Source organism: Streptomyces sp. NPDC093111, from assembly GCF_040683955.1.
In the GTDB taxonomy this organism is placed as follows: Bacteria; Actinomycetota; Actinomycetes; order Streptomycetales; family Streptomycetaceae; genus Streptomyces.
In genome coordinates this window covers 156,559-211,083 of record NZ_JBFBNW010000016.1, presented here as the reverse complement: position 1 = coordinate 211,083, position 54,525 = coordinate 156,559, and the positions used below count along the sequence as shown (strand labels likewise).

The 54,525-nt window shown below is 72.8% G+C and carries 52 protein-coding genes, 2 tRNA genes and 1 riboswitch (2 of these 55 cut by a window edge); of the genes, 23 read left to right on the top strand and 31 right to left on the bottom strand.

Annotation, left to right across the window (positions count from 1 at the left end):
• The 4 genes from AB0Q96_RS27995 to AB0Q96_RS27980 all read right to left on the bottom strand — a co-directional run.
• Positions 1 to 28, bottom strand: partial view of a hypothetical protein gene (locus AB0Q96_RS27995; RefSeq protein ID WP_365330155.1) — the 5' end (the start) only. It extends 248 nt beyond the left edge of the window; only the first 28 of its 276 coding nucleotides appear in the window; it begins with the start codon at positions 26 to 28; its stop codon lies off the left edge, out of view.
• A 26-nt stretch (positions 29 to 54) separates the two neighbouring features.
• The gene (locus tag AB0Q96_RS27990; protein WP_365330153.1) at positions 55 to 639 is read right to left on the bottom strand and encodes a dihydrofolate reductase family protein; all 585 of its coding nucleotides are present in this window, start codon (positions 637 to 639) and stop codon (positions 55 to 57) included.
• A gap of 106 nt (positions 640 to 745) precedes the next feature.
• Positions 746 to 1,795, bottom strand: a complete 1,050-nt coding sequence (locus tag AB0Q96_RS27985; protein WP_365330151.1) for a family 2 encapsulin nanocompartment cargo protein polyprenyl transferase — start codon at positions 1,793 to 1,795, stop codon at positions 746 to 748.
• Between the two features lie 188 nt (positions 1,796 to 1,983).
• Positions 1,984 to 3,399, bottom strand: coding sequence for a family 2B encapsulin nanocompartment shell protein (locus AB0Q96_RS27980; protein ID WP_365330149.1), 1,416 nt, complete (start codon positions 3,397 to 3,399; stop codon positions 1,984 to 1,986).
• 294 nt (positions 3,400 to 3,693) lie between these two features.
• On the opposite strand from AB0Q96_RS27980, the gene AB0Q96_RS27975 reads away from it, so the two are divergent.
• Complete coding sequence (locus AB0Q96_RS27975) at positions 3,694 to 4,284, top strand: N-acetylmuramoyl-L-alanine amidase (RefSeq protein WP_365330147.1); 591 nt, start codon at positions 3,694 to 3,696, stop codon at positions 4,282 to 4,284.
• A gap of 41 nt (positions 4,285 to 4,325) precedes the next feature.
• A complete protein-coding gene (locus tag AB0Q96_RS27970; protein ID WP_365330145.1) occupies positions 4,326 to 5,234 on the top strand; it encodes a pyridoxal-phosphate dependent enzyme in 909 nt (302 codons plus the stop codon).
• Here AB0Q96_RS27970 and AB0Q96_RS27965 read toward each other — a convergent pair.
• The gene (locus tag AB0Q96_RS27965; protein ID WP_365330143.1) at positions 5,213 to 6,808 is read right to left on the bottom strand and encodes a Na+/H+ antiporter; all 1,596 of its coding nucleotides are present in this window, start codon (positions 6,806 to 6,808) and stop codon (positions 5,213 to 5,215) included. The two genes, AB0Q96_RS27970 and AB0Q96_RS27965, sit on opposite strands and share 22 nt — an antisense overlap.
• A gap of 79 nt (positions 6,809 to 6,887) precedes the next feature.
• Here AB0Q96_RS27965 and AB0Q96_RS27960 point away from each other — a divergent pair, with 79 nt between their 5' ends.
• The 3 genes from AB0Q96_RS27960 to AB0Q96_RS27950 all read left to right on the top strand — a co-directional run bounded on the left by AB0Q96_RS27960 (position 6,888) and on the right by AB0Q96_RS27950 (position 8,870).
• Positions 6,888 to 7,148 carry a UBP-type zinc finger domain-containing protein gene (locus tag AB0Q96_RS27960; RefSeq protein WP_365330141.1) on the top strand — a complete coding sequence of 87 codons (261 nt, stop codon included), beginning with the start codon at positions 6,888 to 6,890 and terminating at the stop codon, positions 7,146 to 7,148.
• 190 nt (positions 7,149 to 7,338) lie between these two features.
• Positions 7,339 to 7,752, top strand: coding sequence for an anti-sigma regulatory factor (locus tag AB0Q96_RS27955; RefSeq protein ID WP_015036094.1), 414 nt, complete (start codon positions 7,339 to 7,341; stop codon positions 7,750 to 7,752).
• Positions 7,749 to 8,870: a SigB/SigF/SigG family RNA polymerase sigma factor gene (locus AB0Q96_RS27950; RefSeq protein WP_365330139.1), complete on the top strand. Its 1,122-nt coding sequence runs from the start codon at positions 7,749 to 7,751 to the stop codon at positions 8,868 to 8,870. The genes AB0Q96_RS27955 and AB0Q96_RS27950 overlap by 4 nt, the downstream gene beginning before the upstream one ends.
• A gap of 10 nt (positions 8,871 to 8,880) precedes the next feature.
• On the opposite strand, the gene AB0Q96_RS27945 is transcribed toward AB0Q96_RS27950, so the two are convergent.
• Positions 8,881 to 9,345, bottom strand: a complete 465-nt coding sequence (locus AB0Q96_RS27945) for a hypothetical protein (RefSeq protein ID WP_365330137.1) — start codon at positions 9,343 to 9,345, stop codon at positions 8,881 to 8,883.
• 85 nt (positions 9,346 to 9,430) lie between these two features.
• On the opposite strand from AB0Q96_RS27945, the gene AB0Q96_RS27940 reads away from it, so the two are divergent.
• Positions 9,431 to 10,399 (top strand): diacylglycerol kinase family protein, encoded by a 969-nt coding sequence (locus AB0Q96_RS27940; protein ID WP_365330135.1) that lies wholly within the window; start codon positions 9,431 to 9,433, stop codon positions 10,397 to 10,399.
• A gap of 319 nt (positions 10,400 to 10,718) precedes the next feature.
• Entirely contained in the window at positions 10,719 to 10,976 is a 258-nt protein-coding gene (locus tag AB0Q96_RS27935) for a WhiB family transcriptional regulator (protein ID WP_003953983.1), read from the top strand.
• Positions 10,977 to 11,159: 183 nt separating this feature from the next.
• Here the strand turns inward: AB0Q96_RS27935 and AB0Q96_RS27930 are convergent, their stop codons facing one another.
• Positions 11,160 to 12,626: a PAS domain-containing sensor histidine kinase gene (locus tag AB0Q96_RS27930; RefSeq protein WP_365330229.1), complete on the bottom strand. Its 1,467-nt coding sequence runs from the start codon at positions 12,624 to 12,626 to the stop codon at positions 11,160 to 11,162.
• A gap of 293 nt (positions 12,627 to 12,919) precedes the next feature.
• Positions 12,920 to 13,558 carry a TetR/AcrR family transcriptional regulator gene (locus AB0Q96_RS27925; RefSeq protein WP_365330133.1) on the bottom strand — a complete coding sequence of 213 codons (639 nt, stop codon included), beginning with the start codon at positions 13,556 to 13,558 and terminating at the stop codon, positions 12,920 to 12,922.
• An 83-nt stretch (positions 13,559 to 13,641) separates the two neighbouring features.
• Between AB0Q96_RS27925 and AB0Q96_RS27920 the strand changes: the two genes are divergently transcribed.
• Together AB0Q96_RS27920 and nagB are read left to right on the top strand one after the other, a co-directional pair.
• A complete protein-coding gene (locus AB0Q96_RS27920; RefSeq protein ID WP_365330131.1) occupies positions 13,642 to 14,394 on the top strand; it encodes an SDR family oxidoreductase in 753 nt (250 codons plus the stop codon).
• 253 nt (positions 14,395 to 14,647) lie between these two features.
• Positions 14,648 to 15,433, top strand: coding sequence for a glucosamine-6-phosphate deaminase (gene nagB / locus AB0Q96_RS27915; RefSeq protein ID WP_329423929.1), 786 nt, complete (start codon positions 14,648 to 14,650; stop codon positions 15,431 to 15,433).
• Between the two features lie 92 nt (positions 15,434 to 15,525).
• On the opposite strand, the gene AB0Q96_RS27910 is transcribed toward nagB, so the two are convergent.
• The 4 genes from AB0Q96_RS27910 to AB0Q96_RS27895 form a co-directional block, all read right to left on the bottom strand.
• Complete coding sequence (locus AB0Q96_RS27910) at positions 15,526 to 17,046, bottom strand: glycoside hydrolase family 3 protein (protein WP_365330129.1); 1,521 nt, start codon at positions 17,044 to 17,046, stop codon at positions 15,526 to 15,528.
• Positions 17,047 to 17,056: 10 nt separating this feature from the next.
• Positions 17,057 to 17,911, bottom strand: a complete 855-nt coding sequence (locus tag AB0Q96_RS27905) for a carbohydrate ABC transporter permease (protein ID WP_365330127.1) — start codon at positions 17,909 to 17,911, stop codon at positions 17,057 to 17,059.
• Positions 17,908 to 18,897, bottom strand: a complete 990-nt coding sequence (locus AB0Q96_RS27900) for a sugar ABC transporter permease (protein ID WP_365330125.1) — start codon at positions 18,895 to 18,897, stop codon at positions 17,908 to 17,910. The genes AB0Q96_RS27905 and AB0Q96_RS27900 overlap by 4 nt, the downstream gene beginning before the upstream one ends.
• A gap of 75 nt (positions 18,898 to 18,972) precedes the next feature.
• Positions 18,973 to 20,256, bottom strand: coding sequence for an extracellular solute-binding protein (locus AB0Q96_RS27895; RefSeq protein ID WP_365330123.1), 1,284 nt, complete (start codon positions 20,254 to 20,256; stop codon positions 18,973 to 18,975).
• Between the two features lie 292 nt (positions 20,257 to 20,548).
• Here AB0Q96_RS27895 and AB0Q96_RS27890 point away from each other — a divergent pair, with 292 nt between their 5' ends.
• The 6 genes from AB0Q96_RS27890 to AB0Q96_RS27865 all read left to right on the top strand — a co-directional run bounded on the left by AB0Q96_RS27890 (position 20,549) and on the right by AB0Q96_RS27865 (position 27,572).
• Complete coding sequence (locus AB0Q96_RS27890; RefSeq protein WP_329428531.1) at positions 20,549 to 21,313, top strand: GntR family transcriptional regulator; 765 nt, start codon at positions 20,549 to 20,551, stop codon at positions 21,311 to 21,313.
• A 103-nt stretch (positions 21,314 to 21,416) separates the two neighbouring features.
• A complete protein-coding gene (locus AB0Q96_RS27885) occupies positions 21,417 to 21,671 on the top strand; it encodes a DUF3311 domain-containing protein (protein ID WP_365330121.1) in 255 nt (84 codons plus the stop codon).
• Positions 21,668 to 23,293, top strand: a complete 1,626-nt coding sequence (mctP, locus tag AB0Q96_RS27880) for a monocarboxylate uptake permease MctP (RefSeq protein WP_365330119.1) — start codon at positions 21,668 to 21,670, stop codon at positions 23,291 to 23,293. The genes AB0Q96_RS27885 and mctP overlap by 4 nt, the downstream gene beginning before the upstream one ends.
• An 87-nt stretch (positions 23,294 to 23,380) precedes the next feature.
• The gene (locus AB0Q96_RS27875) at positions 23,381 to 23,896 is read left to right on the top strand and encodes a GNAT family N-acetyltransferase (RefSeq protein ID WP_365330117.1); all 516 of its coding nucleotides are present in this window, start codon (positions 23,381 to 23,383) and stop codon (positions 23,894 to 23,896) included.
• A 21-nt stretch (positions 23,897 to 23,917) separates the two neighbouring features.
• Positions 23,918 to 24,080: riboswitch (cobalamin riboswitch) on the top strand.
• A gap of 127 nt (positions 24,081 to 24,207) precedes the next feature.
• Positions 24,208 to 26,556 carry a ribonucleoside-diphosphate reductase subunit alpha gene (locus tag AB0Q96_RS27870; protein WP_365330115.1) on the top strand — a complete coding sequence of 783 codons (2,349 nt, stop codon included), beginning with the start codon at positions 24,208 to 24,210 and terminating at the stop codon, positions 26,554 to 26,556.
• The gene (locus AB0Q96_RS27865; RefSeq protein WP_365330113.1) at positions 26,556 to 27,572 is read left to right on the top strand and encodes a ribonucleotide-diphosphate reductase subunit beta; all 1,017 of its coding nucleotides are present in this window, start codon (positions 26,556 to 26,558) and stop codon (positions 27,570 to 27,572) included. Before AB0Q96_RS27870 ends, AB0Q96_RS27865 begins: the two co-directional genes overlap by 1 nt.
• An 85-nt stretch (positions 27,573 to 27,657) precedes the next feature.
• Here AB0Q96_RS27865 and def read toward each other — a convergent pair whose 3' ends face one another.
• The 8 genes from def to AB0Q96_RS27825 form a co-directional block, all read right to left on the bottom strand.
• Positions 27,658 to 28,305 carry a peptide deformylase gene (gene def, locus AB0Q96_RS27860; protein ID WP_365330111.1) on the bottom strand — a complete coding sequence of 216 codons (648 nt, stop codon included), beginning with the start codon at positions 28,303 to 28,305 and terminating at the stop codon, positions 27,658 to 27,660.
• 68 nt (positions 28,306 to 28,373) lie between these two features.
• The gene (locus tag AB0Q96_RS27855; protein WP_046907347.1) at positions 28,374 to 29,354 is read right to left on the bottom strand and encodes a tetratricopeptide repeat domain-containing protein; all 981 of its coding nucleotides are present in this window, start codon (positions 29,352 to 29,354) and stop codon (positions 28,374 to 28,376) included.
• A 79-nt stretch (positions 29,355 to 29,433) separates the two neighbouring features.
• Positions 29,434 to 30,693, bottom strand: a complete 1,260-nt coding sequence (locus AB0Q96_RS27850) for an HD domain-containing protein (protein WP_365330109.1) — start codon at positions 30,691 to 30,693, stop codon at positions 29,434 to 29,436.
• Positions 30,690 to 32,111, bottom strand: coding sequence for an HD-GYP domain-containing protein (locus AB0Q96_RS27845; protein ID WP_365330227.1), 1,422 nt, complete (start codon positions 32,109 to 32,111; stop codon positions 30,690 to 30,692). Before AB0Q96_RS27845 ends, AB0Q96_RS27850 begins: the two co-directional genes overlap by 4 nt.
• Positions 32,112 to 32,267: 156 nt before the next feature.
• A complete protein-coding gene (gene rsrA / locus AB0Q96_RS27840) occupies positions 32,268 to 32,570 on the bottom strand; it encodes a mycothiol system anti-sigma-R factor (protein ID WP_329423897.1) in 303 nt (100 codons plus the stop codon).
• On the bottom strand, positions 32,567 to 33,220 hold the full coding sequence (locus tag AB0Q96_RS27835) for a sigma-70 family RNA polymerase sigma factor (RefSeq protein ID WP_207926457.1): 654 nt from the start codon (positions 33,218 to 33,220) through the stop codon (positions 32,567 to 32,569). Before AB0Q96_RS27835 ends, rsrA begins: the two co-directional genes overlap by 4 nt.
• 251 nt (positions 33,221 to 33,471) lie before the next feature.
• Positions 33,472 to 34,104 carry an alpha/beta family hydrolase gene (locus AB0Q96_RS27830; RefSeq protein ID WP_365330107.1) on the bottom strand — a complete coding sequence of 211 codons (633 nt, stop codon included), beginning with the start codon at positions 34,102 to 34,104 and terminating at the stop codon, positions 33,472 to 33,474.
• 149 nt (positions 34,105 to 34,253) lie between these two features.
• Positions 34,254 to 35,069 carry an SOS response-associated peptidase gene (locus AB0Q96_RS27825; RefSeq protein WP_365330105.1) on the bottom strand — a complete coding sequence of 272 codons (816 nt, stop codon included), beginning with the start codon at positions 35,067 to 35,069 and terminating at the stop codon, positions 34,254 to 34,256.
• A gap of 51 nt (positions 35,070 to 35,120) precedes the next feature.
• Here AB0Q96_RS27825 and AB0Q96_RS27820 point away from each other — a divergent pair, with 51 nt between their 5' ends.
• The 4 genes from AB0Q96_RS27820 to AB0Q96_RS27805 all read left to right on the top strand — a co-directional run bounded on the left by AB0Q96_RS27820 (position 35,121) and on the right by AB0Q96_RS27805 (position 38,619).
• Positions 35,121 to 35,816 carry a M50 family metallopeptidase gene (locus AB0Q96_RS27820; protein WP_365330103.1) on the top strand — a complete coding sequence of 232 codons (696 nt, stop codon included), beginning with the start codon at positions 35,121 to 35,123 and terminating at the stop codon, positions 35,814 to 35,816.
• 20 nt (positions 35,817 to 35,836) lie between these two features.
• Positions 35,837 to 37,189: a 3-phosphoshikimate 1-carboxyvinyltransferase gene (gene aroA / locus AB0Q96_RS27815; protein WP_365330101.1), complete on the top strand. Its 1,353-nt coding sequence runs from the start codon at positions 35,837 to 35,839 to the stop codon at positions 37,187 to 37,189.
• Between the two features lie 3 nt (positions 37,190 to 37,192).
• Positions 37,193 to 38,203 (top strand): ribosome small subunit-dependent GTPase A, encoded by a 1,011-nt coding sequence (rsgA, locus tag AB0Q96_RS27810; RefSeq protein ID WP_365330099.1) that lies wholly within the window; start codon positions 37,193 to 37,195, stop codon positions 38,201 to 38,203.
• 92 nt (positions 38,204 to 38,295) lie between these two features.
• Entirely contained in the window at positions 38,296 to 38,619 is a 324-nt protein-coding gene (locus tag AB0Q96_RS27805) for a multidrug efflux SMR transporter (protein WP_046907355.1), read from the top strand.
• Here AB0Q96_RS27805 and AB0Q96_RS27800 read toward each other — a convergent pair.
• The gene (locus AB0Q96_RS27800; RefSeq protein ID WP_365330097.1) at positions 38,585 to 39,331 is read right to left on the bottom strand and encodes a helix-turn-helix domain-containing protein; all 747 of its coding nucleotides are present in this window, start codon (positions 39,329 to 39,331) and stop codon (positions 38,585 to 38,587) included. The genes AB0Q96_RS27805 and AB0Q96_RS27800 overlap by 35 nt on opposite strands.
• A gap of 105 nt (positions 39,332 to 39,436) precedes the next feature.
• On the opposite strand from AB0Q96_RS27800, the gene hisN reads away from it, so the two are divergent.
• Positions 39,437 to 40,231: a histidinol-phosphatase gene (gene hisN / locus AB0Q96_RS27795; protein WP_365330095.1), complete on the top strand. Its 795-nt coding sequence runs from the start codon at positions 39,437 to 39,439 to the stop codon at positions 40,229 to 40,231.
• 37 nt (positions 40,232 to 40,268) lie between these two features.
• On the opposite strand, the gene AB0Q96_RS27790 is transcribed toward hisN, so the two are convergent.
• The 4 genes from AB0Q96_RS27790 to AB0Q96_RS27775 all read right to left on the bottom strand — a co-directional run bounded on the left by AB0Q96_RS27790 (position 40,269) and on the right by AB0Q96_RS27775 (position 46,029).
• Positions 40,269 to 40,823: a hypothetical protein gene (locus AB0Q96_RS27790; protein ID WP_365330093.1), complete on the bottom strand. Its 555-nt coding sequence runs from the start codon at positions 40,821 to 40,823 to the stop codon at positions 40,269 to 40,271.
• 80 nt (positions 40,824 to 40,903) lie between these two features.
• Complete coding sequence (locus tag AB0Q96_RS27785) at positions 40,904 to 41,770, bottom strand: peptidoglycan-binding protein LysM (protein WP_365330091.1); 867 nt, start codon at positions 41,768 to 41,770, stop codon at positions 40,904 to 40,906.
• Between the two features lie 5 nt (positions 41,771 to 41,775).
• Positions 41,776 to 42,684 (bottom strand): CAP domain-containing protein, encoded by a 909-nt coding sequence (locus tag AB0Q96_RS27780; protein ID WP_365330089.1) that lies wholly within the window; start codon positions 42,682 to 42,684, stop codon positions 41,776 to 41,778.
• A 162-nt stretch (positions 42,685 to 42,846) separates the two neighbouring features.
• Entirely contained in the window at positions 42,847 to 46,029 is a 3,183-nt protein-coding gene (locus AB0Q96_RS27775) for a BTAD domain-containing putative transcriptional regulator (RefSeq protein ID WP_365330087.1), read from the bottom strand.
• Positions 46,030 to 46,197: 168 nt separating this feature from the next.
• Here AB0Q96_RS27775 and AB0Q96_RS27770 point away from each other — a divergent pair, with 168 nt between their 5' ends.
• Entirely contained in the window at positions 46,198 to 47,634 is a 1,437-nt protein-coding gene (locus tag AB0Q96_RS27770) for a BTAD domain-containing putative transcriptional regulator (protein ID WP_365330085.1), read from the top strand.
• Positions 47,635 to 47,717: 83 nt separating this feature from the next.
• Here AB0Q96_RS27770 and AB0Q96_RS27765 read toward each other — a convergent pair whose 3' ends face one another.
• Entirely contained in the window at positions 47,718 to 48,242 is a 525-nt protein-coding gene (locus AB0Q96_RS27765) for a hypothetical protein (protein ID WP_365330083.1), read from the bottom strand.
• Between the two features lie 204 nt (positions 48,243 to 48,446).
• On the opposite strand from AB0Q96_RS27765, the gene AB0Q96_RS27760 reads away from it, so the two are divergent.
• Positions 48,447 to 48,836, top strand: a complete 390-nt coding sequence (locus AB0Q96_RS27760) for a CBS domain-containing protein (RefSeq protein ID WP_365330081.1) — start codon at positions 48,447 to 48,449, stop codon at positions 48,834 to 48,836.
• Positions 48,837 to 48,902: 66 nt separating this feature from the next.
• Here the strand turns inward: AB0Q96_RS27760 and AB0Q96_RS27755 are convergent, their stop codons facing one another.
• Entirely contained in the window at positions 48,903 to 50,354 is a 1,452-nt protein-coding gene (locus AB0Q96_RS27755; protein ID WP_365330079.1) for a catalase, read from the bottom strand.
• 154 nt (positions 50,355 to 50,508) lie between these two features.
• Here AB0Q96_RS27755 and AB0Q96_RS27750 point away from each other — a divergent pair, with 154 nt between their 5' ends.
• Positions 50,509 to 50,928, top strand: coding sequence for a Fur family transcriptional regulator (locus AB0Q96_RS27750; protein ID WP_365330077.1), 420 nt, complete (start codon positions 50,509 to 50,511; stop codon positions 50,926 to 50,928).
• A gap of 144 nt (positions 50,929 to 51,072) precedes the next feature.
• Here the strand turns inward: AB0Q96_RS27750 and AB0Q96_RS27745 are convergent.
• From AB0Q96_RS27745 to AB0Q96_RS27730, 4 genes are all read right to left on the bottom strand, one after another.
• Positions 51,073 to 51,146, bottom strand: a tRNA-Met gene (locus AB0Q96_RS27745).
• Positions 51,147 to 51,192: 46 nt separating this feature from the next.
• Positions 51,193 to 53,118 (bottom strand): tetratricopeptide repeat protein, encoded by a 1,926-nt coding sequence (locus tag AB0Q96_RS27740; protein WP_365330075.1) that lies wholly within the window; start codon positions 53,116 to 53,118, stop codon positions 51,193 to 51,195.
• Positions 53,119 to 53,323: 205 nt separating this feature from the next.
• Positions 53,324 to 53,397 (bottom strand) — tRNA-Met (locus AB0Q96_RS27735).
• Between the two features lie 50 nt (positions 53,398 to 53,447).
• Positions 53,448 to 54,525, bottom strand: partial view of a UPF0182 family protein gene (locus AB0Q96_RS27730; RefSeq protein ID WP_365330225.1) — the end only. Its footprint extends 1,895 nt past the window's final position; only the last 1,078 of its 2,973 coding nucleotides appear in the window; its start codon lies beyond the right edge, outside the window; the stop codon is at positions 53,448 to 53,450.

Genomic DNA, 54,525 nt, shown 5'->3' with positions numbered 1-54,525 from the left:
GTGTGGTGTGCGGCGCCGTGTCGGCCATGCCTCCAGCCTAGGACGCGGCGCCCGTCACCGCTTCCTGGTGTACGTCCGCACGACGACCCCGTTGGAGAAGCCGCGCACGCTCTCCAGCGCGAAGTCGCGGATGCCGAAGTCGGTGCCGAACATCGGCGTTCCGGCACCGTAGACCTGTGGGTACGACTTGATGACGAGCTCGTCGATCTCGTCGACGAGCTGTCCCGCGACCTGCGCGCCGCCGCAGAGCCAGATGCCGAGGGAGCCGTCCTCGGCCTTGAGCTCGCGGACCCTGGCGACCAGGTCGCCGGCGACCAGCTCGACGTTCGGGTCGGGCGACTCGGTGAGCGAGCGGGTCGCGACGATCTCGCGCAGGTGGGCGTAGGGGCTGGTGATGCCGGCGTCCAGGGCGAGCCGGTACGAGCCGAGGCCCTGGACGACGGTGTCGAAGCGCTTGTTGGGCACGTCCGCGAGGCCGACGACCTCGCGGAAGGCGGTGGGGATGGTGTCCGGGTACTCGGTGTTCATGAAAGCGGCGTACTCCTCGTCCATGAACTGGAACATGGAGGAGGCGTCGCCATGGGGGTCGCCGATGAAGCCGTCGAGGGTGCAGGCGACGTAGTACGTGAGCTTGCGCAAGCCGGATCTCTTTCCTCAGGGAGCGTGGCCAGGCTGACCACTGCGCCCATAGTGCTCCATCTGTAGTGGTTGCGCAAGCCCTGGTCGACGCACCCCTCCGGCGGGGTCAGCGGGTGCGTCGCGTCACGAACTCCGCGAGCGCCAGCAGGTCACCGGCCGCCGACAGGTCCGGGACCGCCCGGGACAGCTGCTCCACCGCGCGGGACATCCGCTCGGCCGCCTGGGCCTGGGCCCAGTCCCGGGCCCCGGCCCGCTCCACCGCGTCCGCCGCCGCGCGCACGGCCGCCGCGTCGAGCACCGGGCGCGCGTACAGCTCGGCCAGCTCCTCGCCCGCCGGGGTCCCGGAGACGAGCGCCGCCACGACGGGCAGCGACTTCTTGCGGGCGACGAGGTCGGCGCCGGCCGGCTTGCCGGTGCGGCCCGGGTCGCCCCAGATGCCGATCAGGTCGTCGATCAGCTGGAACGCGAGCCCGGCCTCCCGGCCGAACGCGTCCATCGCCGCGACCTCCTCCTCCCCCACGCCCGCGTACAGCGCGCCCACCGCGCAGGCGCAGCCGAGCAGGGCGCCGGTCTTGGCGGTGGCCATCGCCACCACCTCGTCCAGGCCGACCTCGCGCGGCCCCCGCCGCTCGAAGGCGCAGTCCGCCTGCTGTCCCGCGCAGAGCTCGATGATGCAGGCGGCCAGCCGGGCCGCGGCGGCCGTCGAGGCGGGGTGCGGGTCCTCGGCGAGCAGGCGCAGCGCGAGCGCGGACATGGCGTCGCCCGCCATCAGCGCGTCGGGGATGCCGAACACCGTCCAGGCCGTGGGCCGGTGACGGCGGGTCGGGTCCTCGTCGACGATGTCGTCGTGGAGCAGGGTGAAGTTGTGCGCCAGCTCCACGGCCGCGGCGGCCTTCACCGCGGGCGCGGGGTCCACGCCGAAGGCACGGGTCGCCGCGAGCACGAGGGCCGGGCGGATCGCCTTGCCGCCGGCCCCCTCGGCGGGGCTCCCGTCCGCGTGCTCCCAGCCGAAGTGGTACATCGCCACCCGCCGTATCGAGTCGGGCAAGGACTCGACGGTGTTCCGCAGTTGGGGGTCGACGACGCTCCGCGTCCGGTCCAGGAGCAGCACGGCACCCTGTCCCCCGGGCGCGGCGTCCACGCTGATCGTGGTCATGTCTTCTTCGCTGTCGCTTTCTCGGGGTCCGGCGGGCGGCCCTGGTCGGTGGGCCGTCTCCGGACGTCGTCACGGATGTCGGTACGGGCATGCGGCACGCGCATGCGAGACGGGACGCGCACGACGCCGGGACGGCGTCGGCGCGGAGGGGGCGGGGGCCCGTCGACAGGTCCCCGCCCGGGGCCGGGTCAGTGCCGGCGGCTGATCTCCACGTTCTCCAGGACGCCCAGGGCGTCGGGGACGAGGACGGCGGCCGAGTAGTAGGTGCTGACCAGGTAGGAGGAGATGGCCTGGTCGTCGATGCCCATGAAGCGGGCGGAGAGGCCGGGCTCGATCTCGTCGGCGAGACCGGTCTGGTGGAGTCCGATCACGCCCTGGTCGGACTCTCCCGTACGCATGCAGATGATCGAGGTCGTGCTGGCGTCCGTGACCGGGATCTTGTCGCACGGGAAGATCGGCACCCCGCGCCAGGCCTGGATCCGGGTGCCCTCGACGTCGATCGTCTCGGGCACCAGGCCCCGGCGGTTGAGCTCGCGTCCGAAGGCGGCGATGGCGCGCGGGTGGGCGAGGAACAGCTTGGAGCCGCGGCGGCGGGAGAGCAGCTCGTCCAGGTCGTCCGGGCCGGGCACGCCGTCGTGGGGCTGGATCCGCTGCCCGTAGTCGCAGTTGGCGAGGAGGCCGAACTCCCGGTGGTTGACCAGCTCGTGCTCCTGGCGCTCGCGCAGCGCCTGGACGGTGAGCCGCATCTGCTGCTCGGTCTGGTTCATCGGGTGGTTGTAGAGGTCGGCCACCCGGGAGTGGACCTTCAGGACGGTCTGGGCGACGCTCAGCGCGTACTCGCGCGGGGCGGCCTCGTAGTCCACGTAGGTGTGCGGGACGACGGCCTCGCCGACATGGCCCGCGGAGAGCGAGATGGCGGCCTCGCCGTAGGCGTTGGTGCGCTGCTGGGGCAGGGCGGCGACGCCGGCGAGCTGTGCGGCGAGGGAGCCGGCCCGCTCGGCGAGGGCGAGCACGTCGGCGCGGGTGAGCTCCAGGACGGTGCAGGCGGTGGCCGCGCGGGCGGTCCACTCCCAGGTGGCGTCCTCGTCGACGAGCGCGTCCTCGCCGAGGTAGGCGCCGTCGGCGAGGACGCCGAGGACGGCCTCGTCCCCGTACGGCCCGGAGCCGATCCGCTCGACCTTGCCGTGGGCGAGGAGGAGGACCCGGTCGGCGCTGTCGCCGCGGGTGGCGATCACCTCGCCCGCCGCGAACGCGCGCTGGCGGCAGCGGGCGGCCAGCTCGGCGAGGGCGTCCTCGTCCTCGTATCCGCGCAGGGCGGGGAGCTCGCCCAGCTCGGCGGGGATGACGGCGACCCGCTCCCCGGTCTGGACGAAGGTGACCCGTCCGTCGCCCACCGCGTAGCTGAGCCTCCGGTTGACCCGGTAGGTGCCGCCGTGGACCTGCACCCAGGGCAGCGCGTGCAGCAGCCAGCGGGAGGAGATCTCCTGCATCTGCGGGGCCGACTTGGTGGTGGACGCGAGGTTCCGCGCGGCGGCCGTGCCGAGACTCTGCTGCGGAGGTGTCTGATCCGCGCGGACCTCGTCGTCAACCGAACCAACGGACATGGAACTCCCTCTCGTATGACAGATCTGCGAGGGAGAGCCTTTCAGCACGGAGAGTCGCTGCGCCATTACACAAAAGAGTGGGTGTGGACGGCGCTCCGCTGGGCATGGCGCGCGGTTTCCACTCGAACAGCGCACGCCGGTGTACGCCGGACCGAGCGCCCCTCGCGCCCCCTTCGCGCCACCTCACCACCATGTGTCCGGATCTGCTCGCACACGGTCCGAACGCATGGCAGCGGAGGGCGCCCCTCCGGTACTCCGGAGGCAACCGGTATCCCCTGCTGAAAGGAGCCGGCCATGTCCTCACCCATGTCCGCGAACCGTTTCCTCGACGCACTGCGCGGCGCGGCACTCGACGTCGTCGAGGTCGGCGACTGGCGCACCCACAACCGCAACCACAAGGGCCCCTGGGGCCCCGTGTACGGCGTGATGATCCACCACACCGTCACCCGGGGCACCGACAGCACCGTCCGCATCTGCCGGGACGGCTACGCGTCCCTGCCCGGGCCGCTCTGCCACGGCGTGATCGCCAAGGACGGCAGCGTCCACCTGGTCGGCTACGGCAGGGCCAACCACGCCGGTCTCGGCGACGACGAGGTGCTGCGGGCCGTGATCGCCGAGAAGGGCCTGCCACCCGACAACGAGGCCACCACCGACGGCAACCGGCACTTCTACGGCTTCGAGTGCGAGAACCTCGGCGACGGCGTGGACCCGTGGCCCAAGGTCCAGCTCGACGCCATCGCCAAGGCGGCGGCGGCCGTGTGCCGCGTGCACGGCTGGACCCAGCGCTCGGTGATCGGGCACCTGGAGTGGCAGCCCGGCAAGGTCGATCCGCGCGGGTTCACCATGGCGTCGATGCGCGAGCGGATCGCCGAGCAGCTGCGCTGACCCGCGGCCCGGCACGGTCCGGGAGCCGGGAGAATGGCCGGGTGAACGCCCCCGACCTCGCACGCCTGCGGCCCCGGCTCCCCTCGCCCCTGGAGCCGGTCGAGGACGAGCGCTTCACCCGGCACGGCCTGACGCTGCTGCTCAAGCGCGACGACCTGATCCACCCCGACCTGCCCGGCAACAAGTGGCGCAAGCTGGCGCTCAACCTCCGGGCGGCCGCCGGCCGCCCGGTGCTCACCTTCGGCGGCGCGTACTCCAACCACCTGCGCGCGACGGCCGCCGCGGGCCGCCTGCTCGGGTTCCGCACCGTCGGCGTCGTGCGCGGCGACGAGCTGGCCGGCCGGCCGCTGAACCCCTCGCTCGCGCGGTGCGCGGCCGACGGCATGCGGCTGCTGTTCGTCGACCGCGCCACGTACCGCGCCAAGCACGAGCCCGCCGTCCTGGCCCGGCTCCTGGGGCAGGTCCCCGAGGACGTGTACGTGGTGCCCGAGGGCGGCAGCAACGCGCTCGCCGTCGAGGGCTGCGTGGCGCTCGGCCGCGAGCTGGCGGGCGCGGCCGACCTGGCCGCCGTCGCCTGCGGGACGGGCGGCACCCTGGCCGGTCTCGCGGCCGGTTTCCCGGGCCCCGCGCTGGGCGTCCCGGTCCTGCGGGGCGGCTTCCTGGGCGCCGAGGTCCGTGCCCTCCAGGAGGCCGCGTTCGGCGGTCCGCGCGGGGACTGGCGGCTCGACGAGCGCTTCCACTGCGGCGGCTACGCCCGTACGACCCCGGAGCTCGAAGCCTTCGCGGAGGACTTCGGTGCGCGGCATGGACTCGCCATCGAGCGGCTGTATGTCGCCAAATTGCTGTACGGACTGGGGGCGCTCGCCGAGGAGGGCGCCTTCGCGCCCGGCACCCGGATCGCCGCCGTGGTCACCGGCTCCCCGGAGCCTCAGGCGGACTCCTCGCGGTAGGCCGCGGCCTCCTCCAGGTCGAGGCGGCGCAGCAGGGTGCGCATCATCTCGTCGTCGATGCGGCGTGCGTCGCGCAGCTGTACGAAGACCTCGCGTTCGGCGTCGATCATCTCGCGGGCCAGCCGCCGGTAGGTGTCGTCGGCGGTCTCGCCGGTGAGTTCGTTGACCGCGCCGAGCCGCTCCCAGACGGCGTTGCGGCGCCGTTCCAGGACGGTGCGGAGCCGGTCGGCGAGGGGCGGCGGGAGGGTGTTGGCCGGGTCGGTCAGGAGCGCGTCGAGCCGCTCCTCGGCGGCCTGCGACGCCTCGCTCTGGGCCTGCGCCTCGGCCAGGGTCTCCTGGTAGCGGTCGCGGCCCGGCAGCTTCAGGACGCGGATCAGCGGCGGCAGGGTGAGGCCCTGGACGACGAGCGTGCCGATCACGGTGGTGAAGGTCAGGAAGAGCACCAGGTTGCGGGCCGGGAACTCGACGCCGTCGGCGACGACGGGGATCGAGAAGGCGATGGCGAGCGAGACGACCCCGCGCATGCCGGCCCAGCCGACGACCAGCGGTGCCCGCCAGTCCACCTCGGGCTCGCGCTCCCGGATGCGCTCGGACATCCAGCGGGGCAGGAAGGTGGCCGGGTAGACCCAGACGAAGCGGACGACGACCACGGCCACGAAGACCCCGGCCGCGTACCAGGCGGCCTCCCCGATGCCGTACGGGCCGAGGCCCTGGACGACGTACGGCAGCTGGAGGCCGATCAGCGCGAAGACGGCGGACTCCAGGACGAAGGCGACCATCTTCCAGACCGCCTCCTCCTGGAGCCGGGTGGCGAAGTCGACCTTCCAGTTCTTGTGGCCGAGGAAGAGGCCGACGACCACGACGGCGAGGACGCCGGAGGCCCCGACCTCCTCGGCGGCGGCGTAGGCGATGAACGGGATGAGCAGCGAGAGGGTGTTCTGCAGCAGGGCCTCGCGCAGGTGCGTGCGGAGCCAGTGGATCGGCACCATCAGGACCAGGCCGACGCCGATGCCGCCGAGCGCGGCGAGCGCGAACTCGCCGATGCCGCCGGCCCAGCTGATGCCCTCCCCCACGGCGGCGGCGAGCGCCACCTTGTACGCGGTGATGGCGGTGGCGTCGTTCACCAGGGACTCGCCCTGGAGGATGGTGGTGATCCGGTTCGGCAGGCCCAGCTTCCGCGCGATGGCGGTGGCGGCGACGGCGTCCGGCGGGGCGACCACCGCGCCGAGGACCAGCGCCGCGGTCAACGGCAGATCGGGCACCAGTACGTACGCGAGCCAGCCGACCGCGACCGTCGCGAAGAGCACGTAGCCGACGGAGAGCAGGGCGACCGGCCGGATGTTGGCCCGCAGGTCCAGGTAGGAGGACTCGACGGCGGCCGTGTAGAGCAGCGGGGGCAGGATCAGCGGCAGCACGATGTGCGGGTCGAGGGTGTAGTCCGGCACCCCGGGCAGGTAGGCGCACGCGAGACCGACGGCGACGAGGAGCAGCGGCGCGGGCACCGGTGTGCGCCGCGCGAACCCCGCCACCGCGGCGCTCGCCGCGACCAGTGCCACCAGTTGCAGTGCGTCCATACCGTCCCGTCGCCCGTCCCGTCCGTGCTCGTGCGTCACTCCCGCCACGCCGTTGGTGCCACAACGTAACCTGGCCATCATGAGCGAGTGCCCGCACGTTGCCGAAATGCCGCGCCCCGAACCGGCGCCCCTGCACGCCACCTGTCCGGAGTGCCTGGCCGACGGCACCCACCCCGTCCAGCTGCGGCTCTGCCTCAGCTGCGGGCACGTGGGCTGCTGCGACTCCTCGCTGGGCCGGCACGCCACGGCGCACTTCGCGACGACCGGCCACCCGGTGATGCGCACCTTCGAACCGAACGAGCGCTGGCGCTGGTGCTTCGTGGACGGTTCGATCGTCTGACGGCTGGGTACGTCACCCCTCCGCGGGTCTCCGCGGCCGCCGGGCGGGGGCCGGTCCTCAGGGCCCCCGGCGACACGGCGGGACGGATCGCGATAGCGTCTCGGCGGACTGCGCAACCCACTGCGTACCGCCTGGTTCGGGGGGTTCTTCCCCGGACCCCGAAAGAGCTTGTGCCACCTTGGAGGTGAGGGTGTCCCAGATCGCAGGCGAGCCCGGGACCCAGGACTTCGTGGAAGTCCGGCTGCCCGCTGCGGGTGCCTACCTGTCCGTGCTGCGTACGGCCACGGCCGGTCTCGCGGCGCGCTTGGACTTCACCCTCGACGAGATCGAGGACCTGCGCATCGCCGTCGACGAGGCGTGCGCGATCCTGCTCCAGCAGGCCGTGCCGGGGTCGGTGCTGAGCTGCGTCTTCCGGCTGGTCGACGACTCGCTCGACGTGACGGTCTCGGCCCCGACGACCGACGGCCGGGCCCCCGAGCGGGACACCTTCGCGTGGACGGTGCTGTCGGCACTGGCCGGCAAGGTGGAATCGTCCGTGGCGGAGGACCGTACGGTCTCCATCAGCCTGTACAAACAGCGCGGCGCGGGGCCAGGCCCGGCGTGAGGCGCGGGGACGCGACGGCCGGCATCCCTGAGCAGCAGGCACGGCCGCATCCGGATGCCGAGGCCGGGTCGGTCTCGGTCGAGACTGGAGTCGAGGTCGCTACGGATCACGCGGAGCAGGCGGACCAGATGAGCGAGCAGGACCAGCACAACGAGGTTCCGGGGACTCCGGAGGCTGCCGGGACCCAGGAGACGCCTGAGCCACCTGAGCCCTCGGTGGCCGCCGGAACGCCGGAGACCCCCGGGACGCCCGGGGCCGCCGAGGCGGAGGGGGCCGACAAAGCCGAGGGCGCCGACGAGGCCGAGGGCGGCGACCGGGCCGAGGGCGCCGAGGAGGTTCCCGAGCCTCCGGCGACCCCCCATCCGCACGACCGCAGCGGGGCGCGGGCGCTCTTCATCGAGCTGCGCGCCCTTCCGGAGGGTTCGGCGGAGAAGGCGGCGCTGCGCGACCGGCTGGTGCGGATGCACCTGCCGCTGGTCGAGCACCTGGCCCGTCGCTTCCGCAACCGCGGCGAGCCGCTGGACGACCTGACGCAGGTCGCCACGATCGGTCTCATCAAGTCGGTGGACCGGTTCGACCCCGACCGGGGCGTGGAGTTCTCCACGTACGCGACCCCGACGGTGGTCGGCGAGATCAAGCGCCATTTCCGGGACAAGGGCTGGGCGGTGCGGGTCCCCCGGCGCCTCCAGGAGCTGCGGCTCTCGCTGACGACGGCGACGGCGGAGCTCTCCCAGCAGCACGGCCGCTCGCCGACGGTGCACGAGCTCGCGGAGCGGCTCGGGATCTCGGAGGAGGAGGTCCTGGAGGGCCTGGAGTCGGCGAACGCCTACTCGACGCTCTCCCTGGACGTGCCGGACACGGACGACGAGTCGCCCGCGGTCGCGGACACGCTGGGCGCGGAGGACGAGGCGCTGGAGGGCGTCGAGTACCGGGAGTCGCTCAAGCCGCTCCTGGAGGACCTGCCGCCGCGCGAGAAGCGGATCCTGCTGCTGCGTTTCTTCGGGAACATGACCCAGTCGCAGATCGCTCAGGAGGTCGGCATCTCGCAGATGCACGTCTCCCGGCTGCTCGCGCGCACGCTCGCGCAGCTGCGGGAGAAGCTGCTGGTCGAGGAGTAGGCCCCGGGGTCTACCGCGGCGCGTCCTGGCCGGGGCGCCGGATACCGAGCGCCTCGGTCGTGGACGGGCTCACCAGCAGGACGAGCCCGGTCACGGCGAACACGGCGAGCGCGATGCCGGCCGGGATCATGACGCTGTCCGCCTGGAGCAGCTGCCAGGCGACCGGCAGGGCGAGGATCTGGGTGATGACCGCGGGGCCCCGGGCCCAGGAGCGGCGCAGCCACAGGCCGCGGGCGGCGGCGAGCGGGATGAGGCCGAGGGCGACGAGGGTCGCCGCGCCCATGACGGCCGAGGCGAGGTCCTCGGGCCCGTCGGCCAGGACGGTCACCAGCATGTAGAGGCCGCCGACCAGGAGGGCGAGGCCCTCGACGCCCGCCACGGCCGCGGCGGCGGCGAGGCGCCCGGGCCGCGGGCTCCGCTCCGTACCGCTCATGTCTGCACTCTCGGGGCTCTGGGCACTCTCGGCACTGCTCATGCAGGCAGGGTAGCCGGGCTCGGCGGGGAGCCGTGGGGCGCGGGCGGCTGGGCCGGGGTACCGCCGGGTAGGTACCCTGGCGACCATGCGCGCGCTTCTCGTGGTCAACCCGGCAGCAACCACCACCAGTGCCCGCACACGGGATGTGCTGATCCACGCGCTCGCCAGCGAGATGAAGCTGGAGGCGATCACGACCGAGTACCGCGGCCACGCCCGCGACCTGGGGCGCAGGGCCGCCGACTCGGACGACATCGACCTGGTGGTGGCGCTGGGCGGCGACGGCACGGTCAACGAGGTGGTCAACGGGCTGCTGCACGCGGGGCCCGATCCGGACCGGCTGCCGGGGCTCGCGGTGGTGCCGGGCGGCTCGACCAACGTGTTCGCGCGGGCGCTCGGACTGCCGAACGACGCCGTGGAGGCGACCGGGGCGCTGCTCGACGCGCTGCGTGAGCGGCGGGCACGGACGGTGAGCCTGGGGCTCGCGTCCGGTACGCCGGGCACGGAGGACGAGGCGGTGCCCGAACGCTGGTTCACGTTCTGTGCCGGGTTCGGTTTCGACGCGAGCGTGATCGGCCGGGTCGAACAGCAGCGGGAGCGCGGCAAGCGTTCGACCCACGCGCTCTATCTGCGTCAGGTGGTGCGCCAGTTCCTGGGCGAGCAGAACCGGCGGCACGGCACGATCACCCTGGACCGGCCGGGTGAGGATCCCGTGGAGGATCTGGTCCTCTCCATAATCTGCAACACCTCTCCCTGGACCTACCTGGGGAATCGTCCGGTGTACGCGTCGCCGGACGCCTCCTTCGAGACGGCCCTCGACGTGCTCGGACTGAGCCGGCTCTCGGCCCCTTCGGTGGCTCGGTACGCCACCCAGCTGCTCACTTCGACCCCCGAGCGGGGGCCGCACGGCAAGCACGCGCTGACCCTGCACGACCTGACCGACTTCACCTTGCATTCGAAGGTGCCCCTGCCGCTCCAGATGGACGGTGACCACCTGGGGCTGCGTACGAGCGTGACGTTCACAGGCGTACGCCGTGCACTGCGTGTGATTGTGTGACCGGAAGGGTCGAAAGTCCTTCCACTCGAACGTTTAGGCTGCCATCCACCCCCTAGAAGTACGGCTGTGACGGAGCCGACACCGAGGAATCAAAAAAAACTTTCCAGAAGGGGTTGTATCCGTTGCCGAGGTTTGCGAGTCTCTTCTTGGCGATCGGGACGGCCCGCAAGACCGGCCTCCACTGAGAGCCAGAACCCCTCCTCAAAACCCAGGACCACACCAGTTCACCTGGCAGTCGGCCCTTCCCTTGCGGGGGGATTCGTGAAAGCGTTCACATTCACAAGCAACTTGCACGTAATAACCAAGAGAGGTAGCAGCCATGGACTGGCGTCACAACGCCGTTTGTCGTGAGGAAGACCCCGAGCTGTTCTTCCCCATCGGCAACACCGGTCCTGCGCTGCTGCAGATCGAGGAAGCCAAGGCCGTCTGCCGTCGCTGCCCCGTCATGGAGCAGTGCCTGCAGTGGGCGCTCGAGTCCGGCCAGGACTCCGGCGTCTGGGGTGGCCTCAGCGAGGACGAGCGCCGCGCGATGAAGCGCCGCGCCGCCCGCAACCGGGCGCGCAACGCCAGCGCCTGAGCCACCTGTGACAGCCTGAGGCAAGCGGCGCGTACATCGTGTACGCAATCACCGCCCCCGAGCCGCAGCGCGCAGCAGTAACCCACAGCATTCGAGCCCCGGACCGAGTTCCTTCGGTCCGGGGCTCGCTGCCGTGCTCAGGCCGCCGGTGTGATCCGGCTCTCAACTCCCGCCGTACGGACGCTACTTCTGCGGCTGTACGGGGATGTCGAGGACGACCCGGGTGCCGCCCTCGGCGCCCGGCTGCATGTCGAATCCGCCGCCGAGCTCGCCCTCGACCAGGGTCCGCACGATCTGCAGTCCGAGGTTGCCGGCCCGCTGCGGGTCGAAGCCCTCGGGCAGACCGCGCCCGTCGTCCTTGACCGTGATCAGGAGCCGGGCGTCGGCGCGGGACTCGCCGCGGACGGCGGTGACCTCGACGGTGCCCTGCTCGCCCGGCGCGAAGGCGTGCTCCAGCGCGTTCTGCAGGATCTCGGTGAGGACCATGGCCAGCGGGGTGGCGACCTCGGCGTCCAGGATGCCGAAGCGCCCGTTGCGCCGGCAGGTCACCTTGCCCGGGGAGATCTCGGCGACCATCGCGATCACCCGGTCCGCGATCTCGTCGAACTCGACCCGCTCGTCCAGGTTCTGGGACAGCGTCTCATGGACGATGGCGATCGAACCGACGCGCCGCACTGCCTCGTTGAGGGCCTCGCGCCCGCCCTCCGAGTCCATCCGGCGGGCCTGGAGGCGCAACAGGGCGGCCACCGTCTGGAGGTTGTTCTTCACCCGGTGGTGGATCTCCCGGATGGTGGCGTCCTTGGTGATCAACTCGCGCTCGCGACGGCGCAGTTCGGTGACGTCCCGGAGCAGCACCAGCGAACCGATGCGGGTGCCCTTGGGCTTGAGCGGGATCGCGCGCAGCTGGATCGAGCCGCCGTTGCCCTCGACCTCGAACTCGCGCGGGGCGTAGCCGGAGGCCATCGTGGCCAGGGCCTCGTCGACCGGGCCGCGGGAGGGGGCGAGTTCGGCGGTGATCTGGCCGAGGTGCTGGCCGGTGAGGTCGGCGGCGAGGCCGAGCCGGTGGTACGCGGAGAGGGCGTTGGGCGAGGCGTACTGGACGACGCCGTCGGCGTCGAGCCGCATCAGCCCGTCGCCGGCCCGCGGCGAGGAGTCCATGTCGACCTGCTCGCCGGGGAAGGGGAAGCTGCCCGCGGCGATCATCTGGGCCAGGTCGGAGGCGGACTGGAGGTAGGTGAGCTCCAGCCGGGACGGGGTCCGGACGGTGAGCAGGTTGGTGTTGCGGGCGATGACGCCGAGGACGCGGCCCTCGCGGCGCACGGGGATGGACTCGACCCGGACCGGGACCTCCTCGCGCCACTCGGGGTCGCCCTCGCGCACGATCCGGCCCTCGTCCAGGGCGGCGTCCAGGAGCGGGCGCCGGCCGCGCGGGACCAGGTGGCCGACCATGTCGTCCTGGTACGAGGTGGGGCCGGTGTTGGGCCGCATCTGGGCGACGGAGACGTACCGGGTGCCGTCGAGGGTCGGGACCCACAGGACGAGGTCGGCGAAGGAGAGGTCGGAGAGCAGCTGCCACTCCGACACCAGCATGTGGAGCCAGTCGAGGTCGGACTCGCTCAGAGCGGTGTGCTGGCGGACGAGGTCGTTCATGGAGGGCACGGGTGCGAGCGTACCCGCGGAATTACAGGGCGGTGAACCTGGATCTCCGGGCCTCCGTGTTGGAGGATGGGCCCGGAAGGACCCGGTTCCTATGGATGGACAGACGAGAATGGTCTAGTCCACAATGCTTCACAGGAGCCTCCACTCTCCCCGCACAGGAGGGTGGACGAGGTACCCGGCGCTCTCTGCCCTGACTGCGCCGAGACCTCCCATACGGCCGAGGGCACCGCACACCCACGGCCGAGTAACTCCGGGCTGCGGTGCCGGACGGGTTGAGGGTCCCGTCAGGCGCCGCGGCCCGCGGGTGTTTCCGGGGCCTTCACGGGAGTCGTCTCCGGCCACGCCCGCATCGCCGTCTCCGCCAGCGCCTCCAGCTCCTGCCGCCCGGCGCCGTCGCGGGCCTGCTGGGACATGCCCTGCAGGACGGCGCCGCTGAAGCGGGCCAGGGCCGGGGCGTCGGTGTCCGCGGGCAGCTCGCCGCTCTCGACGTCCCGGCGGATCCGCGCCTCGAACGCCGAGACGTTGGCGTTGCGGCGGCTCCGCAGGGCCTCCTCGACCTCGGGCGTCGAGCAGTTGACCGCGGCCGAGATCATCAGGCAGCCCCGCGGGTGGGCCGGGTCCGTGTACTCCCCCGCCGCCTCCCTGAGCATCCGCCCGATCGCGCCGCGGGCCGTCGGCTCCTCCGCGAAGGCGCGCCCGCCGAAGGCGCCGTACGAGCGCGCGTACTCCTCCACGACCTCCTCGAAGAGGGTCTTCTTGTCGCCGAAGGCCGCGTAGAGGCTCGGGGCGCTGATGCCCATGGCCCGGGTGAGGTCGGAGACGGAGGTCGTCTCGTAGCCGTGCTCCCAGAAGGCCATGGTGGCCTGCTCCAGCGCCGTCGGGCGGTCGAAGGAACGGGGCCGGCCGCGCTGTTTCGAGGTCATGGCGTTAATTCTATAGCGGGCGCTACGAAAGGTGGTACGGTTCTTTTCATAACGACCGCTACACATATGAGGGGGGCGTCGTCATGGGCGTGCTCAAGGGGAAGACGGCACTGGTCACGGGCGGCAGCAGGGGCATCGGGCGGGCCGTGGCCGAGCGTCTGGCGCGGGACGGGGCGCGGGTCGGCGTGCACTACGGGAGCAACGAGGCGGCGGCGAAGGAGACGGTCGCCACGATCCTGGCCGCCGGCGGCGACGCCTTCGCGATCGGGCAGGAGCTGGGCGTCCCGGGGGACGCGGAGGCGCTGTGGGCGGCCTTCGACGCCCACGCGGACGGCCTGGACATCCTGGTGAACAACGCGGGGATCGGCGCCTCCGCCCCCTTCTCCTCGATCGGCGAGGAGGAGTACGAGCGGATCTTCGCGGTCAACACGAAGGCGCCCTTCTTCCTGGCCCGGCTGGGCGCGGAGCGGCTGCGCGACGGCGGCCGGATCGTGAACGTGTCGACGGGCCTCTCGCACGCGGCGGTGATGCCGGAGCTGATCGCGTACGCGATGTCGAAGAGCGCGCTCGACACGTTCACCCGCTATCTGTCCAAGGTCCTCGGCCCGCGCGGGATCACGGTGAACGCGGTGGCGCCGGGCATCGTCGACACCGACATCAACGCGGGCTGGCTGCGGGGGAACGAGGAGGCTCGGGCGGGGGCGGCGGCGATGTCGGCCCTGGGGAAGGTCGGGGAGCCGGCCGACATAGCCGACGTGGTGGCCTTCCTGGCCTCCCACGACGCGCGCTGGGTGACGGGGCAGTGGATCGACGCGACGGGAGGCTCGCTGGCCTGAGGCCGCCCTCGCGAGGCCCGACCCCCTCCCTGGGCGGCGCCCACCTCGGCGGGCCCTCCCTCGGTGGGCCCCTCACCCCCCGGGACGGCGGGGCGGGAGGGCTTCGAGTGGCTGGCGGGACGGGTGCGGTCGACGATGGACGGGATGGGCCGGAACGGCATGGGCGGACGGGCTCGGCTCTGCTAGATTTGAGTTTCGATTGGTCTATACCACCAGGCTCCTTTCCAGCCCTCACCAGATCGGCAGGCACAGCGTGGAAGTTGTCATCGTCAAGGACGCCAAGGCGGGCGGCGAGCTCATCGCGGACGGCATCGCCGACCTCCTGCGCCGCAAGCCCGACGCGCTGCTCGGCGTGGCCACCGGATCGACCCCGCTGCCCATCTACGACGCCCTGACCGCCCAGGTCGCGGCCGGCTCCGTGGACGCCTCCCGGGCCCGCATCGCCCAGCTGGACGAGTACGTGGGGCTGCCCGCCGGGCACCCCGAGTCCTACCGGTCCACGGTGCTGCGCCAGGTCGTCGAGCCGCTCGGGCTCTCCCAGGACGCCTTCATGGGCCCCGACGGCTCCGCCGAGGACGTCCTGGCGGCCTGCGAGGCCTACGACCGGGCGCTCAGCGAGGCCGGCGGCGTCGACCTCCAGATCCTCGGCATCGGCACCGACGGGCACATCGGCTTCAACGAGCCCTGCTCCTCGCTCGCCTCCCGCACCCGGATCAAGACGCTCACCGAGCAGACCCGGGTGGACAACGCGCGCTTCTTCGACAACGACATCGACCAGGTGCCGCACCACGTCATCACCCAGGGCATCGGCACCATCCTGGAGGCCCGTCACCTGGTGCTGCTCGCCACCGGCGAGGGCAAGGCCGAGGCCGTGGCGCAGACCGTCGAGGGCCCGGTCGCGGCGCTCGTGCCGGCCTCCGCGCTCCAGCTGCACCCGCACGCGACCGTGGTCGTGGACGAGGCCGCCGCCTCCAAGCTGAAGCTGGCCGACTACTTCCGCCACACCTTCGCGAACAAGCCGTCCTGGCAGGGCATCTAGCCCCCCGCCGGTCCCCCGCGGCACGGGAACGACCGAAGGGGCCCGGCACCTGATCCAGGTGCCGGGCCCCTTCGCGTACGCGGAGCGCGGGACTAGCGGCCGACGACGGCCTCCGCCGCGGCGCGGCCGCAGACACGGGCGGCGCCGTGCGTGGCGATGTGCAGGGCCCCTCGGGGCTCCGACTCGTTCAGGCCCATCTCGACCACCACGGTGTCCGGGCGGGCCGCGAGCAGGGCGTCCAGGGCCTTCGCCATCCACGGGTGCCGGTGGGCGTCGCGTACGACCGCGACCACCCGCCGGTCGCCGGCGGCGGCCAGCAGCTCGTCCAGGGATCCCTCGGCGCCGTAGGAGCCGGTGGCGGTGCCCGGGAGGAGCCGCTCCAGCTCGGCGGCGATGCCCCAGGGGGTCTCGTCGCCGACCGCGAAGTTGGCGACGGGGGTGAAGGAGGCCACGTAGGGCGCGCTGGTGATCGGCTGGTACGGCCGCTCCCCCGCGGTCACCCGCAGGGCCCGGCGGGCCGCGACGAGACCCACGTCGGTGCCGGGCGCGGTCCCCTCCTGCACTGCCGCGCCCGGCCCCGAAACAGCCCCCCTGGCCCGGTGCGCCTGGGTCCAGGCCGCCAGGGCGCGCACGCGCGCCGCGGCGTCGGCCAGCCGCTCCTCGGGCAGTTCACCGGTCCGTACCGCGTTCACCAGCGCGTCGCGCAGGCTCAGTACGGTGCCCTCGTCGGCCAGCCCGCCGCCGACGCAGATGGCGTCGGCGCCCGCGGCGATCGCGAGGACGGATCCGCGCTCGATGCCGTACGTCGACGCGATGGCCTGCATCTCCATGCCGTCGGTGACGATCAGTCCCTCGAAGCCCAGCTCCCGGCGGAGCAGACCGGTGAGGATCTGCGGGCTCAGGGTGGCCGGACGGTTCGGGTCGAGCGCGGAGAGCAGGATATGCGCGCTCATGACGGATTTGGTACCCGCGGCGATGGCGGCGCGGAAAGGTACCAGCTCACGGGCGTGCAGTGTGTCGAGGTCCACATCGATGCGGGGCAGCGCGTGGTGCGAGTCCACGTTGGTGTCGCCGTGCCCCGGGAAGTGCTTGGTGCAGGCGGCGACGCCCACGGCCTGGAGGCCGTCGACATAGGCCACGGTGTGCCGGGCGACCAGCTCCGGGTCGGCGCCGAAGGAACGCACCCCGATGACCGGGTTGTCGGCGTTGGAGTTCACGTCGGCGGACGGCGCCCAGTTGAGGTCGACCCCGCACTCGGCGAGCCGGCGGCCGAGCTCGCGGGCCACGGCCCGGGTGAGCTCGACGTCGTCGACGCTGCCCAGCGCGTAGTTGCCGGGGAACGAGGAGCCCTGCTTGACCTCGAGGCGGGTGACGTCGCCGCCCTCCTCGTCGATGGCGACCAGGACGTCGTCGCGCTCGGCGCGCAGCCGCGCGGTGAGCGCGGCGAGCTGCTCCGGGTTGTCGATGTTGCGGCCGAAGAGGCCGACCGAGGAGAGCCCCTCGCCGATGCGGCGGAGCAGCCAGTCGGGGGCCGTCGTGCCGACGAAGCCCGGCTGGAGGACGGTGAGGGCGTCCCGGGTCAGGGTGTCCGAGGCGCTTTCGAGAATGGTCATGGTGCGGACGTCATCCCTTCACTGCGCCGGCCGTCAGGCCAGCGGCCATCTTGCGCTGGACGAGGAGGAAGAGGATCACGATGGGGACGGCCATCATGGTCGAGCCGGCCATCATCGCGGAGTACTCGGTGCCGTTCTTGGTGATGAAGTTGGAGAGCCAGACGGTGGCCGTCTGGTTCTGCTGGCTCATCAGCATCAGGGCGTAGAGGTACTCGTTCCAGGCCTGGATGAAGCCGTAGACCGAGGTGGCGACCATGCCGGGAGCGAGCAGCGGGAAGACGACCCGGAGGAACGCGCCGGTGGGCGTGCAGCCGTCGACCTGGGCGGCCTCCTCCAGCTCCTTGGGGATGTTGACGATGAATCCGCGCAGCGTCCACACCGTGAAGGGCAGGATGAAGGTCAGGTACGTGATGATCAGACCGGTGAGCTTGTCGTACTGGCCCAGGTCGTTGAGCATCAGGAAGACCGGGATGATCATCGCGACGAGCGGGACCATCTGGACCGCGAGGATGCCGACGATGACGATCTTGCGGCCGCGGAAGGCGAAGCGGGAGATCGCGAGGGCGGCGAGCAGGCCGACCACGATGCCGATCACGACCACGACGGACGAGACGAGCAGGCTGCGGGTGACCGGTCCCCAGAAGTCCGCGATGTCCAGCGCACGCTTGAAGTTGTCGAGCGTGAACGTGGTCGGGAAGAACTTGGGGTTCGGGTCGATGGCGTCCTTGTCGGGCTTGAACGCGGTGTTGAGCATCCAGTAGACCGGGAAGCCGGCGGTGACGAAGACGAGCAGCCCGAGCAGGTTCCAGCCCAGCTTCGACTTGCGCGGGCGGCGCGGCGCCGCGGAGACCTTGGCGGTGCTCATTCGACATCTCCGATCTTGAGCATCTGGCGCATGTACACCGCGACCACGCCCAGCAGCAGCACCACCGTGACGAGCGCGATGGCGGAGCCGGTGCCGTAGTCGTTGACGACGAACGCCCTGTCGAACGAGTACGTGGTGAGCAGCTGGAACTCGGCCTCGGGGTGGCCGTTGCGCATCACGTAGACCTGCGGGAAGACACCCATGTCCCAGATCACCGAGAGCGTCGTCAGCATGACGAGGATCGGCTTCATGATCGGAAGGGTGACGTAGCGGAAGACCTTCCAGGCGCCGGCGCCGTCGAGGCGGGCGGCCTCTTCGAGCTCCTTCGGCACCTGGGTGAGACCGGCGCTCAGCGTGATGACGACGAAGGGCACGGCGCCCCAGACCACCAGGAGCATGATCACGGCGAGGCCCTGCGGGCCGCTGGCGAACCAGTTGTGGCCGATCATGTCCACGCCGGGGAGGCGGCTGAGCAGCCAGTTGAGCACGCCGTAGTCGGTGTCGAAGATCCACTTGAAGATGGCGGTGGCGACGATGATCGGCATGCCCCAGCTCGCCACGAGGACGATGTTGATGAGCATCTTGACCCAGGTGGACACGCGCTGGAGGAGCAGCGCGATGGCCATGCCGAGGACCATCGTCACGATCACGGCGCCGGCCGCGAAGATCACGGTGCGCAGGACGACGGCCCAGAACTCGGAGTCGCCGAGGATGGCGGTGAAGTTCGACAGGCCGGCCGACTCGGCCTCCTGGAAGCCCCACAGCTGCGGCTGCCCGAACTTCTGGAACGAGAGGGTGACCAGGCGGATCAGCGGATAGCCGAGCACCAGGAGGAGCACGAGCAGACATGGCGCGAGAAGCAGCCATGGGATCCCGGCCCCGCTCTTGGACTTCCCGCGCGGGGCGGGCGTACCGGCTTGGGAGCCGGATGGTGGCGATTGCCGCACCGGCGGCACCTTCGCGGTGGTTGTGTCTGCGGCACTCATCCCGTGCTCCTCAGCGATCCCTCTCGTGGTACGGGCGGCAGGGCCCCGCCGTGGTGGCGGGGCCCTGCCCATAGGTCACTTGGTGTTGATGACCTTGTCGATCGCGGCGTCGGCGTCCTTGGCCGCCTGCTCGACCGACTTCTTGCCGTTGGCGATCTCGATGAGCATCGTCTTGAGGGTCTGCGCCTTCTCGACCTGGCCCCAGCCGGGGGCGGTCGGGACGAACCAGCTGGACTCGGCCGCGGTCGCCGGGACGGCGGTGGCCGGGTCGTTCTTCAGCGGGGCGAGGTCCGCCTTGTTGTTGGGCAGGTTGCCCTTGGCGATGAGACCCTTCTGGCCCTCGGCGCCGGTGAAGGCGGCGATCCACTCGCCGGCGACGCCCTGCGCCTTGGACTTGACCGGGATGGCCAGGTCCGAGCCGCCGAGGAAGACCGGGAGGTTCTTGCCGGACGGGCCGGGCATGACGAAGTTCTCGAGCTTGTCCTTCAGCCCGCCGACCTTGTCGGACTTCGGGTCGGCGGCGGTGGCGCCCTCCCAGCCGGCGGCGAAGATCGTCGCGGAGTTGCCCTGGCCGAAGACGACGGGACGGTCGGACTCGTCCTTCGTCTTGTCGCCGTGCATGTACTTGTCGACGATGTTCTTGTACTCGGTGAGGCCCTTGACGGACTCGGCCGAGGAGAGGTTCGACTTCCAGGTCTCGCCGTCCTGCTTGGCGATGGAGCCGCCGGCCTCGTAGACGAAGGACATCGCGGCGTACCAGTCCGGCGACGGCTGGTACCAGGCGCTGAACTTGTCGCCCTTCTTCTTCTGGATGGCGTCGAGCGCCGCGGTCAGCTCGGCCCAGGTCTTCGGGGCGGCCTTGACGCCCGCCTCGGCGGCGATGTCCTTGCGCCAGGTGCCCACGCGGCCACCGGCGTAGTAGGGGACACCGTAGGTCTTGCCGTTGTAGGTGACCGAGTCCTTGAGGGCGTCCAGCCACTTGTCGGAGTTCTCGAACTTCGACGGGTCGACCTCGGCGAAGGCGCCCTTGGCCATGTAGCTGATCATCTCGGAGTTGCCCATCTCGACAACGTCCGGGGCCTTGTCCGTGGCGAGCACCGCGTCCAGCTTGGTGTTCTTGTCCGGCCAGCCGTAGTACTCGTGCTTGATCTTGATGCCCGGGTGCTTCTTGGTCACCGCGTCATCGGCGGCCTTGACCAGCTCGGGCCAGTTGTTCTGGGCGTCGACCGTCAGCCAGACGGTGAGCTCCTTGGCGTCACCGCCGGCCTTCGCACCGCCCTTGTCGTCCGTGCCACCACACGCGGCAATGCTGACCATCATGCCCGCGACGCCGATCGCCGCGATGAGCTTGCGCTTCACGCCACCCTCCTCAGGGATGCTGCAACCCCTGCCCACCGCGCGAAGACATACAGACATACGTCGAGTAATGCTCGTGGGGCTGGGACCTGGTCTTTAATGGTGTAGACCAGTACCCGGAGCTTGGCCTAGACCTTTAGGGGTGTCAAGGGTGTATAAGAAGGGCAGTCGCGTCCGTTATCGGACCGACACCTGAGGGAGGGCGACGACCCGTGACCGGTCCGTGCCACCATGTGAGCCGCGACAGACGGAGGAGCCGGTGACGGCAGCAGCACAGGAGTCGGGAAGGCAGGCCATGGCCACGGACGCGGGCAGCACGGAGACAGAGGGCGGCGCCGCCACCCGCACCGCGCGCGTGCCCAAGTACTACCGACTGAAGCGGCACTTGCTCGACATGACCGACACCCTGCCGCCCGGCACCCCGGTCCCGCCCGAGCGCACTCTCGCCGCCGAGTTCGACACCTCGCGCACCACCGTGCGCCAGGCACTGCAGGAACTGGTGGTCGAAGGACGCCTGGAGCGGATCCAGGGCAAGGGCACCTTCGTGGCCAAGCCCAAGGTCTCCCAGGCCCTCCAGCTCACCTCGTACACCGAGGACATGCGCGCGCAGGGCCTGGAGCCCACCTCGCAGCTCCTCGACATCGGCTACGTCACCGCCGACGACACCCTCGCCGGGCTGCTCGACATCACCGCCGGCGGCCGGGTGCTGCGGATCGAGCGGCTGCGCCTGGCGAGCGGCGAGCCGATGGCCATCGAGACCACCCACCTGTCCGCCAAGCGCTTCCCCGCGCTGCGGCGTTCGCTGGTGAAGTACACCTCGCTCTACACCGCGCTCGCCGAGGTGTACGACGTGCACCTGGCCGAGGCCGAGGAGACCATCGAGACCTCGCTGGCCACCCCGCGCGAGGCCGGACTGCTCGGCACGGACGTGGGCCTGCCGATGCTGATGCTCTCCCGGCACTCCCTCGACGCGCAGGGCGAACCGGTCGAATGGGTGCGTTCGGTCTACCGCGGCGACCGGTACAAGTTCGTCGCCCGTCTGCAGCGCCCCAACGGCTGACCGGACACGCCTGATCCGTTATACGGACAGGGGTTCCTAACGGCGAGACCGTCCCCTAGATTTCCCCGTCTTACGAGGTGATCAGTGAGGGGACGGTTTCGCCATGTCAGAAGCGACACAAGGGAAACAACCGGTCATCACACCATCGAGAGTGGTGATCGCGCTCTGCCTGTTCGCACCGTTCGTGGCGATGCTCTGGGTGGGCTCGTACGCGAAGGTGGACCCCGCCTTCATCGGCATCCCGTTCTTCTACTGGTACCAGATGCTCTGGGTGGTCGTCTCCACCGGGCTGACCATGCTCGCGTACCAGCTCTGGAAGCGCGACCAGCGCGCCCGCAAGGGGGGTGACGCGCGATGAACGACGGCGTGAACGGCGTCGCGCTCGGCGTCTTCGTCTTCTTCTTCCTGGCCGTCACGGTCATGGGCTTCCTGGCCGCCAAGTGGCGCAAGGCCGAGAACGAGAACAGCCTCGACGAATGGGGCCTGGGCGGCCGTTCGTTCGGCACCTGGGTCACCTGGTTCCTGCTCGGCGGCGACCTCTACACCGCGTACACCTTCGTCGCCGTCCCGGCGGCCATCTACGCGGCGGGCGCGGCCGGCTTCTTCGCCGTGCCGTACACGATCCTGGTCTACCCGCTGATCTTCACCTTCCTGCCCCGCCTGTGGTCGGTGTCCCACAAGCACGGGTACGTCACCACCTCCGACTTCGTCCGCGGGCGCTTCGGCTCCAAGGGCCTGTCGCTGGCGGTCGCCGTCACCGGCATCCTCGCCACCATGCCGTACATCGCGCTCCAGCTCGTCGGCATCCAGGCCGTCCTGGACGTGATGGGCGTCGGCGGCGGCGAGGACACCCACTGGTTCGTCAAGGACCTGCCGCTGCTCATCGCCTTCGGCGTCCTCGCGGCGTACACCTACTCCTCCGGCCTGCGCGCCCCGGCGCTCATCGCCTTCGTCAAGGACGCCCTGATCTACATCGTCATCGCGGTGGCGATCATCTACATCCCGATCAAGCTGGGCGGCTTCGACGAGATCTTCGCCAAGGCGGGCGAGGCGTACCAGACGGTCAACCCGGCCACCGGCAAGCCCAAGGGCGCGCTCGTGCCCGGCGAGGCCGGCCAGTGGACGTACGCGACCCTCGCGCTCGGCTCGGCGCTGGCGCTCTTCATGTACCCGCACTCGATCACCGCGACGCTCTCCTCCAGGAGCCGCGAGGTGATCCGCCGCAACACCACGATCCTGCCGCTGTACTCGCTGATGCTGGGCCTGCTCGCGCTGCTCGGCTTCATGGCGATCGCCGCCGGCGTGAAGGTCACCAACGGGCAGCTCGCCATCCCGCAGCTCTTCGAGGACATGTTCCCCGCCTGGTTCGCGGGCGTGGCCTTCGCCGCCATCGGCATCGGCGCCCTGGTCCCGGCCGCGATCATGTCGATCGCCGCGGCCAACCTGTTCACCAGGAACATCTACAAGGACTTCCTCAAGCCGAACGCGACGCCCGAGCAGGAGACCAAGGTCTCCAAGCTGGTCTCGCTGCTGGTGAAGGTCGGCGCGCTGGTCTTCGTCCTCACCATGGACAAGACCGTCGCCATCAACTTCCAGCTGCTCGGCGGCATCTGGATCCTCCAGACCTTCCCCGCCCTCGTCGGCGGCCTGTTCACCCGCTGGTTCCACCGCTGGGCGCTGCTCGCCGGCTGGGCCGTCGGCATGGTCTACGGCACCGCCGCCGCGTACGGCGTGGCCAGCCCCACCCAGAAGCACTTCGGCGGCTCCTCGGCCGAGATCCCCGGCATCGGCGAGATCGGCTACATCGGCCTCACCGCCTTCGTGCTCAACCTGGTCGTCACCGTGGTCCTCACCGTCGTCCTGAAGGCGCTCAAGGCGCCCGACGGCGTCGACGAGACCTCGCCCGGGGACTACACGGCGGACGCCGGTGACGCGGGTGTCGCCACCGAGCTGCCGAAGGTCGGCACCGCCGGGCACTGAGCCCCGCGGCCGTCCGCTCCACCGCCTCCCGCCCGCCTCCGGATATCCGGGGGCGGGCGGAGCCGTGCCGGGGGCAGACTGCCGGGCATGGACTTCACGATCAGGGCGGTACGGCCCGAGGAGTACGCGGCCCTCGGCGAGATCACCGCGCGGGCCTATCTCGACGACGGGTTCCTCACCTTCGGCGAGGACGACGCGTATCTGGGGCTGCTGCGGGACGTGGCCCGGCGGGACGCCGAGGCCGAGGTGCTCGTGGCGGTCGACACCACGGACGCGACCGGCGCGGTCCTCGGCGGGGTGACCTTCACCGCCGGCGGCCGGGAGTGGGCCGACATCGCCCGGGAGGGCGAGGCCGAGTTCCGCATGCTGGCGGTCGCACACGCGGCGCGCGGCCGGGGCGTCGGGGAGGCCCTCGTGCGGGCCTGCGTGGACCGGGCGCGGGCCGTCGAGGGGTGCGCGCGGATCGTGCTGTCCACCCAGCGGACGATGGCCACCGCCCACCGCATCTATGAGCGACTGGGCTTCGTCCGCTCCCCCGAACGGGACTGGAAGCCCGTCCCGGGGCTGGACTTCACGCTCTTCACCTACGTTCTGGAGCTCTGAGCCCGGCTCCGGCCGACACAACATGTGGGGGGTGCCGTGAGCGGCGCCCCCCACATGTATGCTCGTCCTCGCTGTCGCCGCAGGGGAATCCGGTGGAAATCCGGAACTGTCCCGCAACGGTGTGTTTTGCGCGCTTTCGCGCCCAGGGTGAGTCCGAAGACCTGCCGACAGCGTGCCCGGTCCGTCCGTTCCGGGTGCCACAGACGTCCGGGCCTCGCGGAGTGGGCCGGTGGACGCGGCGCCGCCGTGCGTACGGCCGCCCGTTCCCGCCTCCCGTCCTGGCTCCGCGCCGAGCGAGGGAGAGCCCCCACGTGACCATCGCGCCCGCCGATCCGGCCGCAGCGATCGAGACCGACGGCCCCGGCACCGTGCTGCTGCGGGTCCTGACCGATCTCACCGCCGACCTCCCGGACACCGACCCCGGCAAGGTCGCCGCCGCCGCCCTGCGCGGCCGCAGCGCCGGCGCGGACGAGGCGGAGCTGCGCGAGCTGGCCACCGAGGCCGCCGCCGGACTCATCGCCGAGGACCCGGCGTACTCCCGGCTCGCCGCCCGGCTGCTCACCCTCACCATCGCCGACGAGGCGGCCGGCCAGGGCGCCGTCTCCTTCTCGGCCTCCGTCGCCGTCGGCCACCGCGAGGGCCTGATCGCCGACCGCACGGCCGCGTTCGTCGCCGCGCACACCGCGCGCCTCGACGCGCTGATCGACCCGGCCGGCGACGACCGCTTCGGCTACTTCGGCCTGCGCACCCTGTACTCCCGCTACCTGCTGCGGCACCCGATCACCCGCAAGGTCGTCGAGACCCCGCAGCACTTCATGCTGCGGGTGGCGTCCGGTCTGGCCGAGGACGAGTCGGCGCGCGCCGTCGACGAGGTGGCCGCGCTGTACGGGCTGATGAGCCGGCTCGACTACCTGCCCTCCTCCCCCACCCTGTTCAACTCCGGCACCCGCCACCCGCAGATGTCCTCCTGCTACCTGCTGGACTCCCCGCAGGACGAGCTGGACTCCATCTACGACCGCTACCACCAGGTCGCGCGCCTGTCGAAGCACGCGGGCGGCATCGGCCTGTCGTACTCCCGCATCCGCGCCCGCGGTTCGCTGATCCGCGGCACCAACGGGCACTCCAACGGCATCGTGCCGTTCCTGAAGACGCTGGACGCCTCCGTCGCCGCGGTGAACCAGGGCGGCCGCCGCAAGGGCGCCGCCGCGGTCTACCTGGAGACCTGGCACGCGGACATCGAGGAGTTCCTGGAGCTCCGCGACAACACCGGCGAGGACGCCCGCCGCACGCACAACCTGAACCTCGCGCACTGGATCCCGGACGAGTTCATGCGCCGGGTCAACGCGGACGCCGACTGGTCGCTGTTCTCGCCCTCCGACGTGCCCGAGCTGGTCGACCTGTACGGCGACGCGTTCGACGCCGCGTACCGGGCGGCGGAGGCCGCGGGCCTGGCCAAGAAGTCCATGCCGGCCCGTGACCTGTACGGCCGGATGATGCGCACCCTCGCGCAGACCGGCAACGGCTGGATGACCTTCAAGGACGCGTCCAACCGGACCGCCAACCAGACCGCCGAGCCCGGCTCCGTCGTCCACTCCTCGAACCTCTGCACCGAGATCATCGAGGTCACCGACGACGGCGAGACGGCCGTCTGCAACCTCGGTTCGGTCAACCTCGGCGCCTTCGTGCGGAACGGGGAGATCGACTGGGCGCGGCTCGACGAGACCGTGCGCACCGCCGTCACCTTCCTCGACCGGGTCGTCGACATCAACTTCTACCCGACCGAGCAGGCCGGGCGCTCCAACGCCCGCTGGCGTCCGGTGGGCCTGGGCGCGATGGGCCTCCAGGACGTCTTCTTCCAGCTGAAGCTGCCCTTCGACTCGGCCGAGGCCCGCGCGCTGTCCACCCGGATCGCCGAGCGGATCATGCTGGCCGCGTACGAGGCGTCCGCCGACCTCGCCGAGCGCAACGGCCCGCTGCCCGCCTGGGACAAGACCCGCACCGCCCGCGGCGTCCTGCACCCGGACCACTACGACGTGGAGCTGAACTGGCCGGAGCGCTGGGCCGCGCTGCGCGAGCGGATCGCCGCCGTCGGCATGCGCAACAGCCTCCTGCTCGCCATCGCGCCGACCGCGACGATCGCCTCGATCGCCGGCGTCTACGAGTGCATCGAGCCGCAGGTCTCCAACCTCTTCAAGCGCGAGACGCTGTCCGGCGAGTTCCTCCAGGTCAACTCGTACCTCGTGGACGAGCTGAAGCGGCTCGGCGTGTGGGACGCGCAGACCCGCGAGGCGCTGCGCGAGGCCAACGGCTCGATCGCCGGCTTCAACTGGGTGCCGGCCGAGGTGCGCGAGCTGTACCGGACGGCGTGGGAGATCCCGCAGCGCGGCCTGATCGACATGGCCGCCGCCCGTACCCCGTTCCTGGACCAGGCCCAGTCGCTGAACCTGTTCCTGGAGACGCCGACCATCGGCAAGCTGTCGTCGATGTACGCGTACGCCTGGAAGCAGGGCCTGAAGACCACGTACTACCTGCGCTCGCGCCCGGCGACCCGGATCGCCCGCGCCGCGCAGGCCGCCACCATCCCCGTCCAGCAGGTCGCCGACCCCGACGCCGTCGCCTGCTCCCTTGAGAACCCCGAGTCCTGCGAGGCCTGCCAGTGATGAGCTCCAACGAACAGAAGAACCTGCTGGACCCGGGCTTCGAACTGACCCTCCGTCCCATGCGCTACCCGGACTTCTACGAGCGCTACCGGGACGCGATCAAGAACACCTGGACCGTGGAGGAGGTCGACCTCCACTCGGACGTCGCCGACCTCGCCAAGCTCACCCCCGGTGAGCAGCACATGATCGGCCGCCTGGTCGCCTTCTTCGCGACCGGCGACTCGATCGTGGCCAACAACCTGGTCCTGACGCTCTACAAGCACATCAACTCCCCCGAGGCGCGGCTCTACCTCTCGCGCCAGCTCTTCGAGGAGGCCGTGCACGTCCAGTTCTATCTGACGCTGCTCGACACCTACCTCCCCGACCCGGAGGACCGGGCGGCGGCCTTCGCGGCCGTCGAGAACATCCCGTCGATCCGCGAGAAGGCGCAGTTCTGCTTCCGGTGGATGGACTCGGTCGAGAAGATCGACCGCCTGGAGACGCAGGCCGACCGACGGCGCTTCCTGCTCAACCTGATCTGCTTCGCCGCCTGCATCGAGGGCCTGTTCTTCTACGGCGCCTTCGCGTACGTGTACTGGTTCCGGTCCCGTGGTCTGCTGCACGGCCTGGCGACCGGCACCAACTGGGTGTTCCGCGACGAGACGATGCACATGGACTTCGCCTTCGAGGTCGTGGACACCGTCCGCAAGGAGGAGCCCGAGCTCTTCGACGACGAGCTCCAGGCGCAGGTCACCGCGATGCTGCGGGAGGCCGTCGAGGCGGAGCTCCAGTTCGGCCGCGACCTGTGCGGCGAGGGCCTGCCGGGCATGAACACCGAGTCGATGCGCGAGTACCTCCAGTGCGTCGCCGACCAGCGGCTCACCCGCCTGGGCCTCGCGCCGGTGTTCGGCTCGGCGAACCCGTTCGCGTTCATGGAGCTCCAGGGCGTCCAGGAGCTGACCAACTTCTTCGAGCGCCGCCCGTCCGCCTACCAGGTGGCCGTCGAGGGCTCGGTGGACCTGGACGAGGACTTCTAGGAGTCGCGTCCGGGCCTCCGGTACGCCGAAGGGCCCCGCTCCACGGGGGGAGCGGGGCCCTTCGGCGTGTCCGGGAGGGCGCGGGTCAGTCGTTCGCGACGACCGGGTAGCGCGGGGTGCCCTCTTCCATCTGGCGCAGGGCGTCCTTGCGGTCGCGCTTGGAGAGGCGGTCGATGTACAGGTAGCCGTACAGGTGGTCCGTCTCGTGCTGGAGGCAGCGGGCGAAGTAGCCGGTGCCGCGGACCTTGATCGGCTCGCCCTTCTCGTCCTGGCCGGTGAGCTCGGCGTAGTCCGGGCGCGCGAGCTCGGCGTACGCGGTCGGCACCGAGAGGCAGCCCTCGTTGGACTCGTCGAGGACGCGGCGGTCGGCCGGCAGCTCCTGGAGGACCGGGTTGCAGACGACGCCCACGTGGCGCACGCCCTCGTCGTCCATGCAGTCGTAGACGAAGACCTTGAGGTCGACACCGATCTGGTTGGCGGCGAGGCCGACGCCCTGGGCGGTGCGCTGGCTGGCGAACATGTCGTCGACCAGCTTCGCCAGCTCGTCGTCGAACGCGGTGACGTCCTTGCACTCCTTGTGGAGCACGGGGTTGCCGACCACGGTGATCGGGCGGGAGGTGCCGCGCTCGCGGTACGCGGTCTCGCGCTCCTCGGTGTCCTCCGTGTCGACGACGTAGCCCTCGTCGTCGACGGGGAGCACGCCGTTCCCGCCCTGCGCTGTGTCCTGAGCCATGTCCGCCGTACGCCTTCCTCAAAACCCTGTGATGTCGGCGTACAGCCTACGGGCCCCGGGCGCCCGGCTCAGCAGACCTCTTCCAGATCGCGCCACTCGCGGCTGTCCGGGCTGTCCGCGACCCAGCCGTCGAGCAGGCCGCGGACCAGGCCGGCGGGGGCGGCGATGCCGCATTCGCGCTCCGGCACCCACAGCTCGCCGGGCGAGCGGTGGCCGAGCGGGCCCGGGTGGCCCGGTTCGCTGTGGTCGTGCGGGTCGAGGTGCTCGCCCTCGCCCTCGGCGCTGGGCATGGTCGACTCCGAGCAGGCCCGGCAGAGCAGCCGTACGGAGGAGGACCAGTCCTCGGCGGCGAAGCCGGCGTCGGCGGCGAGCTGCTCCAGGGCGTCCCGGTCGGCCTCGGTGGCGGCCTCCAGGAGGACCACCCAGGTCGGCACCGGGGACGGGGCCCACAGCTCGATCTCGTCGAAGACGGGGTACGAGGGGCCCGCGCTGGTGGTCCGCTCGCCGTTCGGGACGCCGTCGTGCAGGACGACCTCGCCCCAGCGGCGGCCCGAGGAGGGCAGCGGGATGGACAGGACCTCGATCCGGGCCGGGTCGAGCCGGCGGCCCCACACGACCTCGGCCTCGCCCTCCGGGGAGAGCCGCACGGCCGCGCTGCCGAGCTCCATGCCGGCCGGCTCACCGGTGCCGGCGGCGGCGCCCGGGACCTTCAGCCCGTAGGCCTGCCAGGCGCGGCGGGCCAGCGGCCAGTCCTGGAGCGCGGTGGCGGCGATGCCGACGTTCCACCAGTCGGGGGCGCCGGTCTCCTTGTCGAGCAGGGCGACCGCGCGCAGCCCGGCGGCCCGGGCCTGCTCCCAGTCGTGCCGGAACTTGTGCAGCAGGGCCAGGTTGAACCAGGACTCCGAGAGCCAGGGCTCCAGGTCCGCCGCACGCGTCAGCAGTGCGCCCGCGTCCTCGTACCGGCCGTCACCGATCAGCGTGAACGCGCGGTCGGTGGCCTGCCGCCACGAGGCGGAGGGCCGATGCCGTACCTTCCCGAAGATCCTCACGATTCCCGCCTGCCGGTCGCTTCACCCTCTTGTTCGCATCCAACCATGCCCGGTCGGACGCGCGCTCATTACCCATGGGTTACCCCGGTGGGACTGGGGCGATGCCCCTGGGGACCCCACCGCGGGCGAGCACCCTGGCGAGCGATTCGACGACATCGGGGTGGTAGTCGCGGGCGGTGCCGAGCCGGAGGCGTTCCAGGGCGCCGAGGCCGCCGCAGGCGCTGGTGGCGGCCAGGTCGTCGTAGGCGTTGACGGTCCGGACGATCCGGGCGGGCAGCGGCTGGTCCCGGTACGGGTCGGCCTGGCGTTCCACGACGACGGCGACGGCGGTGGCGACCCCGGTCTGGCGGACCACGGCCCCGCCGAGCAGGGCGATCCTGCGCTGCTCCTCGGCGGGCAGCAGGGCGGTGGCGCCGCCCTCGACGGGGTCGACCAGGGAGAGCTGTCCGATGTCGTGCATGAGCGCCGCGTATTCGAGGACGGTCAGCTCGGCGCCGGTCAGGCCCAGCTCGCGGCCGACGGCCCGGCTGAGTCCGGCGACCCGGCGGGCGTGGCCCGGCGGGGTGCAGCCGGCGATCTCGGTGGCCCGGGCCAGCGAGGCGATGGTCTGCCGGTCGGTGGTGCGCACGGCCGCGTACCGGCGGTAGGAGACCTGGGTGAGCAGCAGCGGTACGGCGAAGACGGGCAGCGCCCACAGTCCGGCGACGGCCACCCCGAGGGCCATGACGGTGCCGGTGGCGCAGACCGCGGAGCCGATGCCGGGCAGGGCGCGCAGCTGGTCGCGCAGGAGCGGGCCGTAGGGGTGGCCGGTGCGGGCGCGGTGCAGCAGGGCGGCGAGGACGGCGTCGCAGAGGGCGGTGAGGAGCAGCAGGAGGAGCAGGAAGAGGGCGTACGCGGGGCCGTGGCCGAGGCGGGCGGTGAGGGCGCCCGTGTTGAACAGGGGCTGGAAGCAGAGGGCGGCGAAGCCGACGGTGAGGACGCGGCGGGCCAGCTGGTCCGGGTCGGGGCCGCGGCCCCGGGCCACGTGCGGGACGATCCCGGCGAGGCCGCCCGCGACGGCGACGGCGACGGTCTGCGGGACGCCGTGGGCGGTGCTGTGGCCGGCGTTCTCGCCGAGCAGGGCGTAGGCGAGGGCTCCGGCGGCGGCGAGCGGGGCGGGTTCCCTCTCGCCGGGCTGGGCGCCCCAGCGGGTCAGCTCGCCGAGGGCGACGAGGGTGCCGAAGGCGAGGGCGGCGGCGGGGTCGTCGACGCCCTGCCAGAGCGTGGCGCCGATGCCGGCGAGGGTCAGCAGCAGGGCGAGGGCGCGTACGGCGCCGACGGTGGCGCGGCCGGTGCTCACGCGGGCTCCTGGGCGGTCCGTGCGGGCACCGGGGGCGGGGTCGCGGCGGGCGTCCCGTCGGGCGGCGGGGTGCGGGCGCCGGGCAGCGGGGCGGTGGTCTCGTCGGCGGTGACCTCGGTCTGCCAGCCGTCCCGGGCGAGGGCGCGGGCGAGGGCGTCGACCATCCGCGGGTCGAACTGGGTGCCGGCGCACCGCTCCAGCTCGGCCAGGGCGGTCCCGACGGGCCGGGCGCGGCTGTAGGAGCGGGTGGAGGTCATGGCGTCGAAGGCGTCGGCGACGGCGACGACCCGGGCGTACTCGGGGATCTCGCGGCCCTTGAGCCCGTACGGATAGCCGCTGCCGTCCATGCGTTCGTGGTGGTGGAGGATCGCGGTGCGGGCCTCGCCGAGGAAGCCGATGCCGCGGACCATCTCGTGCCCGTACTCGGGGTGGAGCTCGATGATCCGGCGCTCCTCGGGGGTGAGCGGCCCGTCCTTGCGCAGCACCCGGGTGGGGACGCCCAGTTTGCCGACGTCGTGGAGGATGCCGGCGAAGCGGACGACCTCCAGGCGGGCCTCGGCCATGCCGAGCTCCCGGGCGATCAGGACGGAGGCGTGGCCCACGCGTTCGCTGTGGCCGCGGGTGTAGCGGTCCTTGATGTCGACGGCCTGGACGAGGGCCCGGATGGTGGCCTGGTGGGCGGCCCGCTCGCGGTGGTACTGGGCGAAGACCCAGCAGGAGATGTACATGGGCAGCAGGACGAAGAGGGCGGCGACCGGCCCGTACGGGCTGCGCCAGAGCACGGCCATCATCAGTCCGGCGAGTCCGTGCACGGCGTGCGGGGCGAGGGCGCGGCCGAGCAGTCCGCGCCAGGCGGCCCGGGGCGGGAGCTGTTCGGCGGTGGCGCGGATGCCGCCGTCGAGGACGGTGAGGACGAGGCAGAGGGTGAGCGCGGCGGCGCCGGCGGGCAGCAGCGCGTACGGGAAGTCGGGGGTGTCGGGCCCGAGTCCGAGGGCGGCGTGGCAGTGGAAGAGCCGGGCGGCGTGCGACGCGGCCCAGACGGCGAGGGCGAGCTGGGCGGCCCGCCAGGCGCGCCGGGCCCCGGCGGGCGGGCGTTCCACGCGGCCGAGGACGGCGCCGGGCAGCGCGGTGAGCGCGGCGGCGGCGGGCGGCAGGAGCAGCGCGGCGGCGATCAGGACGGGGAAGAAGGAGCCCGCGGTGAGCGGGGCCGCGCCGCCGGGGGCCCGGCCGAGGGCGCGGGCGGCGAGGGAGCAGCGGGCGGGCAGTTCGCAGACCGCGTAGAGGGCGGCGAGCAGGAGCACGGCGCGCCAGGGCGTGGGCGTGCCGGGGCGCAGCGCGGGCAGGACGGCGGCGGTGGCGGCGAGCAGGGCGCAGCCGATGTACACGCGTGCCGTTCGCGGAATGCCCTGGACGCCCATCACGCCGGTCACGCTAGCGAGTTGGGCCGCCGCCGTCGGGCCGCCGGGGGCGATTCGCACCATCGGGTGATACAAGCCGATGGACACACCGAAGGCCGGGCGACACGTTCGCCCGGCCTTCGGTCCTGCGTGCAGGGGGTGGCGCCGCCCTCGGTGCTACTGCTCCTGGGGTGCCGCCGTGACGTCCTGCTCGGGCACCGTGTGACCCGAACGGATGAGGTCGATCCGGCCCATCACCTTGGCGCGGAGGTCGACGGGGACGTCATCGCTGCCGCAGCAGCGCTTGACCAGCTTCTTGACCGCCTGTTCGAGGCCGTACTTCTCCAGGCACGGGGAGCACTCCTCGAAGTGGACCTCGAACTTGGTGCAGTCGGTGTCGGGCATCTCTCTGTCGAGGAACTCGTAGAGATGGTCCAGGACCTCTGAGCAGTCCGTCTCGTGCGGATCTCCGCAGCTCATGAGCCCGAGCCTTTCAGATCGTGCGACTCTCCGGCGCCCGCGGGAACCAGCCCGCGGTCGCGAGCGTAGTCCTCGAGCATGCCGCGCAGCTGGCGGCGGCCCCGGTGCAGCCGGGACATCACCGTACCGATGGGTGTACCCATGATGTCCGCGATCTCCTTGTACGCAAAGCCCTCTACATCGGCCAGATAGACGGCGATGCGGAACTCCTCGGGGATCGCCTGGAGCGCCGCCTTCACGTCCGAGTCCGGCAGGTGGTCGAGCGCCTGCGACTCGGCCGAGCGCAGACCGGTGGACATGTGCGACTCGGCGCGGGCGAGCTGCCAGTCCTCGATCTCCTCGGCGGCCGAGCGCTGGGGCTCACGCTGCTTCTTGCGGTACGAGTTGATGAAGGTGTTCGTGAGGATCCGGTACAGCCATGCCTTGAGGTTGGTGCCCTCGCGGAACTGGTGGAAGGATCCGTACGCCTTGGCGTAGGTCTCCTGCACCAGGTCCTCGGCGTCCGCGGGGTTGCGCGTCATGCGCAGCGCGGCCGAGTACATCTGGTCGAGGTAGCCGAGGGCGTCCCGCTCGAAGCGCGCGTTGCGCTCCTCGGTCGTCTCCTCGGGGCCGTCGTCGGTCCCTGTGTCGGTCCCAGTGACCGGACCCACCTCCTCCAGCGCTGCGGCGAACCCGAACGCGGACCCGCTCGCTTCGGAGGATAGACGAGGAACCACTCCGTCCGCCGCCCGAACGGGGGCCGGCCTCGGCGCGGGCAGGACCGTCCAGTCCAGGTCAGCGGCCTGCGCACGCTCGGGGCAGATGGTCGAACCCATGCGACGGACTCCCTCTTCCTTGCTCTGAGCACCGATGTCCCTCACAACAGCGGTCCCCGGCCCGGCATTCCCGTGCGGCCCGCCGGTCACCGAAGTGACGTGACCCACGTGGTGACTTCACGCACGATCACCTCGACGGCCTCCTCCTGGGTGAGGGGGGCGCGCTTGGGGACGGCGAAGCCGTGGTCGCCGTACGGCACCTCCACGAGGGTGTGCGGGCCGTCCGGGAACTCCTCCGGCCTGCCGAACGGGTCGTTGCCGCCCTGCACGACGAGGGTGGGGACGCCGGTGCCGAGGAGCTCGGCGGCCCGGGAGCTCTCCGGCCGGCCGGGCGGGTGCAGCGGGAAGGAGAGCGCGAGCACCGCGGCGGCGCCCAACTCGGTCGCGGTGCGGCAGGCGACCCGGGCGCCGGCGCTGCGCCCGCCGGCGATCACCGGCAGGCCGGGGGCGGCGAGGGCGGGCCACAGGCCGCGCCAGCCGGTGTCGAGGGTCTTGGGCGCGGGGGCGACCTTCTTGCCGGCCACCCGCCAGGGCTGCTCGACGAGGGCCACGGTCACGTCCCGCGCGGGCAGCGCGGCGGCCAGGGCCACCAGGTCGCGGGCCTCGATGCCGCCGCCGGCGCCGTGGCTCACGGCGAGCACGGCCCAGGGCTTCTTCGCGGCGGCCCAGGTGATCCGGGCGTCCCCGGCGTCGGTCGGAACGATCTCGGTCTTGGTCACGGGGCCATCCTGCCGCCCCGGGCACGGAAAACCGGTGTCCTGGGCGCGGTGCCCAGGACGCTCCCTGGACGAGGGTGCCGTCCTCCGGGCCCTCAAGAAGTGGGTGCCCTCCTCCGGACCCTCAGAAGAGGGTGCCCTCCTCCGGGCCCTCAGAAGAGGGTGCCCTCCTCCGGGCCCTCCAGCTCCGTCAGCAGTTCGGGGCCGTTGTTGCGCACGTTGCTGACCGCCGTCGCCACCGGGTAGGCCCGCATCAGGCCGCCGGGCGGCGGGGCGAGCAGCGCGCGCAGCGCCTCCGGACCGGTGGGGTGCGGGTCCAGCCAGGCGTCCCAGTGCTCGGGGGTGAGCATCAGCGGCATCCGGGGGTGGATGTCGGCGAGCGAGCGGGGCCCCTCGGCGGGGGCGACGCCCAGCGGCCCGGTCTCGGCCTCGGTGGTCACGACGGAGCAGGTGACCCACCAGGCCGAGGGGTGGGCGTCGGGGAGGGCCGGGTCGCGCCAGAACTCGAATATGCCGGCCAGCGCGAGGACCGAGCCGTCGGCGGGGGTCACGAAGTAGGGCTGCTTGCGGGGCCGCTTCCGCTTCCCCTCGACCTCCAGGTCGCGCTCGCCCGCGCCGGTCACCCACTCGTAATAGCCGTCGGCGGGCAGGATGCAGCGGCGGGAGGCGAAGGCCTGCTTGAAGGAGGGCTTCTCGTGCAGGGTCTCCGCGCGGGCGTTGATCATCCGGGCGGCGCCCTCCGGGCTCTTCGCCCAGGACGGCACGAGCCCCCACTTCAGTGCGCGCATCTGGCGAACCGGGCGGCGCGATTCCGCGTCTTTCAGAGGACGCTCCAGAATCGCGTAGACCTCCTTGGTCGGGGCCACGTTCCAGTCGGGGGCCAGGGTCTCCTCCGGCTCCCACCTCTCGACCTCGAAGACGTCCACGAGGTCCTCGGGGCGCCTGCTCGCCGCATACCGTCCGCACATGAGTGCCAGACTGCCACGACCCCGCCCCCGCACGAGGAGCCGTTCCACCCGATGAGCCTCCCCCACGGCCTGTTCGACGCGCAGGCCGCGCCCGCGCAGTGGATCGTGATCGCCACGGCGGTCGCCGCGCTGGCCGCGGTCCTGCCCCGCCCGATATGGCGCCTGTCGCGCAACGCGATCACCATCGCCCACGAGGGCGGCCACGGTCTGGTCGCGCTCGCCACCGGGCGGCGGCTCCAGTCCATCCGGCTGCACTCGGACACCAGCGGGCTGACCGTGTCGCGCGGACGGCCCACCGGCATCGGCATGATCCTGACGGCCGCGGCCGGCTACACCGCCGCCCCGCTGCTGGGCCTCGGCGGTGCCGCGCTGCTCGGCGCCGACCGCGTCACGCTGCTGCTGTGGCTGGCCACGGCGCTGCTCGTGGCGATGCTGGTGATGGTCCGCAACGCGTACGGCGTCTTCACCGTGCTGCTCACCGGCGGCGTGTTCCTGCTGGTGTCCTGGCTGACCGGCCCGGACGTGCAGTCGGCCTTCGCGTACGCGGTGGTCTGGTTCCTGCTGCTCGGCGGGGTCCGGCCGGCCTTCGAGCTCCAGGCGAAGCGGCGGCACGGAGGGGCGCCCGACTCCGACGCGGACCAGCTCGGGCGGCTCACCCACGTGCATCCCGCGCTGTGGCTCTTCTTCTTCCACGCCGTCTCGCTCTGCGCCCTGATCGGCGGAGGACGCTGGCTCCTGGGCCTGTAGTCCCCCCGTAAGGTGAGGGCATGACCGAAAGCTCCGCGCACACCGATCCGCTCACCGGCCTCTGGCCCGCCCCCTATGCCGGCGGCGCCGTGGACGCCACCGTCACCGTGCCCGGATCGAAGTCGGTCACCAATCGCGCCCTCGTGCTCGCCGCGCTGGCCGCCGAGCCGGGCTGGGTGCGCCGCCCGCTGCGCTCGCGCGACACCCTGCTGATGGCGGAGGCGCTGCGCACCCTCGGCGTGCGGATCGAGGAGACCGTGTCGTCGAGCTCCTCCGTCGCGGGGGGCCCGGACGGCGGCGGCGAGGCCTGGCGGGTCATCCCGGCCGGGCTGCGCGGCCCCGCGACCGTGGACGTCGGCAACGCCGGCACGGTCATGCGCTTCCTGCCGCCGGTCGCGGCCCTCGCCGAGGGGCCGGTCCGCTTCGACGGCGACCCGCGCTCGCACGAGCGCCCGCTGCACGGGGTCATCGACGCGCTGCGCGCGCTCGGCGCCCGCATCGACGACGACGGGCGCGGCGCGCTGCCGATGACCGTGCACGGCGGCGGCTCCCTGGAGGGCGGTGTCGTCGAGATCGACGCCTCCTCGTCCTCCCAGTTCGTCAGCGCCCTGCTGCTGTCGGGCGCGCGCTTCAACCAGGGCGTGGAGGTACGGCACGTCGGCGGCCGGCTGCCCTCACTGCCGCACATCCGGATGACCGTCGACATGCTGCGCTCGGTCGGCGCGCAGGTCGACGAGCCGGAGCACGGCGGACGCCCCGACGTGTGGCGGGTGGCGCCGTCCGCGCTGCTCGGGCGGGACCTGGTGGTCGAGCCCGACCTGTCCAACGCGCAGCCGTTCCTGGCCGCGGCCCTGGTGACCGGCGGCCGGGTGACCGTGCCGGACTGGCCGGCCCGCACCACCCAGCCCGGTGACGCGCTGCGGGAGATCTTCACCGCGATGGGCGGTTCCTGCGAGCTGACCGACCGGGGGCTGACCTTCACCGGCACCGGCCGGATCCACGGCATCGACGTGGACCTGGGCGAGGTCGGCGAGCTGACCCCCGGCATCGCGGCGGTCGCCGCCCTCGCGGACTCCCCGTCCACCCTGCGCGGCGTCGCCCACCTGCGGCTCCACGAGACCGACCGGCTGGCCGCCCTCACCAAGGAGATCAACGGGCTCGGCGGTGACGTGACGGAGACCGAGGACGGGCTGCACATCCGCCCGCGCGCGCTGCGCGGCGGCGTCTTCCACACGTACCACGACCACCGGATGGCGACCGCGGGCGCGATCATCGGCCTGGCCGTCGAGGGCGTGGAGATCGAGAACGTGGCGACGACGGAGAAGACCTTGCCCGACTTCCCGAGGATGTGGACCGAAATGCTCGGAGCCTGAGCCATGCGGCGTTACGGGAAGAACACCGACGAGGACGACATCCGCCAGCGGCCCAACCGCAAGGGCAACCGTCCCCGCACCACCATCCGCCCCAAGCACGAGGACGCCGTCGAGGGCATGGTCCTCACCGTCGACCGGGGCCGGCTGACCTGTCTGGTCGACGACCGGGTCGTGATGGCGATGAAGGCCCGCGAGCTGGGCCGCAAGGCCGCCGTCGTGGGCGACCGGGTCTCCCTGGTCGGCGATCTGTCCGGCGAGAAGGACACCCTGGCGCGGATCGTGCGGATCGGCGAGCGCAGCTCGGTGCTGCGCCGCACGGCCGACGACGACGACCCGTTCGAGCGGGTGGTGGTGGCCAACGCCGACCAGCTGGCGATCGTGACCGCGCTGGCCGACCCGGAGCCGCGCCCCCGGCTGATCGACCGCTGCCTGGTCGCGGCCTACGACGGCGGGCTCTCCCCCTTCCTGGTCCTCACGAAGTCGGACCTGGCGCCGCCGTCGGCGCTCCTGGACCTGTACGGCGCGCTGGACATCCCGCACGTGGTGGTCAACCGCGACGAGCTGTACGACGGCGAGGCGGCCGACCGGGTGCGGGAGTACCTGGGCGACCGGGTGACGGCCTTCGTGGGGCACTCGGGCGTCGGCAAGACGACGCTGGTGAACGCGCTGGTGCCGGAGGAGAAGCGACGGGTCACCGGGCACGTGAACGCGGTGACCGGCCGGGGCCGGCACACCACGACCTCGGCGCTCGCGCTGCCGCTGGACAAGGCCGGCGGCTGGGTCATCGACACGCCCGGCGTGCGCTCCTTCGGCCTGCACCACGTCGACCCGTCGCGGGTCATCCTCGCCTTCCCGGACCTGGAGCCGGGGACGGCGAACTGCCCGCGGGCGTGCAGCCACGACGAGGCGGAGTGCGCCCTGGACGCCTGGGTGGCGGAGGGCCACGCCGATCCGGCCCGGCTGTACTCGCTGCGGCGGCTGCTCGCGACCCGGGAGCGACGCGAAGGCGACTGATTCGCGCACGTTTGCGGGCGCCCACGTCTGGTAAGTGCATAATCGCACCAAGTGAGACGAAGCAGTCACCGACGGCGTGGGAGGCACTGACGATGGCGTGGCTGCTGGTGGTGGTCGCGGGGATTCTGGAGACGGGGTTCGCGGTCTGCCTCAAGCTCTCGCACGGTTTCACCCGGCTGTGGCCGACGGTCGCCTTCGCGGCCTTCGCCCTGGGCAGTTTCGGCCTCCTGACGCTGGCCCTGCGCAAGCTGGACGTGGGTCCGGCGTACGCGGTGTGGACGGGGATCGGGGCGGCCGGGACGGCGATCTACGGGATGGTCTTCCTCGGCGACCTGGTCTCCACCCTCAAGATCGTCTCGATCTCGCTGGTGATCATCGGCGTCATCGGCCTCCAGCTGTCGGGGTCCGCCCACTGACCCGCTGCGGGAACAGCGCGTCGCGGACCAGGCACACCCGCTCGCCCTCCGCCTCCCGGCCCGTGGAGGCCACCACGAAGGACAGGGCGAGACGCAGGGCGAGCTCGCAGGAGCGGAGGACGGCCGCCGTGTCGTCGGTGTCCGTGGCGGCCCTGGCGGCCTCGGCGTCCCCGGCGGCCTCGGCATGCCCGGCTCCTTCGCCGTCCCCGCCGTCCGGGCCCCGCGCGATCAGCGACGCCGCCCGGTCCCGTGCCTGGGCGAGCAGCTCCCCCGGTGTGGGCACCCCCGCGTCGGCGCGCCGCTGCTCCGGTACGGGGGCGAGCCGGGAACCGACGCGCACCGGCCGCGGGGCGGGCAGCCGCTCGTCCCAGGCGCCGGTGAGCAGGGCCCGCAGCACCGGCCGGGCGGCGGCAGCGGCGACCGTCCACTCGGCGACGGCGAGCAGCCCGCGGGCGTACGGACCGGGCTCGGCCGGCAGCGCCCCGGCCGGCACCGCCTCCGCCAGCACCGCCTCGACGCCCCGCAGATACCGGTCGGCCTCGCGCCGCACGAGGGCGCGGGCCAGCCCCTCCTTGCTGCCGAACTCGTTGTAGAGGGTCTGTCGGGAGACCCGCGCGCGGGCGGCGACGTCGACCATCCGCACCGCGGACCAGGGCCGCGCGCCCAGGGCCGCCAGGGCCGTGTCGAGAAGGGTTTCGCGGGCAGTCGGCATCGTCGCCTCCCAGCCGGGTCGGTACTGCGCTCAGCGTTGACGGGCGACCACGCACTGTCAAGGCCCGCCGCAGGGCGACCCGTGTGCGGGGGATAGAGTTTCGACATGGCCGAATACCACGACGATCTGCGTCTGGCCCATGTCCTCGCGGATGCCGCGGACGCGGCCACGATGGACCGGTTCCAGGCGCTCGACCTCAAGGTCGAGACCAAGCCCGACATGACCCCGGTCAGCGAGGCCGACAAGGCCGCCGAAGAGCTGATCCGCAAGCAGTTGAAGCGCGCGAGGCCGCGGGACGCGATCCTCGGCGAGGAGTTCGGCGTCGAGGGCACCGGCCCGCGCCGCTGGGTGATCGACCCCATCGACGGCACCAAGAACTACGTGCGCGGGGTGCCCGTGTGGGCGACCCTGATCTCCCTGATGGAGGCCGGCGAGACCGGCTTCCAGCCCGTGGTGGGCGTGGTCTCGGCGCCCGCGCTCGGGCGCCGCTGGTGGGCCGCGAAGGGCCTCGGCGCGTACACGGGCCGCAGCCTCGCCTCGGCGACCCGGATCGGGGTGTCGAAGGTCGGGCGCCTGGAGGACGCGTCCTTCGCGTACTCCAGCCTGACCGGCTGGGAGGAGCGCGGCCGGCTGGACGGCTTCCTCGACCTCGGCCGCGCGGTCTGGCGGACCCGCGCGTACGGCGACTTCTGGCCGTACATGATGGTCGCCGAGGGCTCGGTGGACCTGTGCGCGGAGCCCGAACTCTCGCTGTGGGACATGGCGGCCACCTCGATCGTGGTCCAGGAGGCCGGCGGCACCTTCACCGGCCTGGACGGACGCCACGGCCCGCACAGCGGCAACGCCGTGGCGTCGAACGGGCTGCTGCACGGGGAGCTGCTCAGCTACCTGGGCGGCTGAGCGGCCCCCCGTTCCCCGGTGGTGGGGCGGCCGGGCCTCAGCCCAGTCGCCACCACTGCCCGGCGTCGTTCTGGTCGCAGCCGGCCAGGGAGTTCAGGTAGCCGACGCCGTTGCTCTTCAGGCACTGGCCGGTGACCGCGTTCTTGGCCATCCGCCAGCCGTTGCCGCCGTCGATCAGCTGCCACTTCTGGGCGGGGGCCACACCGCCCCAGGGGCTGTTGAGGCCGTCACGGGTCGCCGACCCGAGCTGCGGGATGGCCAGGTCGTTGGTGCCGCCGGCCTCCAGGACCTTGTCGAAGCCGTGGCTGATGGCACTGGTGCCGTCGCAGTAGCGCCACACCGACCAGGTCTGCGCGGGCGAGCCGTTGGGCGTGAAGGTGCCGACCCGCTGACCGTCGGCCTCGTTGTTGTACGGCAGGTCGAGCGCGCCGCCGCGGTAGGTCGCCACCTCGGTGCGGGTGGTGAGGGACGGCGGGAGCGAGCCGCAGTCGGTGCTCTGCGCGGCCAGCGCCGTCGGGGCGGTCGCCAGGGCCGCCCCCGCGACGGTCACGGCGACGCCGACGCCGGCGGCGAGGGTACGAAGGGTGGTCATGGTGGTCCTTTCGTCGTACGTACGGTGAGGTGACGTGCTCTTCGGTGTCGTGCGGCCGTTCGCCGCGCGGGTCCCGCGCGTCACGCGGTGACCTGGAAGCCGTGGGCGTGGCCCAGGCGCTCCAGGGTGGTGCGGCCGGGCAGCCCGTCGGCGTCCGTGCCGCCGAAGCCGCAGCGGCGCTGCCACGCGGCGTACGCGGTCACGGTCCTGGTCCCGAAGGAGCCGTCCGCCCACTGGGCGGGCAGCAGCCCCTCGGCGGCCAGGGCACGTTCCACGGGGAGCACGTCGGCGCGGTGCACGGCCGCGCCCTGGGCGGCGGCCGGGTCGGTGCGGGCCGCGGCGAGCACCCGGGCGAGGCTCACCACGGACCGCAGGTGGTTCTGCGCCGGCCGCTGCTTCGCCCCGGTCCCGCCCGCGGCGGCGAAGAGGGCCGCCGGGTCGATGGCGCCCGGGTCCCAGTGGTCGTTGCCCGGGACGTGGACGTGGCCGAAGTGCCCGCCCTTGCCGCGCCAGTCGGAGCGCGAGCGTCCCCGCCCGGCCCACACGTCGGGCACGCCCCAGGAGCGCACGGCCGCCATGAGGGCGGCGAAGCGCGGGCCCGGCTTCCAGTAGCCGGTGAACGGGGTCGCGGCGCGGGCCAGGACCTCGATCTGGACGCAGACCCGGCCGGTCCGGTTGGTGCGGGTGTCGCCGTCGTTGCGGAGCGCCCGGGCGCTGCGGTCGAGCGGCCCGAACTGGCCCAGGTCGTCGGTGGTGGGGTCGTACAGCAGGTGCGGTTCGCTGCCCTGCTTGATCAGGTACGCGCCGACGGCGTCGAAGGCCGCGTTCCCGGCGCCGCTCTCGGTGGTGTGCCAGACGACCCGGGGCGGCAGCTCCGGAGTGTCCATCGGGCCGCCGATCGCCCCGTCACCGAGACGTACGACGCCGGGGATCCATGCCGTTCCCATCGGGCTCAGCTCCCGAAGGTCTGCACGTACCGGCCCCAGTTGCCGCGCTGGCGCGGGCTGTAGCCGATGCCGATGGCGCGGTAGGAGCCGCCGAGGATGTTGTTGCGGTGCGGGGTGCTGTCCATCCACATCCGCATGGCCTCGGCGACGCTGTTGCCGGGGGTGACGTTCTCCGCGCGGGCGGTGTTGCCCGGGTATCCGGCGTCGCTGATGCGGCGGCTGAAGTCGGAGCCGTCGGTGCCGTTGTGCTGGGTGAGGTCGTTCGCCGCCATGTCGTTGGCGTGCCGCTGCGCGGCGGCCGAGAGCCGGTCGTCGAGCCGCAGGTCCGGGGCGCCGACGCGGCGCCGCTCCTGGTTGACGGCGGCCAGCATCTCGCCGCGGAAGTCACCGCCGCCCGGCTGGGGCTGGGGCTGGGGCTGCGGCTGGGGTCGGCTCCCGCCGCCGGTCTGGCCGCCGGTCTGCCCGGCCGGGACGAGCTGCCAGAGCTGGCCCTGGTTGGCGGGGTCGCGCCGCCACACGCCGAGCGCCGCGCCCTGGCCGTCGGCCGTGAGGTAGGCGGCGCCCTCGTTGCCGCGGGCGCTGCGCAGCAGGACGCGCCCGTCGCCGCCGTCCTCCAGGTGCCAGCGCTGGTTGTCCTGGCCGTGTTCGCGGACCAGGTGGGTGGTGTAGTTGGAGAAGTTGTAGTCCATCACCATGCCCTGGCCGGGGCCGTGGGTGTTGTGGGTGAGCTGGGTCTCCAGGAGCCAGGTGCCGTTCTCCTTGGCCCAGAACACCCAGCCCTGGGCGGCGGTCCCGTTGGGCGCCCAGCCCTGGATCCGGTTGCCGTCGCTCGCCTGGCTGGCGTTGACGTCGGCGGCCCTGCCGTTGCCCGCGACGAGTGTCAGAACCTGTCCGTTCTGCGGCTGCGTCGTCATGTCGTGTCGTCTCCCTGTCGTGTCGTCGAACCTGACGGGCCATACGGTCACGGACCCCGGTAGACAAGCGGTCAACGCGCGTAGCGGAGAGGCGGATCCGAGGGGATACGACGGGGCTGGGGCCGGGGGCGGGGGCGAGCCGGACCGGGGGCGGGCGGCTCCTCAGGGTGTCGGCAGGCTTCCGAGCAGGGCCCGTACGGCCGTCTCCTCCTCCGCGATGCCGAGGCGGGCGTACACCTCGGCCGCGTCCTGGAGGCAGGCCCGGGCCCGGCGCGGCCGGCCGAGGGAGGCGAGTGCCGCGCCGAGGGTGTGCAGCAGGGCGGCCTCCAGGGCGGCGCTGGTCTTGCGGGCGAGCGGCAGCACCGCCTCGGCGGCCTCCGCGGCGAGCGTGGCCCGGCCGGACTCGGCGTGCAGCCGGGCGGCCAGGTCGCCGGCCGCCGCCTCGAACACGGCGACCTGGAGCCGCGCGAACTCCTCGCGCGCCCCGGTCGCGTGCCCGAGCGCCCCCTCCGGGTCCCCGCACAGGCGCAGCACCCGGGCCAGGTAGTAGCGCCCGGTCGCGGCGGACACCGGTCCGGTGCCGCTCATCAGCCGGGCCCCGCGTTCGGCGGCGGCCCGGGCCTCGTCGAGGCGGCCGGTGTGCGCGGCGTTGAAGGCGAACTCCCCGAGCGCGCTGCCCTCGGCCCGCTCGGCGCCGAGCAGCCGGAACGCCCCGGCGGCCCGGTCGGCGTGCTCGGCGGCCTCCGCGTGGCGGCCGTGGATGCGGGCGTTGCCGGCCAGGGTGAGCAGCGCCTTGGCCCGGACCCGGGCGGCGGGCCCGGCGCCGTCGCCCGTACCGGCGTCGCAGAGGCCGACCGCGCGGGCGATCTCGGCGCGCGACTCCTCGTACCGGTTGACGTGCCACAGCATGTTGCCGCGCACGTACCGGGCGAGGGCCTGCGGGCCGTCGGCGCCCCGGGTCTCGGCGGCCTCGGCGACCTGGGCCGCGAGCGCGGCGATGACGGCGGTCTGGGTGCGTTCGAAGAGGACCGAGCCCATCTTGTCGACGAGTTCGGCCGCCCGGGCGAGCGGCAGCCCCTCGTCCGCGCAGGCCAGCGCGACGGCGGCGGCGTGCACGGCGGCCTGCTCGCGCATCCAGCGGACGGCGGCGGCCCCGTCGGCGAGGGCCCGGCCGGGGCGGTCGACGGGGGTGTCCAGGAGGCTCTGCTCGGCCGGGTCGACCGAGCGGGCCGCCGTGTCGGCGTTACGGGCGGTCGCCAGGCAGAAGTCGAGCAGCCGGCCCGCCGCCGCGGTGCGCGCGCCCTCGGTCTCCTCCTCGGCGGCCCGGTCGCGGGCGTAGGCGCGGACCAGGTCGTGGAAGCCGTAGCGGCCGAAGCCCGGCGACTGGAGCAGGTTGAGGTCGACCAGCCCTTCGAGGAGTTCGTCCGCCTCCGCCTCGGTGCGGTCGAGGAGCGCGGCGGCGCACGGCAGCGCGATGTCCGGCGCGTCGGGCAGCGAGAGCAGCCGGAAGGCGCGGGCGGCCTCCGGCGTGAGCCGGTGGTACGAGAGGGCGAAGGTCGCCTCCACGGCGCGCTCCCCGTCGTCGAGCGCCGCCAGCCGCCGCTCGTCGCGCAGCCCCTCGGCGAGCGCGGCGAGGCTCATGTCCGGGTCGGCGGCGATCCGGGAGGCGGCGATCCGCACGGCCAGCGGCAGCCGCCCGCAGGCGGCGACGATCTCCTCGACGCGGCCGGGTTCCGCCGCGACCCGTTCGGCGCCCGCGATCCGGGTGAACAGTTCGGCGGCCTCGGCGGACGGGAGCGGGTCGATCCGCAGCTGGTGGGCGCCGGCCAGGCCGGGCAGCCGGGTGCGGCTGGTGACCAGGACCGCGCAGTCGGCGGAGCCGGGCAGCAGCGGTTCGACCTGCTCGGGACCGGCCGCGTTGTCCAGGACGACGAGCACGCGGCGGCCCGAGAGCGCCGAGCGGTAGCAGGCCGAGCGCTCGGCCGTGCCGGGCGGCACCTCCTCGGCGGCCACCCCGAGGGCGCGCAGGAACTCGGCGAGGACGGCGGCGGGTTCGCGCGGCACCCGGTCGGCGCCGCGCAGATCGGCGAAGAGCTGCCCGTCGGGGAAGCGGCCGGCCGCCCGGCGGGCCGCGTGCACGGCGAGCGTGGTCTTGCCGACACCGCCCATGCCGTCGAGCGCGGACACCACGACGGCCCGGCCGCCCGCCCCCGCGAGCCGCTCCGCGAGGGCGTCCACGGCGCCGCCGCGCCCGGTGAAGTCCGGGAGGTCCGCCGGGAGCTGCTCGGGAGCCCGCCAGACGGGACCGGGCTGCGCGGCGGCCGGCGCGGGCCGCAGCGCGGGGTCCTCGCGCAGGATCCGCAGCTGGAGCCCGGCGGGCGAGTCCGGCCCCCGGTCGCCGGGCGGCAGGTCGCCCCGGGCGTCCTCGAACACGGCGAGCGCCTCGGCCGTCCGCCCGGCCCGGTGCAGGGCGCGCATCAGGACGGCGACGAGCCGGGGCCGCCCCGGATGCTCCAGGCACAACGCGGCGGCCTCGGCCGTGAGATCGGCCCGGTCGGCCAGCTCGGCGTCCAGCTCCAGCCGCCACTCCAGCGCCCCGAGCCGCTCCTCCCCCAGCCGCGCCCGCACACCCTCCGCATGCGGCCCCCCGACCCCGGCCAAGGGCTCCCCCACCCACAACCCCAGTGCCTCCCGCAACAGCTCCCGCACCTGGGCGGGCCCGGGACCGGCCGCCTGCTCGCCCACCCCTCGCGAGCCACCGTCGACGCCAGCCCCGGGGTCATCGCCGGGCTCGGGGCCGTGCCCAGCCGGGGCCATCCCCTCTCCTTGTCCTCCCCCGCCTCCCCCGCCGCCCTCCGACCCCCGCGCCTCCCCAGCCGCCTCCCCCGCCGCCGCTCCCAGCAGCCGGCGCCAGTCGGCCGTGTCCGTGCGGGCGCCGGGGGCCCGGAGGGCGTAGCCGTCGCCGACGCGGACGATCGGGGAGTCGGGGAGGTGGGGGCGGAAGGCGGAGCGGAGGCGGTAGACGAGGAGTTGGAGGGCCTTGCGGGGGTCGGCGGGGGCGGCGCCCTCGCCCCAGACGCCCTCGGCGAGGACGCCGTGCGCGACCGTGCGTCCGGGCGCGTCGAGGAGGACGGCGAGCAGGGCCCGCTGCTGCGGCCTGCCGAGGTCGATCTCCTCGTCCCCGTACCAGGCCCGCAGGGGTCCGAGCAGCGCGAACTTCAGCCTTCCCGGCTCCCCCTGCCGTCCCGTCCCCCCGGTCTCCCCCGCGCGCCCCTGGTCTCCCGTGGCACGCTCCTCCCCCGTGGCTCCCGCGGTCCCCTGATCCCCCGTAGAACGGCTGCCCATGACGCCCGTCACTCCCCTGCCCCATCCCTCATGACCTGTGCTTTTCCCCCTCGGACCGCCCTCCGGCGGGCGACGCGCCCAGGGCGCGCAACCCCATCGGGGCGGGTGGTCCGGCCGCCTATGATGCGGCACGCGACCTGCGACGGACTCATGGCTGAGGGGGGTGTCATGGGGCTCGAATTCGCCATTCTCGGACCGCTCCGCGCGTGGCACGACGGACACGAGCGCGCGCTGGGCCGGCCGCAGCAGCGCGCGCTGCTGTGCGCCCTGCTGCTCGCGCCCGGCGAACTCGTGCCCACGCAGCGGCTGATCACCGCCCTGTGGGGCGAGGACGACGAGGACTGGCCGAAGGACCCGGTCGGCCAGATCGGCACGCACGCGCACCGGCTGCGCAAGGCGCTCGGCGCGGCGCCGGACGCGCTGCTCGGCTCCTCGGGCGGCTACCGGCTGGCCGTGGCCCGCGAGGCGGTGGACGTCTTCCGGTACGAGGACGAGGCCGCCCGCGCCGCGGCCGTGCTGCGCGGCGCCCCCGAGGAGGCCGGGGAGCTGGCCCGGACGGCCCTCGGCCGGTGGTCCGGCACCCCGCTCGACGGGGTGCCGGGGCCGCTCGCGCGACGCACCCGGGACCGGCTCGCGGCCTCCCGGCACGCGGCGCGCATGACCCTGTTCAAGGCGGAACTCGCCCTGGGGCGGCACGCCGAGGCGCTGCCCGCGCTGCGCGAGCTGGTGGCGGCACACCCGGAGGACGAGGAGGCGCACCGGCTCTGTCTGCTCGCGCTGTACCGGTGCGGGCACCGGCCGGAGGCCCTGGCCCTGTTCGCCGCGCTGCGCGAGCGGCTCGACCGGCGGCTGGGGATCGACCCGGGCGGGCCGGTGACCGCGCTGTACGGGCGGATCCGCCGGGACGACCGGTCGCTGGCGGTGCCGGTGCCGCCCCGCCGCCCGCTCCGGCCGTGCCAGCTCCCGCCGGACATCCCCGACCTGGTGGGGCGCGGGGCGCAGGTCCGGGAGGCGGAACGGCTGCTGCGGGCGGGGGCCGGCAGCCCGGTGGTGGCGCTCTCGGGGCCGTACGGGACGGGCACGTCGACGCTCGCGGTGCATCTGGCGCACCGGGTGCGGGACGCCTTCCCCGACGGGCAGCTGTACGCGCGGGGCGATGCCGCCGGGGACGTACGGGAGGTCATGGCCGGTTTTCTGCGGTCGCTGGGCGAGCGCCCGCCCGAGGGCGCGTGCGCGGGGGCGCTCGGCGCCCGGTACCGCGCGGCGCTGGCGGGCCGCCGGGTGCTGGTGCTGCTCGACGGGGCGCCTGAGCCGGGGGCGTTGCTGCCGGGGGTGGCGGGGTGCGCGGCCCTGGTGACGGAGACGGGCGGGGAGCTGGCGGCGGAGGTGGCCCGGCTGCGGATCGGGCCGCTGGAGCCGGACGACGCGTACGAGCTGCTGGCCCGGATCGCGGGTCCGGACCGGATCCACCGCGAGTCCGGCGCGGCGCGTGAACTGGCCGTGCTGTGCGGGCATCTGCCGGCCCGGCTGCGTTCGGCGGCGGCGCGTCTCGCGGCCCGGCCGCAGTGGTCGGTGGCGGACCTGGTGGGCCGGCTCTCGGCGTGACGCACGGCGGCCCCGGCCGGAGAGGGGGTCCGGTCGGGGCCACGTACGGGGGTGGTGGGGATGGGAGCGAGCGCCCCCGACGGTCAGTAGAGGTCCGAGTAGACGATGTCCCGGGTGGTCTGGGAGAAGCCGCGCGCGCTGATGCTGGGGAAGGTGCCGCACTGCCGGTTCGTGTACCAGATGCTGAGGCCCTGCTCGTTGGTGACCTGGAGGCAGGCGTACGCGCTGCCGCCCTTGTACCAGCCCCGGGAGGCGCACTCGCGCTGTCCGTCGGCGGCGTAGACGACGAGCCGCCCGTCGTTGCGCATGACCGCCTTGGCGCCGCAGCCGACGGTGTTGGAGGCCCACATGGGGGTGGCGCGGGACCAGTCGCCGGCGGACTGGGTGCGGTAGAAGACCAGGTTGCCGTCGCCCTGCATGATCAGCCGCGCGTAGTCGGTGCTGACGTGCCAGCCCGGGTAGAGCGGCTCGTCGCCCCAGATGGTGTGGGTGCCGGGGTCGTACGCGGCCTGGGCCGTGCCCGATCCCGCGAGCGTCCCGGCCAGCGCCAGCAGCCCGGCCGCCACGGCCCCCGCCGTCCTGCGCAGCGTCTTCTTCACGATCGTCATCCCCGTCGCCTTTCTGTGGTCCGGCTTGCGTGGCGATCGTCGTCGGCGGCGGTAGACAAACGATGAACGTCCGCTCGCGGGACAGGCGTGCTCCCCTCCGCACCTCGCGCGCCCCCTTGTTGGGGGCGTGGGCCGGTGCCACTCTGAGACTCCCCCCACTTGTGAACTTGTGAAAAAGTTCTCGAACAGGAGGTGGTCCCCTCCATGCTCGTCCGTGACGCCATGAGCACGGTGGTCCTCACCATCGGCCCGGCCCATACCCTCCGCCAGGCGGCCCGTCTGATGTCGGCGCGCCGCGTCGGCGCCGCCGTCGTCCTCGACACCGACACCAGCGGGCTCGGCATCCTCACCGAGCGCGACATCCTCAACGCCATCGGCCGGGACCGGGATCCCGACCACGAGACCGCGGACGCCCACACCACCAGGGACGTCGTGTTCGCCGTGCCCACCTGGACCCTGGAGGAGGCCGCGGAGGCGATGACCCGCGGCGGCTTCCGCCATCTCGTGGTCCTGGACGACCACGGGCCGGTGGGCATCGTCTCCGTCCGCGACATCATCCGGTGCTGGATGCCCCTGCAGAGCGTCGCCGGATGACGCGAGAGGGCCGGACTCCCGTACGGATACGGGGGTCCGGCCCTCTACTGCCTACGACAAGCGTCCTCAGCCGCGCAGGGCCTGGACGGCGGCGTCGAGCCGCTTGCCGAAGTCACCGTCCGCCTTGCGGAAGTTGCCGATCGCGCGCTCGGCGATGTCGTCGCGCGAGACCTTGGCGATGAAGCCCGCCAGGTTCTCGACCAGGCGGCCCTTCTCGTCCTCGGACATCAGGCGGTACAGGGTGCCCGCCTGGACGAAGTCGTCGTCCTCGGCGTGCGAGGGGGCGGCGTGGTCGCCGGTGAGCCCGGTGACCGCGGAGCCCGACCAGAGCGGGCGGTCGGTCTGGTGCGGGCCGCCGAAGCTGTTCGGCTCGTAGTTCTTCGCGCCGGCGTGCCGGCCGTCGTAGAGGAAGCCGTCCCGCGCGTGCGTGCGCGCCTCGGTGGCGTGCGGGCGGTTCACCGGCAGGTGGTCGGCGTTGATGCCGACGCGGTAGCGGTGGGCGTCGCCGTAGGCGAAGAGGCGGCCCTGGAGCATCTTGTCCGGGGACGGGCCGATGCCGGGCACGAAGTGCGCCGGGGAGAAGATCGACTGCTCGACCTCGGCGAAGACGTTCTGCGGGTTGCGGTTGAGCTCCAGGGTGCCGATCTCGATCGGCGGGTAGTCCTCGTGCGGCCAGACCTTGGTGAGGTCGAAGGGGTTGAAGCGGTACTCCGCCGCGTCGGCCGCCGGCATGATCTGCACCTGCACGGTCCAGGTCGGGAAGTCACCGCGCTCGATGGACTCGCGCAGGTCGCGCTGGTGCGAGTCGGGGTCCTCGCCGGCCAGCCGGTTGGCCTCGGCCTGGGTGAGGTTCTTGATGCCCTGGTCGGTCTTGAAGTGGTACTTGACCCAGAAGACCTCGCCGGCCTCGTTGTTCCACTGGAAGGTGTGCGAGCCGTAGCCGTTCATGTGGCGGTACGAGGCGGGGATGCCTCGGTCACCGAAGAGCCAGGTCACCTGGTGGGTGGACTCGGGGCTCAGCCCCCAGAAGTCCCAGACGTTGTCCGCCTCCTGGGAGCCGGTGTACGGGTCGCGCTTCTGGGTGTGGATGAAGTCGGGGAACTTGATGGCGTCCTTGATGAAGAACACCGGGGTGTTGTTGCCGACGAGGTCGTAGTTGCCCTCCTCGGTGTAGAACTTCAGCGCCCAGCCGCGCGGGTCGCGCACGGCGTCGGCCGCGCCGAGGTTGCCCGCGACGGTGGAGAAGCGCAGGAAGGTCTCGGTCCGCTTGCCGACCTCGGAGAGGAACGCGGCCCTGGTGTACGCCGTGACGTCGGCCGTCACCGTGAAGGTGCCGTAGGCACCCGCGCCGCGCGCGTGGACGACGCGCTCCGGGATGCGCTCACGGTTGAAGTGGGCCAGCTTCTCCAGGAGCAGCTGGTCCTGGAGGAGGACCGGACCGCCGATGCCCGCGGTCTCGCTGTTCTGGTTGTCGGCGACCGGCGCCCCGGCCTCGGTGGTGAGCGGTCCCTGCGTCACGTGCGCCTCCTGCGTCGGTTGTACGGCAAACCCGCGGGCCCTGTCCTGAGCCTTTGCTGCACCCGACCCTACAATAGACAATGTCTAAGTCAAGGCCACTTCCAAAGTCACACCCGTTCGGGACACGCGTCCCCCGACTGTTAGGCTGACCCCCATGAGTGACCTGTTGGAACGACTGCGCGGCCGCGGCTGGCGGATGACCGCGCAGCGGCGTGTCGTGGCCGAGGTCCTCGACGGGGATCACGTGCACCTGACCGCCGACGAGGTCCACGCCCGCGCCGTGTCGAGGCTGCCCGAGATCTCCCGGGCGACCGTGTACAACACCCTGGGCGAGATGGTCACGCTCGGCGAGGTGCTGGAGGTCGCGACCGACGGCCGCGCCAAGCGCTACGACCCGAACGCCCACCGGCCGCACCAGCACCTGGTCTGCGGCCGGTGCGGTGCGATCCGCGACGTGCACCCGGCCGGCGACCCGCTGGCCGACCTGCCGGCCGCGGAGCGCTTCGGCTTCACCATCTCGAACGTCGAGGTCACCTACCGGGGCATCTGCCCGAGCTGCGCGACCTCCGCGTAGCCGCACCGAACGTCCAGGGAAAGCCCCCGCCCGATCGTGATCGGCGGGGGCTTTCTCGTACCCGGACGCCCGCCGCGGGAGCCGCACCCGGGAACGACGAAGGCCCGGATCCGTTTCCGGATCCGGGCCTTCGTTGCTACTGAGTAGCGGGGACAGGATTTGAACCTGCGACCTCTGGGTTATGAGCCCAGCGAGCTACCGAGCTGCTCCACCCCGCGTCGGTAAACATGACTCTACGGGACCATTCGGAGCAGGGCAAATCCGTTAGGCGGTGAGCTCCTGGTGCAGCGCCTCGCTGAGCCGGGCGGCCCGCTCCGCCACCTCGGCGGGGCCGAGCTCCACCGCGCGGGCGCACCAGCGGCGCCCCTCGGTCAGCTCCCCGCGGCGCGCCGCGAGCAGGGCGAGCCGCAGCGCGGCCCGGCCGTGGCCGGCGTGCGCGGCGCGCGTCCACCACAGGGCCGCCTCCCGCTCACCGCCCTCGCGGGCGAGCAGCAGCCCCAGGTTGAAGGCGCCGTTGCGGGAGCCGGCCTCGGCCGCCTCCCGGTACCAGCGGGCGGCCTCGGCGACGTCACCGCGTCCGGCGGCGAGCATGCCGACGCGCACCTGGGCGCGGCGGTGGCCCTGCTGGGCGGCCCGCTCGTACCACTCCTCGCACTCGCTCTTCTCCTCGCGCGGCGCGCCGAGGACCGGCGGGCCGGGCTCGGGGCGGCGCGCGTCGAGGACCGAGGCGAGCCGGAAGGCGGCCTCGGCGCTGCCGCCGCCCGCGGCGCAGCGCAGATGCCGCTCGGCGGTCTGCTCGTCGCCGTCGCGCAGGCAGGCGATGCCGACCTGGAGCGCCGCCTCGGTGTGCCCGCCGGCCGCGGCCCGCTCGTACCAGCTCAGCGCCGTACGGTCGTCGTCGCGGCCCGCGTGGAGGATGCCGAGGTTGAAGGCGGCGTCGACGCTGCCGGCCTCGGCGGCCTTGGAGAACCAGGGTTCGGCGCCGCCCGCGTCCCCGGCCTGCAGGAGCAGCACGGCGAGCGCGTTGGCGGCCTCCCGGTGGCCGGCGTAGGCCGCGCGGCGGTACCACTGCTCGGCCTGCGCGGTGCGCTCCTGCGCGGCGCAGAGCAGGCCGAGGTTGTAGGCGCCGTTGACGTCGCCCGCGTCCATGGCGGCGCGGTACCAGCGCTCGGCGGTCTGCTGCTCGCCCCGGGCGGCGTGCAGCGCGCCGAGCGCGTTGGCGGCGTTGCCGTCGCCGTCCTGGGCGGCGCGCAGCCACCACACGGCGGCGCTCTCCTCGTCGCCGGCGTCGCGCAGCAGGAAGCCGAGCGCGCAGGCCGCCTTGGCCTCGCCGTCCTTGGCGGAGGTCAGGTACCAGCGCCCGGCCTCCTTGAGCTCCCCGCGCTTCTCCAGGAGGACGCCCAGGTGCAGGGCGGCCCGCCGGTGCCCGCGCGCGGCGGCCTGCCGGAACCACTGCTCGGCCTCGGTGAGCCCGCTCTTGGGCGCGCCGGTGCCGTCGCCGGCGGCGGGGCCGTCGGCGGTGGTCCGCAGTCCGGTGGCGGTGTCGTAGCTGTGCGGGCCGCGGGCGGGCTCGGTCGCGCGCCGCTCCAGGGAGAGGGCGAGCCGGTAGGCGGCCTCGCGGTGTCCCTGCTCGGCGGCGGCGCGCAGCCAGCGCTCGGCGCCGACGTCGCTGCGGTGCTCCAGGAGGTCGGCGAGGGCGTACGCGCCGAGGGCGTGGCCCTGCTCGGCGGACTGGCGCAGCCAGTACTCGGCGCCGGGCTCGTCGCCGCGCTCGCGGTGGTGGCGGCCGAGGGCGTGCGCGGCGGGCGCGGAGCCGGCGACGGCGGCGACCCGCCACCAGCCGGCGGCCTCGTCCGGGTAGCCGCGCTGGTGCAGCAGCACGCCCAGGTTGTTCGCGGCGGCGCGGTCGCCCTCGGCGGTGGCGCCGCGCAGGTACGGCTCGGCGCCGTCCAGGTCGCCGCGGCGCAGCAGCAGTGCGCCGAGGACGCTCATGGACGCGGCGTCGCCGTTCTCGGCGGAGCGCCGGTGGTGGGCCTCGGTCTCGGCCTCGTTCTCGTGGTCGGCGGTGGTGTCGACGGTCTCATCGACGGCCCCCGCGGCCTCGATGATGTCGTCTGCGGCGTTTCTCGGATGCCGCTGCACAAACCGCCCTGTCTCCAACAGAGTTGCCCTGTCCCCCATAAATACCATCGTCGCACCACCCGCAACCCGCGTACACCTGGTATAGCTCAGCCGGTGAGGTCACTTCAGCGTTTTGTCGACATGCCCACAGGGAGACAAGTCAAACACGGATCGTCCCAACTCGCCCCCTCCGCACCGCTCTTCGGGACGCGTGCCACGTCCTCAGGACATGACGAAGGCCCGAATCCAGATGGATCCGGGCCTTCGTCTTCAGTAGCGGGGACAGGATTTGAACCTGCGACCTCTGGGTTATGAGCCCAGCGAGCTACCGAGCTGCTCCACCCCGCGTCGGTGAATACAACGTATCACGACGCGGGAGTGGAACCGAAACGGCGTCCTCAGCCCCCCGGGGCGGCCGGCGGGCTGGCCGACGTGCTCGGGGCCGTACCGGGGCTCGTCTTCGGCGCGGGCTTGGCGCCCCCGGTGCCGCTCTGCAGCTTCGCCCCGGCGTCCGCCGCGCGCTGGAGCGCGTCCTGCAGGGCCTGCTGTGACTTGCCGTACGCCGTCCAGTCGCCCTTCTGGAGCGCGGCCTCACCGTCGTCGTACGCCTTCTGCGCGTCGGCGATGGCCTGCTTCAGCGCGGCGTCGTTGGTCGCCGGCTGCGGCGGCTTGGTGGTGCCCGGCGGCTGCGTCGGCGGCGGGGTGGTGCCGTCGACCCCGAAGACCGCGTTGAGGGCGGACGTCAGGTTGTCCTCGAACACCGTGGTGTCCTTGGTGGTGTCGCCGTCCGGCTGGTCCGCGTCCACGTAGGACACCGCGACCTTCTTCAGCAGCGGGTACTGCGCGTTGCGGCCCTGGGCGTACACCGGCTCGACGTAGAGGAAGCCGCCGTCGAGCGGCACCGTCAGCAGGTTGCCGTAGAGGATGTCGGAGTCGGCACCCTTCATGTCCCGGACGAAGGTCGCCACGGACGGAAGGCTGTTGAGCTTGTTCTGCACCTGCTGGGGTCCTGGGACGTCCGAGGTGACTCTCAGCAGCCTTATCTTGCCGTAGTCCTTGCTGTTGGCGTCGGCGTCCACCGCCATGAAGGCGCCCAGGTTGGGCCGGCCGGCCGGGGTGAACGTCGTCGTCAGCGAGAACTGCTCGGCCGACTCCCCGGGCATCTTCATGCTCAGGTAGTACGGCGGCACCGCGTTGCCGTCCTTGTTGGTCGGGTCGTCCGGCACCTGCCAGGCGTCCGAGCCGCTGTAGAACTGGGCCGGGTCCTGCACGTGGTAGCGGGTGAGGAGCTCGCGCTGGACCTTGAACATGTCCTGCGGGTAGCGCAGGTGCTTCATGAGGTCGGCGTCGATCTGCCCGCGGTCCTTGACCGTGCCGGGGAACGCCTTCATCCAGGTCTTGAGGACGGGGTCCTGCTCGTCCCACTGGTAGAGGTTCACCGTGCCGTCGTAGGCGTCGACGGTGGCCTTCACCGAG

What these genes read in the sequence shown, in the direction of transcription:
- AB0Q96_RS27985 (WP_365330151.1), bottom strand. Translation starts at nt 1,795, where the DNA reads ATGACCACGATCAGCGTGGACGCCGCGCCCGGGGGACAGGGTGCCGTG.
- AB0Q96_RS27980 (WP_365330149.1), bottom strand. Translation starts at nt 3,399, where the DNA reads ATGTCCGTTGGTTCGGTTGACGACGAGGTCCGCGCGGATCAGACACCT.
- AB0Q96_RS27975 (WP_365330147.1), top strand. Translation starts at nt 3,694, where the DNA reads ATGTCCTCACCCATGTCCGCGAACCGTTTCCTCGACGCACTGCGCGGC.
- AB0Q96_RS27965 (WP_365330143.1), bottom strand. Translation starts at nt 6,808, where the DNA reads ATGGACGCACTGCAACTGGTGGCACTGGTCGCGGCGAGCGCCGCGGTG.
- AB0Q96_RS27960 (WP_365330141.1), top strand. Translation starts at nt 6,888, where the DNA reads ATGAGCGAGTGCCCGCACGTTGCCGAAATGCCGCGCCCCGAACCGGCG.
- AB0Q96_RS27945 (WP_365330137.1), bottom strand. Translation starts at nt 9,345, where the DNA reads ATGAGCAGTGCCGAGAGTGCCCAGAGCCCCGAGAGTGCAGACATGAGC.
- AB0Q96_RS27940 (WP_365330135.1), top strand. Translation starts at nt 9,431, where the DNA reads ATGCGCGCGCTTCTCGTGGTCAACCCGGCAGCAACCACCACCAGTGCC.
- AB0Q96_RS27935 (WP_003953983.1), top strand. Translation starts at nt 10,719, where the DNA reads ATGGACTGGCGTCACAACGCCGTTTGTCGTGAGGAAGACCCCGAGCTG.
- AB0Q96_RS27930 (WP_365330229.1), bottom strand. Translation starts at nt 12,626, where the DNA reads ATGAACGACCTCGTCCGCCAGCACACCGCTCTGAGCGAGTCCGACCTC.
- AB0Q96_RS27925 (WP_365330133.1), bottom strand. Translation starts at nt 13,558, where the DNA reads ATGACCTCGAAACAGCGCGGCCGGCCCCGTTCCTTCGACCGCCCGACG.
- AB0Q96_RS27920 (WP_365330131.1), top strand. Translation starts at nt 13,642, where the DNA reads ATGGGCGTGCTCAAGGGGAAGACGGCACTGGTCACGGGCGGCAGCAGG.
- AB0Q96_RS27910 (WP_365330129.1), bottom strand. Translation starts at nt 17,046, where the DNA reads ATGACCATTCTCGAAAGCGCCTCGGACACCCTGACCCGGGACGCCCTC.
- AB0Q96_RS27905 (WP_365330127.1), bottom strand. Translation starts at nt 17,911, where the DNA reads ATGAGCACCGCCAAGGTCTCCGCGGCGCCGCGCCGCCCGCGCAAGTCG.
- AB0Q96_RS27900 (WP_365330125.1), bottom strand. Translation starts at nt 18,897, where the DNA reads ATGAGTGCCGCAGACACAACCACCGCGAAGGTGCCGCCGGTGCGGCAA.
- AB0Q96_RS27890 (WP_329428531.1), top strand. Translation starts at nt 20,549, where the DNA reads ATGGCCACGGACGCGGGCAGCACGGAGACAGAGGGCGGCGCCGCCACC.
- AB0Q96_RS27885 (WP_365330121.1), top strand. Translation starts at nt 21,417, where the DNA reads ATGTCAGAAGCGACACAAGGGAAACAACCGGTCATCACACCATCGAGA.
- mctP (WP_365330119.1), top strand. Translation starts at nt 21,668, where the DNA reads ATGAACGACGGCGTGAACGGCGTCGCGCTCGGCGTCTTCGTCTTCTTC.
- AB0Q96_RS27875 (WP_365330117.1), top strand. Translation starts at nt 23,381, where the DNA reads ATGGACTTCACGATCAGGGCGGTACGGCCCGAGGAGTACGCGGCCCTC.
- AB0Q96_RS27865 (WP_365330113.1), top strand. Translation starts at nt 26,556, where the DNA reads ATGAGCTCCAACGAACAGAAGAACCTGCTGGACCCGGGCTTCGAACTG.
- def (WP_365330111.1), bottom strand. Translation starts at nt 28,305, where the DNA reads ATGGCTCAGGACACAGCGCAGGGCGGGAACGGCGTGCTCCCCGTCGAC.
- AB0Q96_RS27845 (WP_365330227.1), bottom strand. Translation starts at nt 32,111, where the DNA reads ATGGGCGTCCAGGGCATTCCGCGAACGGCACGCGTGTACATCGGCTGC.
- rsrA (WP_329423897.1), bottom strand. Translation starts at nt 32,570, where the DNA reads ATGAGCTGCGGAGATCCGCACGAGACGGACTGCTCAGAGGTCCTGGAC.
- AB0Q96_RS27825 (WP_365330105.1), bottom strand. Translation starts at nt 35,069, where the DNA reads ATGTGCGGACGGTATGCGGCGAGCAGGCGCCCCGAGGACCTCGTGGAC.
- AB0Q96_RS27820 (WP_365330103.1), top strand. Translation starts at nt 35,121, where the DNA reads ATGAGCCTCCCCCACGGCCTGTTCGACGCGCAGGCCGCGCCCGCGCAG.
- aroA (WP_365330101.1), top strand. Translation starts at nt 35,837, where the DNA reads ATGACCGAAAGCTCCGCGCACACCGATCCGCTCACCGGCCTCTGGCCC.
- rsgA (WP_365330099.1), top strand. Translation starts at nt 37,193, where the DNA reads ATGCGGCGTTACGGGAAGAACACCGACGAGGACGACATCCGCCAGCGG.
- AB0Q96_RS27805 (WP_046907355.1), top strand. Translation starts at nt 38,296, where the DNA reads ATGGCGTGGCTGCTGGTGGTGGTCGCGGGGATTCTGGAGACGGGGTTC.
- AB0Q96_RS27800 (WP_365330097.1), bottom strand. Translation starts at nt 39,331, where the DNA reads ATGCCGACTGCCCGCGAAACCCTTCTCGACACGGCCCTGGCGGCCCTG.
- hisN (WP_365330095.1), top strand. Translation starts at nt 39,437, where the DNA reads ATGGCCGAATACCACGACGATCTGCGTCTGGCCCATGTCCTCGCGGAT.
- AB0Q96_RS27790 (WP_365330093.1), bottom strand. Translation starts at nt 40,823, where the DNA reads ATGACCACCCTTCGTACCCTCGCCGCCGGCGTCGGCGTCGCCGTGACC.
- AB0Q96_RS27785 (WP_365330091.1), bottom strand. Translation starts at nt 41,770, where the DNA reads ATGGGAACGGCATGGATCCCCGGCGTCGTACGTCTCGGTGACGGGGCG.
- AB0Q96_RS27780 (WP_365330089.1), bottom strand. Translation starts at nt 42,684, where the DNA reads ATGACGACGCAGCCGCAGAACGGACAGGTTCTGACACTCGTCGCGGGC.
- AB0Q96_RS27775 (WP_365330087.1), bottom strand. Translation starts at nt 46,029, where the DNA reads ATGGGCAGCCGTTCTACGGGGGATCAGGGGACCGCGGGAGCCACGGGG.
- AB0Q96_RS27770 (WP_365330085.1), top strand. Translation starts at nt 46,198, where the DNA reads ATGGGGCTCGAATTCGCCATTCTCGGACCGCTCCGCGCGTGGCACGAC.
- AB0Q96_RS27765 (WP_365330083.1), bottom strand. Translation starts at nt 48,242, where the DNA reads ATGACGATCGTGAAGAAGACGCTGCGCAGGACGGCGGGGGCCGTGGCG.
- AB0Q96_RS27760 (WP_365330081.1), top strand. Translation starts at nt 48,447, where the DNA reads ATGCTCGTCCGTGACGCCATGAGCACGGTGGTCCTCACCATCGGCCCG.
- AB0Q96_RS27750 (WP_365330077.1), top strand. Translation starts at nt 50,509, where the DNA reads ATGAGTGACCTGTTGGAACGACTGCGCGGCCGCGGCTGGCGGATGACC.
- AB0Q96_RS27740 (WP_365330075.1), bottom strand. Translation starts at nt 53,118, where the DNA reads ATGGTATTTATGGGGGACAGGGCAACTCTGTTGGAGACAGGGCGGTTT.